The sequence below is a fragment of the Clostridium sp. MT-14 genome (genome assembly GCF_042436595.1).
In the GTDB taxonomy this organism is placed as follows: domain Bacteria; phylum Bacillota; class Clostridia; order Clostridiales; family Clostridiaceae; genus Clostridium_B; species Clostridium_B aromativorans.
Genome location: NZ_JBHMIY010000007.1, coordinates 57672 through 115342 on the forward strand (window position 1 = coordinate 57672; position 57671 = coordinate 115342).

Here is a 57671-nt window from a genome sequence, read left to right on the forward strand (position 1 = left end):
TCTTTTTCCCTTCACCTTTATAGCAGAATACATAGGTGGAAGCTGGTCTATTTGCCCCTCAAAACTCAAAATCACATTCTCTATATTCCTTTTACTTAAGTTAAAATCTAAGGTATTTATTACAGTACCCTCTCTGTCGTAAGTATCCGTTCTAATTCCAAGTTTCATCTGAGTTAAATATACTTTTTCATCTTTCATTATATAATCCACAAACTTGGTAGCCCTGCCTATACATACTGGCAATACTCCCGAAGCGATTGGATCAAGTGTACCAGCATGACCTACCTTCTTATTATGTGACAAAATCTTAATTTTCCTGACCACATCAAAGGATGTAATACCTGCAGGCTTATTTATATTCAAAACACCATCCATCATATAAACTCTTTTTCAACTTCTTCCAATATCATGTCTTCCACCTCATCCATAGACTTACCCTCAATTTTAAGGCCGCTTGCCCTTAAATGTCCTCCGCCGCCAAATACTTCTGCTATTTTCCTAACATCCACTTTTGATTTTGATCTAAGGCTTGCTTTTATCCCGTCCTCTACCTGCTTTAACAAAATTCCCACTTCTACAGTATCTATCTTCATACCTATACTTATAATATCAGAAGTATCAATTTCTGAATTCATGTCAACTTCCGAAAGCATATCCCGTGTAATTTTCATAATACAAATCCTGTCTTCTACAAGTTTCATACCTTCAATAGCTTTCCCATAGAGTTTTATTCTCTGAAACTTTTTATTTTCAAACACAATTCTGTGAATTTCACTAAAGTCTATACCCGTATTTATTAAATCTCCTGCTATGGCATGGGTTACCGACGTGGTCGAACTATATCTAAAAGAGCCACTATCTGTAATTATAGATGTATAAAGACACTGTGCTATATCCTTATCTATATCTATATCCATAAGTTTAAGCATTTGATATACTATTTCCGCCACAGCGGCAGCATTTGTATCCACATAGTTTAAATTCCCATAGAGTTCATTTGTTACATGATGATCTACATTTATTATTTTGTATGCCCTGTTTTGAAAATCCAACTCCGCATCTATTCTCTTTACATCTCCGCAATCCAGCACTATAACACATTGAACATCTGAACCCACTTTAAAATTTTTACCATCTATCTCTTCACTGCAAGGTAAGAATTTAAAATCTTCCAATATTTTCTCTCTCGAAAGAATTTTAACTTCCTTGCCCATCTTTTTTAATCCTTGAAACAATGCCAGCGAGCTTCCAAGAGCATCTCCGTCAGGAGAAGAATGAAAAGTAATTGCAATGTTGTTACAGTTCCTTATTCTATTGATTATATCATTCATTATCATGTCTTTCATTCTCCTTTATTTTATGGAGGATATCATCTATATGCATTCCATATTCTATAGTATTGTCAAGTTCTATAATTATCTCTGGCGTGTTTCTCAGTTTTATCCTATGCCCAATTTCCCTTCTTATAAATCCCTCTGAATTTTTAAGTGCTTCAAAAGTGTTTTCTTTCGATTTATTTTTCCCATATATGCTTACATAAACTTTAGCATATTTCTGATCTTTTGTAACATCGACTTTCGTAACACTCACCATAGCAGTTATCCTTGGATCTTTTATATCATTTCTGATTATATTGCTTATTTCCTTTTTCATCTCTTCATTTATTCTTCCACTTCTATAGTTAGTCACAAAATATCACCTCGCATCTATAACTGTTTTTTCTTGACTTCTTCCATAGCATAAGCTTCTACTATATCTCCTTCTTTTATGTCATTAAATTTGTCAATTGAAAGACCGCATTCATACCCTTCGGCAACTTCCTTTACATCATCCTTAAATCTCTTTAAAGAGGCAAGTTCTGATTCAAATATAACTATACCATCCCTTATTATCCTTACCTTAGAGTTTCTCACTACTTTTCCCTGAACTACATAACAGCCTGCAATAGTTCCCACATTGGATATCTTATAAGTCTGCCTAATCTCTGCCTTCCCAAGTATTACTTCTTTATAGTCAGGTTCCAGCATTCCTACCATAGCAGCTTTTATATCTTCTATGGCATCGTATATTACTCTATAAGTTTTTATATCCACGGATTCTTTTTCAGCGGCATTCTGTGCATTTATATCAGGTCTCACATTAAATCCTATTATTATGGCATTTGAAGCTGCAGCTAGGGTCACATCTGTTTCCGTTATAGCTCCAACTGCCCCATGTATTACTCTGACTTTTACCTCTTCATTGGAAAGTTTTTGGAGAGATTGTTTTAGTGCCTCTATAGAACCTTGTACATCCGCTTTTACTATTACATTAAGCTCTTTTACTTTTCCCTCTTTTATCTGGCTATATAAATTCTCCAGTGAAACCTTATGAGTGGATTGAAGATATTCTTCCCTCACCTTTTGTTTTCTCTTTCCTGCTATATCCCTCGCAGTTTTTTCATCTTTGACCTGATGAAATCTGTCTCCTGCTGCTGGTACTTCAGATAATCCAAATATCTCCACTGGAATGGAAGGTCCTGCTGATTTGATTTTCTTTCCCTTATCATCAAACATGGCCCTTATTCTCCCGTAGGTATTGCCTACTATTACAGAATCTCCTATATGAAGTGTTCCATTTTGAACTAACAAAGTGGCAACAGCTCCTCTTCCCTTATCTAACTTCGCCTCTATGACAGTTCCTTTTGCATTTCTGTGAGGATTTGCTTTTAGTTCCAGCATTTCTGCTGTTAAAAGTACCATCTCAAGTAATGTATCAATTCCCTCTTTAGTATGGGCAGATACTGGTATGCATATTGTATTTCCTCCCCAATCCTCAGGTATCAAATCATAATCTGTCAGACCTTGCTTTACTTTATCGACATTAGCTCCTGGCCTATCTATTTTATTTATAGCCACAACTATAGGTACATCTGCAGCCTTGCAATGATTTATTGCCTCTGCAGTTTGTGGCATTATTCCATCATCTGCCGCTACAACCAAAATAACTATATCTGTAATTTGAGCCCCTCTGGCTCTCATTGCAGTAAAAGCTTCGTGTCCTGGAGTATCAAGGAAAGTTATTTTTTCACCATTTATATTAACAGTATAGGCACCTATATGCTGTGTTATTCCTCCCGCTTCAGTAGCAGTTACATGTGATTTTCTTATGGCATCCAAAAGAGATGTCTTGCCGTGATCCACATGGCCCATAACAGTTATAATAGGAGGTCTTTTTTCTAGATTGGTATCCTCATCCTCTTCATCTTCCTGCTCTACTGCTTCTTTATCTATATCCTTTTCCTCTCTAAGTACAGTTATATTAAATTTTTCACCTAATTTTTTTGCTGTATTAAAATCTATTTCCTCATTTATAGCTGCCATTACCCCCATAAATATAAGCTGTTTGATGACTTCTGTAGAAGGCTTACCTATTTTTTCAGAAAACTCTTTCACAGTTATAGTATCTTCTATCTTTATACTTTCCTGTAAGTCCTCATTTTTTAAACCTTTTTCTTTTTGCCTGTCATCTTTTTTATTAACCTCTTTAGCATTTCCATTTTTATTTCCGCGTTTATGGGATTTCTTATTCGTCAAATCATTCTTTTTGTCCTTTTCTTTTTCTTCTCCTTCCTCTCCTTCCTCCTTATTTTCTTCCATAAATTCCTTAATTAAATCTGCATCTTCTTCTTCTATAGCACTCATATGGTTTTTTACTTTTACCCCAAATTCTTCTAGCAATAATTCAATTAATTTTTTACTGGATATATTTAATTCTTTAGCCAATTCATAAATTCTTATTTTTGACAAATCCTTCACCTCCGAAACTAAAGTCTCTCATTTTTCCACAAGTTTAACAAAGTTTTCTCCCCTTATTATATCTCTCTACAATCTCTCCTGCACACTTTACCCATACCCCAATCAAGAAATTTACCTGCTATTTTCTATCTGTTCCCTCAAACTATTATATAAAGTTTCATCTATCTGCACTTCAAGGTTTTTTTGAAGCCTATTGTTTTTAAAGGCTTTTTCAAGACATTGAATATCTTTACATATATAAGCTCCTCTACCATTTTTCTTTCCAGTAGGATCTACGGAAACTTCACCTTCTTTGTTCTTTACTATTCTTATCAATTCCTTTTTAGGTTTCATCTCCATACAGCCTGTGCACATTCTCTTAGGAATTTTTCTTTGTTTCATATACATATCACCTCTATTTTAAAGTTCAAACATTCAGGAATCAATTTCCCCATTCTCAGGTTCCACAGTAAACTTATCTTCTTCATCTTTCGGTTCTACCTGAGATTTACTTTTTATATCTATTTTCCATCCCGTAAGTTTCGCTGCCAGTCTTACATTTTGCCCTTCCTTACCTATGGCTAAAGACAATTGATTGTCATCTACTACAACCTGTGCAAATTTCATATCTTCATCCAAAGTCACATCCAAAACCTTAGCTGGACTAAGTGCATTGGCTATATATTCTTCTGGAAGTTTACTCCACTTTATTATATCTATCTTTTCATTCTTTAACTCATTTACTATATTCTGAACTCTTACTCCCTTGGGTCCAACACAAGCTCCCATAGGATCTACATTCTCATCACTGGAATGTACAGCAATTTTTGTTCTAGAACCTGCTTCTCTTGCAATAGACTTTATATCAACAGTCCCATCAAATATCTCAGGTACCTCAAGTTCAAACAGTCTTTTTATAAGTCCCGGATGAGTTCTTGATATCACAATCTGAGCACCTTTTGTAGTGTTTTTAACCTCTACAATATACAATTTAAGTTTATCATTAAAATTATACTTTTCACCAGGTATCTGCTCATTGGGGCCAAGAACTGCTTCTGTCTTCCCCAAATCAATAAGAACGTTGTTCTTATCTTTCCTTATAACAGTCCCCGTTATCATATCCTCTTCCTTTTCTGCAAAATCACTGTATATAATTCTTCTCTCTTCCTCTTTTATTCGCTGGATAACCACCTGTTTTGCTGCCTGTGCAGCTACCCTCCCGAATTTTCTCGGAGTAACTTCTATATTAACTGTATCACCTATATTATAGTTTGGATCCAATTGTTTTGCATCCTCTAAACTCATTTCACTAATCTCATCCTTCAATTCTTCCACTACATTTTTTTGGGAATACACATGAATTTCTCCATTTTCCCTATTCATAGTAACCTTAACATTCTGATTGTTTACTCCATGCCCCATATAATTTTTCTTATAGGCAGCAACTAATGCATCCTCTATGGTGGCAAACAATAGCTCTTCACTTATTCCCTTTTCTCTTACTATTTCTCTTAAGGCTTCTATAAACTCTTTATTCATTTTAAAATATACCTCCCCTTAAACATCACCTTTTAAATTTACAGTCGAAATTTTTTCTCTAGGAATAACTGTATTTCCATCCCCACAATCAATTTTCAATTGACTTTGATTAAATTCTAAAAGTTTTCCATCATATTTTTTCTTACCTTTTAAAAGTCCTTGTATATTCACCACCACATCATATCCAATATACCTTTTCAGATGTTCATCTGTATAAAGTATCCTTTCAATGCCTGGTGATGAAACTTCCAGATAATAAGAAACTTTTATGGGATCCTCCCTATCCAGTATATCACTAACTGTCCTACTTACATTTTCACAATCTTCCAATGATATGTTTCCCTGTTTTTTATCTATATATATTCTCAAATAATTATCTTTTCCTTCTCTTTTAAATTCCAAATGATATAGTTCATAACCTAGATCACTGACTACAGGTTTCACAAATTTCATTATTTTTTCCGCTAAGGCATTTTCTCTCACTTAAAATCCTCCTTTTAAAAAATGTTGTTTGTTACTTGTAATTTAAAAACGCAACTTTCGCTGCGTTTTTTACAAATAGAAAGAGCGGGTTCAAACCCACTCTTTTATGTCATAATAGCTTCTGTAGATTTACCATTTTTATTTTAACATACTATATTCTTTATTTCAAGAAAAATTATATATGTTTCTATTTAAATTATAGAATCTATGCAAATAGAGAGAGTTGATTGGTTTCAGGCATTCCTCTTAAAGCTCCATATCTATCCAGTGTCTCTATTACAGTTTTGGAAACCCCTGCTCTTATTCTCAAATCCTCCTTGGATATAAATTCTCCCTTTTCTCTGGCCTCCACTATGTTTTTAGCTGCACTTTCCCCAACACCGGCCAGGGCATTTATTGGAATTCTTATCCCTTCCTCCTCTATCAAAAATCTATCTGCACTGGATTTATACAAATCCACCTTCAAAAATCTTATGCCTCTCTTGTACATTTCATAGCACAATTCCAATATTGTAATGAGTCCTTTGTCTTTTTGAGTTGCATTATTTCCCATCCCATAGAGTTCATCTCTCTTTTTCTCTATGGCATCTTCCCCTTGAGCCACAATATCAGCATCAAATTCATCTGCCCTTACGGTAAAATAAGTGGCATAATACGCTTTGGGATAATACACTTTAAAATATGCTATTCTAACAGCCATCATGACATAAGCCACAGCATGACCTTTAGGAAACATGTACTTTATTTTCTTACAGGAGTCAATATACCAGTCGGGAACACCATGTTCCTTCATTTCCTTTTCATACTCCTCTTTAAGCCCTTTCCCCTTTCTTACTTTCTCCATTATGGTGAAAGCTGTCTTTGCAGGAAGATCCTTGTGAATTAGATACATCATTATATCATCCCTACAGGCTATACAGTCCCTAAGAGTTGTGTATCCTTCCTTTATATAGTACTGGGCATTATTTATCCACACATCGGTACCATGAGACAATCCAGATATCCTCACTAAATCCGAGAAGGTTTTAGGATGAGTGTCCAGCAGCATCTGCCTTACAAATTTAGTTCCAAATTCAGGCAATCCATAAGTTCCTACCGGACAGCCCAACTCCTCCTCTGTAACTCCCAGTGCTTCCGGTGATGTAAATAAGCTCATTACCTTAGGATCCCCAAGAGGTATACTCTTTGGATCAACCCCCGTTAAATCCTGAAGCATCCTAAGCACCGTAGGATCATCGTGCCCCAGTATATCCAGCTTTAAAAGTCTTCCACTTATGGAATGGTAATCAAAATGGGTTGTTATTATATCCGTGTCATTGTCATCCGCCGGATGCTGCACAGGGGTGAAATTATATATCTCATTGTCGCTTGGAACTACCATGACTCCTCCTGGATGCTGTCCTGTAGTTCTCTTTATTCCCGTGCATCCCCTGGTAAGTCTCTCTATTTCAGCCTGGGGGACAATTATATTCTTTTCTGACAAATATTTTTTTACATATCCATAGGCTGTCTTTTCAGCTATGGTACCTATAGTGCCTGCCCTAAACACGTGCCCTTCTCCAAATAACACTTCCGTATATTTATGAACTACAGGCTGATATTCTCCAGAAAAATTCAAATCTATATCCGGCTCTTTATCTCCTGAAAATCCTAAAAATGTCTCAAAAGGTATGTCATAGCCATCCTTTTTAAGTTTTTCACCGCATCTGGGACAGTTTTTGTCTGGCAGATCAACACCTGCGCCTACAGAGCCATCTGTGAAAAATTCACTATATTTACATTTTGGGCAAACATAGTGAGGCGGAAGTCCGTTTACTTCTGTAATATTCGACATAGTCGCAACAAGAGAAGAACCCACCGAACCCCTTGAACCGACTAAATAGCCGTCTTTATAGGATTTTGCCACTAACTTTTCTGCAATTAAATAGAGCACTGCATACCCGTTATTTATTATGGAACTCAATTCCTTATTCAATCTTTTCTCCACGATTTCAGGAAGCTTTTCTCCGTAAATAGAATGAACTTTTTTTAGTGTCATGTCCTTTATCTGTTCTTCCGCCCCTTCGATTTTAGGAGGAAAGGTTTCATCCGGTATAGGCTTTACTTCTCCTATCATATCCGCAATTTTATTGGTGTTTTCCACAACTACTTCCTCTGCTTTTTCCCTGCCCAGGTATTCAAATTCAGAGAGCATTTCATCCGTAGTTCTAAAATAAAGGGGAGGTTGATTGTCAGCATCAGAATAACCCTGGCCTGACATTATTATGCGCCTGAACACCTCATCTTCAGGATCCATGAAATGCACATCACAGGTAGCCACTACAGGCATATTATTTTTCTCACCTAATTCACATATTCTCTTGTTTATATTTTTTAATTCATCTTTATCCTTAACCAAACCCTCTCTTACAAGAAACATGTTATTTCCTACAGGCTGTATTTCCAGATAATCATAAAAATCCAGCACATCCTTCAATTCTTCATCACTTTTGCCACTGAGAACTTCCTTATATACCTGCCCTGCCTCACAGGCACTGCCTATTATAAGGCCCTCTCTATATTTCATTATCAGGCTTTTGGGCATTCTGGGCTTTTTGAAAAAATAACTCAAGTTGGATTCTGATACAAGTTTATATAAATTTTTAAGTCCTGTTTGATTTTTAACCAATATTATGAGATGATACATAGTTTGTTTTTTTACATCTATATTTTTTAAAAATTCCTCATTTAACCTGTCAAGACTTAAAATATTTCTTTCCCTTAAAATTTCAAAGCATTTTAAAAGTATATCGCAGGTAGCTCCAGCATCATCTACTGCCCTATGGTGGTTTTCAAGAGATATCCCCAGATGCTTTGCCACTATGTTTAACTTAAATTTTTTGAGTTCAGGAAATAAAAACTTACAAAGAGGGATAGTGTCCATAACTGGATTTTTAAATTTCAAATTCAGATCATTACAATTCTTCTTTATAAATCCTACATCAAAGCTGGCATTATGGGCAACAACTATAGAATCTCCTATGAACTCCATAAATTTAGGTAAAATTTCCTCTATATTAGGACATTTTTCCACCATTTCATCCGTAATTCCTGTAAGTTCCACAATACGGCCCGGTATAATTCTTCCTGGATTTACAAATTCACTAAATTTATCAACTACTTTTCCATCTTTCACCTTAACTGCTCCTATTTCTATTATACTGTCATTTATACTGGAAAAACCTGTTGTCTCAATATCAAAAATCACATAGGTGTCATCCAAAGTTTTACCTTCGCCATTTATAACAATAGGCACTCCGTCATCTACCAGATAGGATTCTATACCATATATCACCTTAATATTATTTTTTTTTGCAGCTTCCATAGCCTCCGGATAAGCCTGAACTACTCCATGATCAGTTATAGCAATAGCTCTATGATTCCATCTGGCCGCCCTTTCAATAAGACTTGAAGCAGAACTAACTGCATCCATTGCACTCATCTGCGTATGAAGATGAAGTTCCACCCTCTTTTTAGGAGCATTATCCTCTTTTATCTTTTTTTGAGTTTTAATTATGTCTCTGGCCATTATCACCAATTCCCTGGCATAGATATCATTTACGACCTCTCCTCTGACCATACAAAAAAGCCCCTCTTTTACCTCATCCACTATTCTATCTACATCTTTAGGTTTTGGAAAGAGCTTTACAATAATAGAGCTGGTATAATCTGTTATGTAAAAAGCAATTATCTTTCTTCCAGTCTTAGTTTCTATAATTTCTCTCTTAAATATTTCACCTTTTATAATAACTGATTTAGAAACTTCTGTTATATTTCTAATATCAGTAATATCCCCATTTATACTCTTTCCAATTATAATAATACCGCTGCTTGATACAGTATTCCCCTGTGAATTTTTTTTATATTTCAAATCCTGATTGAATTTTTGCATATTATTGTACTTTTTATTTTCCCTCTCCCGATAATTCAAGATATTCTCTATGTATTTTTTTTCTTTTTTTTCACTTTCCTCCAAATAGCTCTCTGAATTTAGCTTTTCATCATAATTTAATATTACAGAACAGCTTACACCAAATATATCTCTAATACTCCTGGTCATAAGCTTTTCTATACTCTTATTTTTCAGGAGTCCGCATATAAATTCATTTCCACTGTAAATTTTAACTGTATCTTTCTCTACTTTTCTAGAGGATTTCAATAAAAATTCCCTACACATAGGTACATAGGAACTTATAACATCCACCAGCTGAATCCAATAATTTTCACTTATTTCCTTTAAAGACACATTGGATATATCTCTATAGCATACGAGATCAATATTGAAAAAACTTCCAAGTTTCTTATTGACTATACTCTTTATTTTATTCTGTACATCTTTATTTAAATTTTCCCTGGATCTCACTACTACTTTTAATTTATTACTTTTCCTTAAATACTGTATTTTCAAAAGTTCTATATTTTGTTCCAAAGTATTGTAGTCATAATCCAAATCTTTCTGTAATATTTTCATAATATCAAGGCTCATCATTCACCCCCCCCTTATGCAATGCACAATTCACAATTCATAATACAAATATAAAGCACATAATCAGAGTTTTTCTACTTCCTCTATAAGGGCATCTACCAAATCCTTCTCTTTTACTTTTTTAACTATACTTCCCTTTTTAAATATGAGTCCCTCTCCTTTTCCGCCAGCTATGCCTATGTCTGCCTCCCTTGCTTCTCCCGGGCCATTTACCACGCATCCCATAACAGCTACTTTTATATTTTTACGCACATTTGAAAGCCTATTTTCTACTTCTTTAGCTATTTCGATTAAATTGATCTCTGTTCTACCACAGGTAGGACATGATATGAATTCAATCCCTTCTTTTAAAAGGCCGCAGGACTTTAATATTTCCTTCCCTACTCTCACTTCCTCTACCGGATCTCCAGTAAGAGACACCCTTATGGTGTCTCCTATACCCTCCATCAAAAGAGTCCCTATCCCAGCAGCTGATTTTATAGTGCCCCTCCAGACAGTGCCTGCCTCAGTTACTCCTAAATGCAGTGGATAATTTACAATTTTAGATATTTTTCTATAACTTTCCACCATTTGAGCTACATTAGAGGATTTTATGGATATGACTATATCGTAAAATCCCACGTTTTCCAGTATTCTCACATGTTCCAATGCACTCTCCACAAGGGCTTCTGCACATACCTTCCCATACTTATCCAATATGTCTTTTTTTAAGGATCCAGAGTTTACTCCTATTCTAATGGGAATTTTCATCTTTTTAGCCTCTTTGGCCACTTCTTTCACTCTATATATATCACCAATATTCCCGGGATTTATCCTAAGAGCTGAAACCCCATTTTCTATAGAATCAAGAGCCAATCTGTAATCAAAATGTATATCAGCTACAACGGGTACATCCACCATTTCCACTATCCTTTTAAGTGCGTTACTAGCTTCTTCATCAGGAACGGCACATCTTACTATGTCACATCCATTCCCCTTCAATTCACTTATCTGAGCTACGGTAGCTTCTACATCTCTCGTGTCCGTATTAGTCATTGACTGCACAGCCACAGGAAAATCATCACCTATAAATATACTTCCAACTTTTATTCTTCTAGTTTTCAGTCTTTTCATTATTTCACCCCCAGATGGCAGATCGATTTTCTAAAATTGTACAGGGTAAAGTATATCTTTTACTGTCACAAGAACCATAAGCGCCATCAGTATGGCAAATCCCACATAATTTATCATTCCAACCTTATTGTCATCTACTTTCCTTCCCGTTATTATTTCAAATAAAAACAAGAATATATATCCCCCATCCAGTGCTGGAAATGGTATTATATTAAATATAGCCAGTTGTATACTTATATAAGCTGAGAAAGCAAGCAAACTCAGTATACCAGCTTTTGCCGCTGCCCCAGATATCTTTATTATAGTTACGGGGCCGCCCACATCATTCATTGATGCCTTGCCTCTAAATAGAATCTTAAAAAAAGTAAATGTCTGCTTTATCAGTGATTTAGTTTCTATAAATCCATAGGATATGGATTGCCCAATATTAGGGCTGGTTACCAATGTTCCCTCAATCCCAATCATATACCTGTTTTCCTTTTTATCCTTGACCGGAGTTAACATAACCTGATTTGGGACTCCCTTTCTCTCATAAGTTACCTTAATGGGATTTCCACCTGCAGTATACACTTGAGTTACAAAATCTTCAAAAGTTGAAATTTTAGAATTATTTACTCTGGTTATCCTGTCACCAGCTTTAATACCCGCCATAGCTGCCGGTTCATTCGATATTGTGCTCTTTACCACCGGGGATACATATCCCCTGGCAGAAGCTATAATTGCAAACAAAACAATCCCCAGTATGAAATTCATTATGGGCCCAGCTATTACAACACTGAGTTTCCTAATGGGACTCTTATTGTTAAAAGCCTTTGGATCATCACTTTTACCTTCATCTCCAAGCATTTTTACGTAACCGCCAATAGGAAGCAGCTTTATTAAATATTCTGTTTCTCCTCCCTTTATTCCAAAAACCCTGGGACCCATACCTATGGAAAACTCTTCAACTTTTACTCCATTTAGTTTTGCCATTATAAAGTGTCCCAATTCATGAATTATAATCAATACCCCAAAGGCAATTATGGCTGCTATTATATACAAATTTATTCCTCCTAATCATATTTCTTATCTACCAAACTTAGTTTTTACATATTCTTTAACTTTTATTTCTATATGAAGTAAATCCTCCAATTGAAAATTATTTTTAGGAGGAAATTTATTCATACACATTTCCACTATGTAGCCTATATCTAAAAATTTAATTTTATTTAAAAGGAAAAGTTCTACAGCTTCTTCATTTGCACAGTTCAATATAGCTGGCATTGTTCCACCAATTTTCCCAGCTTCATAAGCCAATTTCAATGGTTTAAAAGTATCTATATCAGGTTTTTCAAAAGTCAAATTTTTTAAATTATAGAAGTTTAACCTATCCACTACAAGTTCACCTCTTTTAGGATAATATAAGGCATATTGGATAGGGAGTCTCATATCTGTACTGGCAAGCTGTGCTATAACACTTCCGTCTTTATATTCTACCATGGAATGGACAATACTTTCAGGGTGAACTACTACCTTTATTTTCTCATAAGGTAAATCAAAAAGCCAGTGTGCTTCTATGACTTCCAATCCCTTGTTCATAAGTGTGGCAGAATCTACAGTGATTTTCTTTCCCATATGCCATTTTGGATGTCTTAATGCCTGCTGAACAGTAACATTCAAAAGCTCTTTTCTGTTTTTCCCTCTAAAAGGTCCGCCAGAAGCAGTTATGAGTATTTTTTCTATATCACTGTCTTCATTTCCTTGAAGGCACTGGAAAATAGCACTGTGTTCTGAATCCACAGGAATCAGATTCACATTATTTTTCTTCACTAGCTTTTTAACCAGTTCCCCACCTACAACTAGAGTCTCTTTGTTCGCCAATGCTATATCTTTTCCCGCTTCAATGGCTCTTATAGTTGGAACCAGTCCTGACATTCCCATCACTGAAGTCACCACCATATCAATTTCCGGCAAGCTTGCTATGGTATTCAATCCTTCTGTACCAAATAATATTTCTAAATTCGCATTTTTATTCCTAAAATATTCTTTAAATTTTAAATAAGCTTCCTTTTGAGTTACCACCGCATATAATGGCTTAAACTCCTCCACTATTTTCAAAAGCTTTTCCACATTGCTATTTGCCGAGATCCCTATAAGCTTAAAATTTTCTCTATCTTTTCTCAATACATCCAGGGTTTGAGTTCCTATAGAACCCGTAGTCCCAAGTATTGAAATTTTTTTCATAAATAACAACTCCTTATCAAATCACAACCATAAGTTGAACAAGATTTTAACATGTTTAACTATACCATATTTATCTTATAAAATAAATAATAGAGAAGTACATAAAATATACTTCCCCTCTTAAATAAAAGCTATAAACATTAAATAATATAATACTATTACTCCTGAAAAAAGTATGCTATCAAATCTGTCCAAAATGCCTCCATGCCCGGGTATTAAATTGCTGTAGTCCTTCACTTTTACATATCTCTTTATCGAAGAGGCAGTTAAATCGCCAAACTGGCAAAAAAAACCGCATAAAATTCCCATTGCAACATAATTATGTAATGTCATTGGCACACCCCTTTTAAGGGCAAATAATCCAAACAGAGTGCATATAATCACACTTCCCAATATTCCTCCAATAGATCCCTCTACAGTTTTCTTGGGGCTTACCTTGGGACAAAGTTTCCTCTTGCCTAAAAATCTGCCTGTATAATAAGCAGCCGTATCACATCCCCAGGCAGATATAACGATAATCCATACAAAATATCTTCCGTAAGACATATTGTCAACCAAAACCATAGAGCTAAAAAACAACGATACATATAAAAATCCAAATACAGTACAGGCTACATCTATAAAATTATACTCCGTATCTAAAACAGGAATACACAATAACATAAACATTGAAACAATTATGGTAAAAAACACAAATTTATAGTTTGCCTCAGTACCTAAAGTAACATAATACGCTATACAGAGTAAATATCCTATTATATTTATGGCATTTATGCCTCTTCCCTTTATCACCTTGTAAAACTCATACATTCCCATAAGTGAAATGATCATAATTCCATATTTTAAATAAATTCCACCTAAAAATAAAATCAGAATAAAGGGTATGAGTGTAACTGCTCCTAAATATCTATTATTCACTTATCCACCTCCATATACAATTCACAATCAATGTTGATTTTGGGCTGTGTTAAAAATTTTCATCATCTGATGAAAATCACTTCACTCCACCAAATCTTCTGTCTCTATTTTGATAATCAAAAATAGCCTTATAAAGGTGTTCCTTCCTAAAATCCGGCCACTTTATATTGGAATACCAAAATTCCGAATAGGCACACTGCCACAGGAGGAAATTACTCAAGCGCTGTTCTCCACTGGGTCTTATTATGAGATCAGGATCAGGCATACCCTTAGTATACATATAATTTGCTATCATATTCTCATTTATGTCCTCTTCATTTATTTTTTTGGACTTTATATCTTCATAGATCAATTTAAAGGCCCTAGTTATTTCATCCCTTCCACCGTAATTCAATGCCAAGTTCAAGGTCAACCCAGTATTGTCCTCAGTATTTTTATGACATGCAACAAGTTCCTTCTGACATATATTCGGCAATCTGGATATATCTCCTATATAATTTATTATCACGTTATTATCGTCTAATTCCTTAAATTCCTTTTTTAAATACTCTGCTAGGATATTCATAAGTGCACTTACCTCATCTTTAGGTCTTTTCCAATTTTCAGTGGAAAAAGCATACAATGTAAGATATTTTACTTTTAAAATACTGCACTCCTTTACAATCTCTCTTATAGTTTCCACTCCTGCTTTATGTCCTATTACTCTCGGAAGATTTCGTTCCTTGGCCCACCTTCCGTTTCCATCCATAATGATAGCTATATGTTTTGGAATATTATTTAAATCAATAGATATATCTTCGTTTTTATATTTTTTTTCTCTACCATCATTAAAAAATCTTAACATAAGTATGTCTCCATTCATTACTATTACTAATTTTAGTTTTCATAAAAAACCTGCTATAGGCAGGTTTTTAAAAATTATTATAACGACATAACTTCTTTTTCTTTCTCTTCAACTATACCATCTATACCTTTTATAAAACTGTCAGTTTTCTTTTGGATTTCCACTTCAGCTTTTTTTATTTCATCCTCCGAAATATCATTTTCTTTTTTAAGTGCCTTCAACTTATCATTACCATCTCTTCTTATTGCTCTTATACTCACTTTAGCATTTTCCCCTAGTTTTTTTATCTTCTTAACCAGATCCTTCCTGGTTTCTTCTGTCAGCTCAGGTATTATAAGCCTTATAACTTCCCCATCATTAGATGGATTTATACCCAGGTCCGATTTTAATATTGCCTTTTCTATAGCTTTTAATGCATTTTTATCCCACGGCTGTATTACAAGCATTCTGGCCTCTGGAATAGATATGTTCCCCATTTGATTTATAGGAGTCATTGTCCCATAATATTCTGCCTCTATTCTATCCAGTATGGCAGGATTAGCTCTCCCAGCTTTCATTGAAGCTAGTTCCCTTTTTAAAGATTCTATAGTTTTCCCCATTTTCTCGTCTGCACTTTTCAAAGTATCCTTAATCATATAAAATACCTCCTCTTTTATTCTTTGCAAACAATAGTACCAATTTTTTCTCCAGCCACAATTTTTCTTATATTTTCCGGATCATCCAGGCCAAATACTAAAATAGGTATATTGTTGTCCATACAAAGGGATGTAGCTGTAGAATCCATCACCTGAAGTCCTCTCTCAAGTACTTCAATATAAGTTAATTTGTCAAATTTTTTTGCGTCACTGTATTTATGTGGATCCTTATCATATACACCGTCTACTTTTTTTGCAAGGAGTATAACATCTGCTTCTATTTCCGCTGCTCTAAGCGATGCTGTAGTATCTGTTGAAAAATAAGGATTTCCAGTACCTGCTGCAAATATAACAACCCTATTTTTTTCCAAATGTCTCATTGCCCTTCTTCTTATAAAAGGCTCAGCCACTTCTCTCATCTCTATAGCTGTCTGTACTCTCGTAGTCACTCCTAAATTTTCAAGTGAATCCTGAAGTGCCAGTGCATTTATACACGTAGCAAGCATTCCCATATAATCAGCTGTTGTCCTGTCCATCCCTATTCCGCTTCTGCCTCTCCATATATTTCCACCACCAACTACAATTCCCACTGATACCCCCATGGATATAAGCTCTCTTATCTCAATAGCTATATTTTTCGTCACACCAAAATCTATTCCATAGCCCTTTTTCCCAGCGAGAGCTTCTCCTGAAAGTTTAAGCATTATTCTCTTGTATTTAGCTAAACTCATATATATTATACCTCCAAATTATCATAAAGTGAAACTTAAAATTTACAGTTTTTTCACATCTTAAAAAAAGAGAACACCCAGTGTTCTCTTTTCAGTTACTATTTACTCTCTATCTGCTTACGAACTTCCTCGGCAAAATCTTCTTCTTTCTTCTCTATTCCTTCGCCCTTTTCAAATCTAACAAAATCAGACACTTTTATCGGTGCACCAATTTCTTTCGATTTATTCTTAATATATTTATCAATAGTAAAATCGGAATCTTTAACCCATATCTGTTCAATCAGACAGTTTTCTTTATAATATTTTTGAATTTTTCCCATAATTATTTTATCTACAATTTTTTCAGGTTTCCCCTCATTTAATGCCTGAACTCTGTATATGTCTTTTTCTTTATTTAGAGTATTGTCATCTACTGAATTTTTATCTAAAAACAATGGATTTGTAGCAGCTATCTGCATAGCCACATTCTTTGCAACTTCTTTTAAAATATGGTCTTGATTATCACACTCCAGTTTCACCAGGACTCCTATTCTGCCCCCGCCGTGAATGTAGCTTTCAATTAATCCCTTGGAAACAGAAAACTTTTTAAATCGCCTTACCGCCATATTTTCTCCTAATTTTGCAATCAGAGCTATTAATGTTTCCCCCACAGTTTTACTGTCATCTAATATATATTTTTCCTTAAGTAATTCTTCTACGGTAGAAGAATTAGAACTGATTATCTGTTTTGCTAAATTGTCCACAAAACTTACAAAATCCGAATTCACTGCTACAAAGTCGGTTTCACAATTTACCTCTACTATTGATGCCGTTTTTCCATCTTCTGAAACATAGGTTTTAACCAACCCCTCCGAAGCTATTCTACCAGATTTTTTAGCTGCAGCAGCTAACCCTTTTTCTCTCAATATTTCAATAGCCTTTTCAGTATCACCATTGGCTTCCTTCAAAGCTTTTTTGCAGTTCATCATTCCTGCTCCAGTTCTCTCTCTGAGTTCTTTTACCATTTGTGCAGTTATCATAAATATATTCCGCTATTTAAAAACATAAAATATGTGGCCGACTTACAATGTTCATTACTTGCCATATAGCGGCTTTTTTCAACTCCTCTCACATTTTTGTATTTGATCCTCTTGTATTCCATTATATAAACTATTCTTCAGCTAACTGCTCTCCCTGTCTGCCTTCCATTACAGCATCTGCTACTTTAGAAGTAATCAATTTAACAGCTCTTATAGCATCATCATTTCCTGGTATAACATAATCCACTTCATCAGGATCACAATTTGTATCAACTATAGCTACTACAGGGATTCCCAAAATTTTAGCTTCTGATATAGCATTCCTCTCTTTTCTTGGATCAACAACAAATAATGCTCCTACATTTTTGGCATCCATATTCTTAATTCCGCCCAAATTTTTCTCCAATTTCTCCTTCTTATTTTTCAATTTTATAACTTCTTTTTTAGGGAGAACCTCAAATGTACCGTCCTCCTCCATTTTTTCCAGTTCCTCTAATTTGCCTATTCTAGTTTTTATAGTGACAAAATTAGTAAGCATACCACCAAGCCACCTATTATTCACATAATACATATTGCTTCTCTTTGCTTCTTCCTGAATGGCTTCCTGAGCCTGCTTTTTCGTACCAATAAACAATATATCCTTTCCCTCTTCTGCAATTTTCTTTATGAAATCATAGGCCTCTTCAATTTTTTTCACCGTCTTCTGTAGATCTATTATATAGATCCCGTTTCTCTCTGTAAAAATATAAGGAGCCATTTTAGGGTTCCATCTTCTCGTCTGATGTCCAAAATGAACACCTGCTTCTAATAATTGTTTCATAGAAATAACTGACATTTATTTTTCCCTCCTAGGTTTTACCTCCATTATCCTCATATTCATAAATGACCAAAGGCACCTTATTATGAATTAGACAATGTGTGTATTTTACTACCTTTTGTAGTATATCATAATGACTATGTCTATTCAATAAAAAAAATTATTTTTTTAATTCATATCACTTTATTTTTTTCAATTCATCTAATAATTTTTCATTCAATATCTTGATGTGGGTTCCCTTCATACCAAGAGATCTTGATTCTATAACCCCTGCACTTTCAAATTTTCTAAGTGCATTTACAATTACAGATCTGGTTATTCCCACCTTATCTGCTATTTTTGAAGCTACCAGTAATCCCTCATTTCCATCCAATTCACTGAATATATGTTCCACTGCTTCCAATTCAGAATAAGACAGAGTTCCAATTGCCAATTGAACCACAGCTTTTTTTCTGGCTTCTTCTTCTATCTCATCATTTTTGGCCCTTAATATCTCAAGCCCTATTATAGTAGCACTGTACTCCGCCAATACGAGATCTTCATCTATAAATTTCTCCCCAAAACTTGCCAGCAGCAAAGTCCCAAGTCTTTCTCTGTTTCCAATTATAGGAACTATAGTGGTGATCTTATTGTCCAGATTACAAGGGCTTCCATCTTCAAAAACACAGATCCCATGATTGGACAAATTAGGAAGAGTTTCGCGGGCATTTAACAACTTATTGTTATAATGCTCAGGGAATCTCATTTCGCTTATTACCTTTTCCTTAACAGTATCACACTCAAAACCATCTGGGAAATTATATCCCAATATTTTTCCTTTTCTACTTATAATGTAAACATTACAGCCTAAAACTTCACTTAATAATTTACATATGTCGTCAAAAACTACTGGTTCTGTTCCTGATTTTTGTAGTATCTTATTCAATTTTCTTGTTTTGTTTAATAGTGATGTCATTTATAATCCTCCTTGTATCTACTAGTTTTATTTTATCTATATAAATACTGTAATTCCAATTTTGTCATATTTTTTATATTATCGTGAAAAAGATCTTTATCTAGAGCTTTAGACTACATAATTCTAAATGTTTTAGATTTTTTAAAATATTTAGAATTATTCTTTACACATTAATTATGATAACATAACAATTATTATAATTCAACCATATCTTCTAATATAATTAAACTATATCATATCTTAAACCACTTAACTGCTTTAAACCCTATCCACTTTTTTTATTTCTTTGCCTTCCTCTTTACCTTCCTCAACATTATATTGTCTGTATTTACATTCTGAATTAGAGCATTCCAAATAATTTCCTTTAACTTTACTGTACTTTTTTACCATATAACTTCCGCATACAGGACACTTTTCCTTTACAGGTTCAGCCCAACTTACAAAATCACACTTGGGGTAATTGCTGCATCCATAAAATTTTCTGCCCTTCCTGCTTCTTTTAACTAAAATCTTTCCTCCGCATTTAGGACACTCAACATCTAATTCCTCAACTATTGGCTTTGTATTTTTACACTCAGGATAGCCCGGACACGCTAAAAAATCTCCAAATCTTCCATGCTTTATCACCATATTTCTTCCACACTTATCGCATTTTATATCCGTTACCTTATCTTCTATTGTAATTTTAGAGACCTCTTTTTCTGCTACCTCAATAGATTTTTTCAACGGTTTATAGAACTCATCAACTACCTTTCTCCAATTATCTTTTCCCTCTTCAACAGAATCCAGCTTGGATTCCATTTCAGCAGTAAATTCCACATCCACTATTTGTTTAAAATATTCACTTAATATATTATTTACTATATTCCCTAATTCAGTAGGAATTAGTGTTTTCTTTTCCCTCTGTATATATTTTCTATCCAAAAGCGTAGACAGAATCGGTGCATAGGTACTGGGCCTTCCTATTCCGTTTTCCTCAAGCGTCTTTACAAGAGAAGCTTCTGAAAATCTAGCTGGAGGCTGTGTAAAATGCTGTTTGCCCTCTATAGATTTCTTAAAAAGCAGTTCTCCCTTTTCAAGTTTCGGCAGTGCTCTATTTGCCCTTTCATCTTCAGTTGCATATTCATAGACTTTCATAAACCCATCAAATTTAACACTGGATCCGCTTACTTTAAGTCCATATCTACTATTTACTATATTTATAGAAGTAACATCAATTTTTGAAGAAGCCATTTGACTTGCCAGAAATCTATTCCATATCAATTTATAGAGCTTATACTGTTCCGGTTTTAAATTCTCTTTAGCCCTATCAGGCTCTATTTCCATGTAGGTAGGCCTTATTGCCTCATGGGCATCTTGTATGTTTTTTTTCTTGCTTTTGAAATTTCTAGGTTTTTCCTCTATATATTCTTTCCCAAATTTATCTATCACATAATCTCTGCAAATCTCTTGAGCTTCCCTAGAAATTCTTACCGAATCTGTCCTCATATAGGTTATAAGGCCTACAGTTCCATAACCCTTTATATCCACACCCTCATATAACTGTTGGGCTACAGCCATAGTTCTCTTAGTTGAAAAGTTTAATTTCTTATAAGCATCCTGCTGTAATGTACTAGTAGTAAAAGGAGGTAAGGGCATCTTATTCTTACATGTAGTTTTTATTGAATTTACAATAAACTGTCCTTTCTCTAGATCCTTTATAATTTTATCCGTCTCCTCTTTTGTTTTAATCTCAATTTTCTTTTTATCAAAGGTAGTTAATTTCACATTAAAACACTTAACTGAGGTTTTTTTATGAAGTTCACACTCTATAGTCCAATACTCCTGAGGTTTAAAGTCTATTATGCTTTTTTCTCTCTCACATATCATTTTAAGTGCTACAGACTGGACCCTTCCTGCACTCAATCCCCATTTAATTTTTTTCCAAAGTATCGGACTTATTTTATATCCAACCAATCTATCTAACACTCTTCTGGCCTGCTGAGCATTAACTAAATTTATATTTATAGTCCTCGGAGATTTTATTGAACTTTTTATAGCATTTTTGGTGATCTCATGAAACTCTATTCTACATTTTTCACTTTCATTTAATTTAAGCACATGAGATAAATGCCAGGAGATTGCCTCTCCCTCTCTATCCGGGTCTGTCGCCAAATATATTTTTTCACTTTTTTTTGCCTCTCTTTTAAGCTTATCTAAAAGCTCCCCTTTTCCCCTTATCGTTATATACTTAGGATTGTATTCATTATCTATATCAACTCCCAATTGGCTCTTGGGAAGATCCTTAACATGACCCATAGAAGCTTTAACCACATAATTTTTTCCTAAATACTTTCCTATAGTCTTAGCCTTAGCTGGTGATTCAACTATAACCAATTTTTGTCCCATATCGCACTCTGAATATCTTAATTCAGAGTCTACACCCCCTTATTTAACCATACCTTATTTTACCCAAACGCTTGCTAATACTCCTTCTTTGTAATTATGGACATAAGCACTGCTGCGCATTTGGATAAGTTCCTGTAAAGTTCAGATAGATAAAAGTATTCCTTGTGTAAACCCCACCTGAACCTAACTATCACTTGATAATATCTTGATTGTCTTCAATTTTTGCATAATAATTTCCCTGAAGACATATTATTTCACCTTTTAATTGCAATTCAAATAATAACTCATATAATCGTTTTATGTCAATATCAGTTACCCTGCATATTTCATCTATATGTATGGGAATATGACCAATAATTTTACATATTTTTTCCTCTTCAGCATTTAACCTATGGTCTTTTACGCATTTCTCCTTCGTATACTCTACAGGCAGCATTTGAAACAAATCCTCCATACAGGTAAATACATAGGCTCCTTCTCTTATAAGATTATTTGCGCCCTTACTTTTAGGGGAAAATATAGAACCAGGTACAGCCATAACATCTTTCCCCTGTTCCAAAGCACAACCGGCAGTTATTAAGGCCCCGCTCTTATCCCCAGCTTCAATTACAATTACCACATCACTTAGACCACTTATAATTCTATTCCTCATCGGAAAATTGTAAGGATAAGGTTTTGTCTTGGGAATAAATTCAGATATCACACATCCTTTTTTTAAAATATCCTCATATAATCCCCTGTTCTCTCTAGGATATACCACATCTATTCCTGAACCAAGTACAGCACAGGTATACCCGTCATTTTCAATTGCAGCTCTATGGGCACAGCTGTCAATTCCCCTTGCCATGCCGCTTATTATATTTAAATTATTTGCAGAAATCTCTCTACCTATCAATAGAGCTGCATTTTTTCCATATAAACTACAATCTCTGGCTCCTACTATTGCTATACTCAAATTGTTTAAAATATCAATATCTCCCTTATAAAACAAAATTGCCGGAGAGTCATCATAATTTTTTAACTTATAAGGATAATTCTTTTCACAACAATTCACCGTTTCTATACCTTCTTCTAAAGAATACTCCATCAGATCTTTCAATCTGCCTTCATTCCAGGACTTCTTTAATTCATCATATATTTTACTATAACCACTATCTAAAAATATAGAATCATTATTATAAATACTATGTATGTATATATTTTTTGTACCTTTAAATTTCTTTAATATATTATTTTTTATTTTATTCGATACTTTAACAGAAGCAAACCACAGATCATATATGTTCATAAATAATTCACATCCTATAAATATAATTATGTAAAAATTATGTTCACAATCCCATTATTTTATTCAAAATTTACAGTGTTTTATCTTTAAAAGTTTAAAACAAAATATTATTGTCAAGAATTAAGCAGAGGTGATAATAATATGGCTATCAAATTAAATACATCTTCCTTTTTAGGCATAGATGGAAGTATAGTTTCAGTAGAAGTAGACATTGAAAGAGGGCTTCCCTCCTTCAACATAGTTGGCCTGGCAGACACTTCTGTAAAAGAATCTAAAGAAAGAGTAAAAGCTTCAATAATAAATTCAGGATTTGAATTTCCTATAAAAAAAATAGTAGTAAATTTAGCTCCAGCAGATATGAAAAAAGCAGGTTCTCTGTTTGATCTTCCTATAGCCGTTGGCATACTTATATGCACAGGGCAAATGAATTTTTATGATTGGGAAGATTTTTTAATACTAGGTGAATTGTCCTTATCCGGCAATTTAAATAAAGTAAGGGGTGTACTCCCAATAACATTAGAGGGTATAAAAAACAATATAAAAAATTTTATAGTTCCTATTGAAAATGCAGAGGAATGCTCTTCTATAAAAGGAGTAAATTGTTACGCATTTGAGAATTTAAAGCAAATAGTATATTTTATAAAATACAGGGATCTACTTCCTTATAAGCATAAAAGAGTGTCATCTAAAATTCCACATTCCACTCTGGACTTTTCAGATGTATTTGGGCAGGAAAGTTGCAAAAGAGCCCTGGAAGTAGCTTCTGCTGGAAATCATAATGTACTCATGGCTGGCCCGCCTGGCTCTGGTAAAACTATGATGGCCAGGAGAGTTCCAACTATACTTCCAAATTTGAATTACGAAAAATCCCTAGAAGTCACTAAAATATACAGCGTTACTGGAAATTTAAATACAAACGAAGGTCTTATAACCAAACCACCCTTTAGAAGTCCCCATCACACCATCACAGCAGCTGCTCTCATAGGAGGTGGAAATAATTTAATGCCCGGTGAGATATCTTTAGCGCACAATGGTGTACTTTTTTTGGATGAAGTACTTGAATTCAAAAAAAATGTGCTGGAAGTTTTAAGACAGCCTTTAGAAGAAAAGAGAATAACAATAAACAGATGCTCTGGCAGAGTCTCCTTCCCATGCAACTTCATGACCATAATGGCCACCAACCCATGTCCTTGTGGAAACTTTGCTTCTGGTAAACATTGTACATGTACAGATTATGAGAGAAAGAGGTATATATCAAAACTATCAAGTCCCTTTATGGATAGAATAGATCTATTTACTTTCGTAACCTCTTTAAACTTCAAAGACATCCAGAATTCCAAAAAAAGCGAATCTTCTAAATCAATAAGAAAACGAGTGGAAGACGCCAGAAAAATTCAGAAGAAAAGATTCATGAATCATGGAATACAGTATAATTCAGAAATGAACAGCACTTTAATTAAAAAATACTGTAAACTCAATAAAAAATCTATAGAAATACTTGCAAAAATTTATTCTAAATATAAATTGACAACTAGAGCTTACAGTAAAATTCTAAAAGTTTCCAGGACAATAGCAGACTTAGATCACAGTGAATGTATAAACGAATCCCACTTAACTGAAGCACTGTGCTACAGGAAGTTTACTGGTGGTGGTTACATGTAAAGTCAATTAATTATATTTACTTTAATTTCTATTTTAGTTAAAAATATCTTTATTTATATTTACAATAATTGTATAATATATATAATTTAGGATAAATTTTAAACATTGTTAGGGGGAATATTATATGTACTTTCTTTTAGTTATACTAGGTCTTATAGTGGGCATTGTATTGATTCTCACAGGAATAGGAAGGAAGAATAGTGATATGATAAGTATTGGAAGTGTACTCTCTATATTTTTTTTACTGATCTGCATAAATGTATATATGCCAAATTTTATCAGCGAATTAAAAACAATTTCAATAGATGTACACAGATAGGAAAACCTATACATAAAATTAATTTTTGAGCTTAAATACTATATACAATGCAAGTATTCGATATAAATGCTATAATAATAAAAAATTCTAAAAATAGAAGGTGGAAAATCCATGCATTCTTTCAATAAGAATATAGGTTCCCTGGGTGAGGATGTAGCTGAAAATTACCTTAGAGAAATTGGATACACAATATTGGAAAGAAATTTTCGGTGTAAAACAGGAGAAGTTGATATTATAGGAAAAGACGGAAATTATCTCTGTTTTGTAGAAGTTAAATCCCGTTATGGCAAGTTATATGGAAGCCCCTGTGAAGCCGTAAATTATTCCAAACAAGCTAAAATATATAAAACAGCCACTGTATATATAATGAAAAAAAAATTATATAAATTTAATTTTAGATTTGATGTCATAGAAATAATATTCAACACCTATAATAACATTCCATCCGTAAAGCTTATTAAAGATGCTTTTCAAATATAAGTTATATACTTTTTTTGATTCGAATTTTAATAATTCACATTATATTTTTCAAAAAACTTTTTCTGTGTATCTTGCAGATCCCATATTTTTTTATAGCTTTTATATGTTCTTCAGTCCCATAGCCTGAATTATGCTCAAATCCATACTCAGTATATATATGGGAATATTCTTTCATAAGGCTGTCCCTGTAAACCTTGGCTATAATTGAAGCCGCTGCTATACTTGCACTTTTAGCATCACCTTTTATTATAAATTCGTTGTTGTTATATAAATTTTTTATGGAATATCCATCAGACAAGACCATATTTACGGGCAATTTCAACCCTTCTACGGCTCTTTTTAATACTTCATTATTGCACCAGGAAATTCCCCTTTTATCTATTTCCACATTATTTATAACCGAAATATTATATCCTAAAGCCCTATGCCTTATTTCCTCTGAAAGTTCACTCCTCCGTCTTGGAGTAAGTTTTTTTGAATCTTTTATTCCCAGAATAAGTTCTTCATCATTTTTACAATCCAAATTCAATATAACTGCAGCAGCAGCTATAGGACCTGCCAGCGGTCCCCTTCCTACTTCATCTGCTCCTGCAGTATATATATAGCGGCCAAATTTTTTATCGAAGGAATACATCTCTTTTATTCTTTTTATTTCTCTTTTTTTATTTACAACAAAATTATAGAAACTTACAGATAGAGCATTTACATTTTTTCTGCTGTCAGATTTTAAATCCCTCAGTATTTTATCTATAATATCTTCTTTCAAATGGAAATAATTTTTCTTTACAAAATTCACTTTTCTCTTTATATCCTCAAATTTATATTCTTCTAGTTTATTCCAATTAAAATTATCCATGTTCATTTAATATACACCTTTCAGAATTTTCTAGGGTCTTTCCAGAGAGATAGGCCCCAATTTTCCTCCCCTAAATTCATCCAAAATCAAAACAGATACTCTATTGTAGTCCACTCTACCACCGGAAACTATAGCTCCTCTTTTTCTAGCTATGTTTTCAACATTCTCCAAAGGCATTTCACTTAATCTATCAAGTTTATACCTGGCTTTAAGCCTGTCTGGATAATACCTACACAAAAATTCTACAAGATTCAATGTCAGCTCTTCTATATCCATAATCTCATCTTTTATTGCCCCAGTAAATGCCAAATTAAGTCTAGTTTCTTCACTTTCAAGTTTTGGCCACAATATTCCCGGAGTATCCATAAGCTCTATCCCCAATTTAGTTTTAATCCACTGTTTACTTTTAGTAACTCCAGGTTTATCCCCAATTTTAGCTATCCTGCCTTTAGCTAATTTATTTATAAGAGAAGATTTTCCCACATTGGGTATACCTACTACCATTGCCCTGTCAATTATCTTAGAAATTCCCTTTTTCTTCATTCTACTATGCTTCTCTTTTAAAAGTTTATTTACCTCAGTTTTTATATTTTTCAAACCTCTATCTGTATTACAGTTTACCGACAATACACTTATACTGTCTTTAGAAAGATATTCCACCCACAATTTAGTTATATTTTCCTCCGCCAAGTCACTTTTATTCAACAGTATCATCCTGGGTTTAGAACCACATATATCCTCTATATCCGGGTTTTTACTGGATCTTATTATCCTGGCATCTCTCATCTCTATAACCACATCTACTAATTTTAGATTTTCCTTTATTTCTTTTCTGGTTTTGGCCATATGCCCGGGAAACCAATTTATAGTCATATAAAATTTCTTCCTTTCTAATTTTGAACTGTGCTTAACCCTCCCATTCTATTAAAAGGATATATCCTAAATGCCGCTCTTCCGACCACCATTTTATAGCTTACAAATCCCACATCAGGAAATCTGCTGTCCCTGCTGTTGTTTCTATTATCCCCCATTACAAATACTGTATTTTCAGGTACTGTAACTTCATTAAAATTTGACGTCATAGCTTCCAATATATAGGGCTCATTTTTTACAACATCGTTTACGTATAACTTTCCATTTTCAATCTTTACTCTATCCCCTCCAACGCCTACTACTCTTTTAATAAACTTTTCCTTAGGATCAGCAGGATATTTTATTACCACTATGTCACCGGGCTTAGGCGCTCTAAAGTAATAACTTACTTTCTCTACAATCAGCCTATCTCCATTGTTTAAAGTAGGATCCATAGAATGTCCATCTACACTTACAGTTTCAAATACAAAGGTTATGATTAAAAACGCTGCTACAACAGCTATCAATATGGACTTACCTATTTCTATCAATTCCTTCATTAAAAATTTACACCACCTTAATACTTAAAAAAGGGACTTTATAAAGCCCCTTTTTATCTTAATATTTCTTTTACCTTAGCTGCTTTACCTACTCTATCTCTTAAGTAGTATAATTTTGCTCTTCTCACTTTACCTCTTCTCACTACCTGTATCTTATCTATTATAGGAGAATTAACTGGAAATGTTCTTTCAACTCCTACACCATAGGCAACTCTTCTAACTGTAAAAGTTTCCCTTATTCCTCCATTTTGCCTCTTTAAAACTACACCTTCAAAAATCTGTATTCTTTCCCTGTTTCCCTCTTTAATCTTTACGTGGACTTTTACCGTATCTCCTACATTAAAATCCGGTAAATCTGTTCTAATCTGTTTACCTTCTATCTGTTTTATTATATCTAACACTGTGCATTACCTCCTAATAATTATTCAACGTTCTTATCCAGCATATTTACAGACAGCGGAACGCTCGTGCAGCACAAACAAATTTTAACACATATGCATTTCATTTTCAACTTATTTTAAAAATATATTTATTATCTATTTTCATCATAGAGTTTGATAAGCTTTTTGTCTTCTTCTGATAATGAGATTTTTTTAAATAAATCTGGTCTCTTATTTCTGGTAATTATAAGGGATTTTGCTCTCTTCCATCTTCTTATATTTTCATGGTGTCCTGATAAGAGAATTTCAGGTACATCGTTTCCTTGAAAACATTCCGGTCTGGTATATTGCGGATATTCAAGCAATCCATTGTAAAAGGATTCCTCCATATAGCTTTCCTTACTGGACAGTACATTAGGTATCATTCTGCATATGCTGTCTACAATTGGTATACATGCCATTTCACCACCAGTTACTACAAAATCACCAATAGATATTTCCATATCTATATATTTATATACTCTCTCATCTATTCCTTCATAATGCCCACACAAAAATATCAATTCACTTTCTCTTGAAAGTTCTCTTGCAATAGATTGGTTAAATGTTTTTCCCCTAGGTCCTAAATAAATAACTTTCCCACTGTTTCTAGTCTTTACTTCTTTTATACAATCAACAATAGGCTGTACAGTCATTATCATACCAGCCCCGCCGCCATATGGGTAATCATCTACTTTTCTGTGTTTATCCTTAGTAAATTCTCTTATATCAATGGTATTTATACTCAATATATTATTTCTGAGTGCTCTTCCTATTATGCTATAATTAAATACATCAAACATCTGGGGAAAAAGAGTGAGTATGTCTATCTTTACATCCATGTTTTCACCGGCTTTATAACTATCTCTTCTTTTTTCACATCTATATTCACTATTACATCCTTTATGGCGGGAATAAGCAGTTCATCTTTCCCCTTTATCCAGTATACGTCATTGCTGTGAGTATGAAGTACATCTCCAACTTTCCCATAAAATACACCTTCTTCATCTACTACAGAACAACCTATTATATCCGCAATAAAATATGTTCCTTCCTTCAGCTCAACTGCATTCTCTCTTGGAACTTCCAGGTATTTTCCCTTATAGGGAAGGGCTTCTTCTATGGAATCAATACTTTGAACTTTAAGTATAACTCTGTTGGATTGAAACTTACATTCAAGTATTTTCTTCGGTACTCCCTCTATATACACTACATCCAATTTATTGAATCTTTTAGGATCATCGGTCAGCGGATATACCTTTAACTCCCCTTTTATTCCATGTGTATTTATTATTTCCCCTATAGTTATAAATTTTTTCATAGAGTAATATTCTGCATATTAAAAATTAAATCATGCTGCAATTAAAATTTTAAGATCACATTTATAATAAGCAGATTTCATCCACCTCTTTTCCACTATAATGTAACTTAAAACATATATGGTTTCAATTGGTTTATTCAAGAATTCACATTATACTCAAATACAAATATAAGAGTTAGATAATCTAACTCTTATATTATCTCCACAACAACCCTCTTATTTTCCTTTATAGCTGCTGCTTTTACAACAGTTCTTATAGCTTTAGCTATCCTCCCCTGTTTACCTATTACCTTTCCCATATCTTCTTGTGCAACTTTTAATTCAAGAATTATAGACTGCTCACCTACAATCTCATTTACTTGAACCATATCTGGGTTATCCACTAACGATTTAGCAATTATTTCCACTAGCTCTTTCACTTAATACACCCCCAGTTAACTACTTACCAAGTTTATCCTTCAATCCAGATTTATCGAAAATCTTCTTAACTACTTCAGTTGGTTGAGCTCCATTTTTTATCCATTTTATAGCTTTTTCTTCATCAAATTTAACAGTATTAGGGTCAGTCGTAGGGTTATAATACCCTATTTCTTCTATAAATCTACCATCTCTTGGAAACCTTGAATCTGCCACAACTATTCTATAAAAGGGAGCTTTTTTTGCACCCATTCTCCTCAATCTTATCTTTACAGCCATCTATATCACCTCCTTAAAGTGGACAACAAACTATTTTACTACTATATCTAAAAAGGGAGCTTTCCAAATGGTCCCTTTTTAAAACCTTTTTTCATTCCACCAAACTGTTTCATCATCTTTTTAATTCGCGTAAACTCCCTAAGAAGCTTATTTACCATCTGTATTGTAGTGCCAGATCCCTGTGCTATTCTCTTCTTTCTAGATGAAGAAGCACTTATAATCGATGGATTTCTTCTCTCTTTTAAAGTCATGGAATTGATTATAGCCTCAATTTTTACCAGCTCTTTCTCTCCTTTTGAAAAGTCAATTCCTTGAAATTCCCTGGCATTGACTCCAGGTACCATTTCCATAAGCTTACTTAAAGGTCCCAGCTTCTTAGCCTGCTGCATCATAGACAGGAAATCCTCAAAATTAAACTCTTTGGTCAGCATCCTGCTTCCAAGCTTTTCAGCTTCTTCCTTGTCAATAGATTGCTGTGCTTTTTCTATAAGAGAAAGCACATCTCCCATGCCAAGTATTCTTGAAGCCATTCTATCCGGATAAAAGACTTCAAAATCATTCATCTTTTCCCCGACACCAATAAACTTTATTGGTTTTCCGGTCATAGACTTTATAGAAAGTGCAGCCCCTCCTCTAGTATCTCCATCCAATTTTGTAAGTATCACTCCGCTTATGTTAAGCTTCTCATTAAAGCTTGAGGCCACATTTACTGCATCCTGACCTGTCATGGCATCCACTACAAGCAGTATTTCATCGGGATTGACCTCTTCCTTAATCTGGCCCAATTCATTCATCAATTTTTCATCTATCTGAAGTCTACCCGCCGTATCCACTATGAGTACATTGAAATTATTATTTTTAGCATACTCCACAGCTCCTTTGCATATATCCACCGCTGCTGCCTTATCTCCCATGGAAAACACTGGTATGCTTATTTCTTTTCCAACTATCTGGAGCTGTTTTATTGCAGCCGGCCTGTATATATCACAAGCTGCCAAAAGCGGCTTTTTATTCTTTTTTCTCAACTGTAGAGCTAATTTGCCACACATAGTTGTTTTCCCTGCGCCCTGCAGGCCCACCAACATTATTGTAGTCAGCCCATTGGAATTATATTCAATCGAACTGTGGCTGTTTCCCATTAAAGCCGTAAGTTCCTCATTCACTATTTTTATGACCTGTTGTGCTGGAGTCAAACTCTTCAGTACTTCTTCACCCAGGCATTTTTCGCTGACACTTTTTATGAAATATTTTACCACTTTGTAATTAACATCTGCTTCCAAAAGTGCTAGCTTTACTTCTCTCATAGCATCTTTTATATCTTTTTCAGAAAGTTTACCTTTACCTCTAAGCTTTTTTAATGTCTCCTGAAGCTTAGATGCCAATCCTTCAAAAGCCATTCTAATCCTCCTAAATTAAATATTCTTTTTTACATAATCTTTTACCTTGTTTAAAACTTCCTCATTTCCACTGCAACAAAGGGAATCTATAAATTTCAAGATAGATTTTTTATTTTCTTCTAAATTTTTTCTTTTTTTCAATATATGTAATTTATCCTCATACTCTAGTAAAAGCTTATGACATCTTTTTATAATATCGTATACCGCCTGTCTGCTTGTATTGGTATGCTCTGCTATTTCCCTTAAAGACAAATCTTCATCATAATAAAGTTCCATTACATCTCTCTGTTTTTTTGTTAAAAGTTCACCATATATATCAAGCAATACGGAAAGTCGTATTCTCTCTTCCACGCTATCATCTCTTTTATTTAATAAAATAAATAACATATACCAAACCTTAACCAAATAAATAATATCAAAATTAATAAATGCTGTCAAGTATTTATACTTAACAGGATTTAAAATAATGCCTCCACAAAATCCCTACTTTTAAATTCCTGTAGATCGTCAATGCCTTCTCCAACTCCTATTAATTTTACAGGTATATTTAAACTGTGCTTTATAGATATTACGATTCCACCTTTAGCAGTGCCATCCAGTTTAGTGAGTATTATACCATCTACAGGACACACTTCGGTAAATTGTTTTGCCTGCTGGACTGCATTCTGTCCCGTAGTTGCATCCAATACGAGAAATATCTGTTTAAAAGCCTCTTTATACTCTCTTTCTATTACTCTGTTTATCTTTTCAAGTTCTTTCATCAAATTTTTTTTATTGTGAAGCCTTCCGGCCGTATCACATATCAACACATCTGCTTTTCTAGCTTTTGATGCCTGAATTGCATCAAATACAACTGCTGCTGGATCTGAACCCTCTTGATGCTTTATTATTTCGACACCAGCCCTCTCACTCCACACCTCAAGTTGATCTATGGCAGCAGCTCTAAAAGTATCCGCTGCAGCCATAATCACTTTATATCCTCTATCCTTTAGTTTATAGCATATCTTTCCTATGGAAGTAGTTTTTCCCACTCCATTTACCCCTATTACCAATATTATCTCTGGAATTTGCTTAGGTACAATACTGTTTTCCTCCTCACCCAGTATGTCTATAATTATCTTCTTTAAACAGTCATTTAATAAATTGGGATCTTTTATTTTATCTTCTTTTATTTTCTCCTTCAATCTATCTATAATATACACTGTAGTTTCTACACCTATATCCGCAGTTATAAGTATCTCTTCTAGCTCATCATACAGCTCCTCATCTATAGTTACAGCTCTGCTCAACATGTCCGTTATTCTTCCCGTCAGGTTGCTTTTAGTTTTTTCAAGACCGTTCCTCAATTTGTCAAAAAATTCTTTAAACATTTTTATTTACCTTCCCATTTTCTATATATTTTGTTGTTAAATATACCTTTTTAGTAATTCTCTTTCAAATCCACAGAAACTATTTTTGAAATACCTTTTTCCTCCATAGTAACTCCATACATCACATCACTTACTTCCATAGTTGCCTTTCTATGAGTTATGATAATAAATTGAGTATTCTCAGCAAATTTTCTAAGAAATTTTGCATATCTCATCACATTTGCATCATCTAATGCAGCTTCTATTTCATCCAGTATACAAAAAGGAGTTGGTTTAATCTTGAGTATAGCAAATAGCAGCGCTATGGCGGAAAGTCCCTTTTCACCTCCCGATAGGAGATTTATATTTTGCAGTTTTTTACCTGGAGGCTGGACTGTTATATCTATATTTGCAGTGAGCTCGTCACCATTTACAAGGATCAAATCTGCATTTCCTCCATTAAACAATTCTTTAAATATAGAATTAAAATTTTCTCTCAATTTACTAAAATTTTTTTTAAAGAGCATTCTCATTTTTTCCGTCATCATATCTATCACATTTTCCAGTTCATTCTTAGACTTTACCAGATCTTCCTTTTGTAAACTCAAAAACGTAACTTTCTCTTTCAATGAATCATATTCTTCTATAGCTCCCAGATTAACTGCCCCAAGTTTAGATATACTATTTTTCAAATTTAATATTTCTTCATTGTACTCATTTAAATTATCTATGTCATTTTTATATTTTAGAGCATTCTCATAGGTAATTTCCATATCTTCTTTCAATTTCAAATACATATTATCTTTTTCTGTTGAAAGCTTAGCAATAGATAACTGCATTTTGTGAAGTCCCTGCTCCTTTTTATTTACTACAAAGGCTAAATCTTCCAATTTTTCATTATTCATTTTTATATTGTCTTTGAGTCTTGTAATTTTTAAATTATTTTCTTCCATAATTCCCTGTAATTCTTCTATTTTCAGTTTTGCATTGTCTATATTTTTAAAATTTGTAACTTTTTTCAATTCGCAGTCATGTATATCTCTCCTGCACTTTTCAATTTCCATATTTATATTAGATTTTTTTGAGTCCAATTCCTTTATTTCCTCTTCTAATCTTTTTAGTTCCTGTGATCTATTTAAGATATTCTCATCAGTTTTCGCTATTTTTATTTTTAATTGAGTGAGACTCTCTTTTTTATTCTCAGAATCCTTTTTTTTATTTTTTAATTCTTCTTCCATCTGCAGGATATGTTTGTTATTTTGGCTTTGTTTTTCATAAAGTATTTTTAAATTTCCCTCTTCTTCTTGTAATTTAACTTCTTTATTTGCTTTATTTTTAGAAATTATCTCTATTTCTCTATTTGATATATTTATATTTTCCAGTAACTTTGAATTTTCCCCTTCTATATTATCTATCTGGCCCTTCATTTTAGTCTTTTCTATATTTTCTGCATAAATTTTATCTTTCAAAGACAAAACATCTTCATTATTTCTAGTCATGGCCTCCTTATTATCACTTATTTTCTCTTTCAAATTCTGTATTTTTACCTGTATATCTTTTATATTTGTAGATATTTCTTCTATCTCTCTCTTTCTTCCTATTATGCTGCTGTTTTTTTTCCTGATACTTCCTCCTGTAAGAGATCCTCCCGGATTTACCATATCTCCTAAAAGAGTTACTATCTTAAAACTATACCCACTTAATTTAGCTATTTTAAGGGCACTGTCCATATCACTACAAATTATTGTCCTTCCCAATATATACTCCATAATTTTCTTAAATCCACTTTTACATTCTAAAAGATCACTGGCAATACCTATATAGCCTTTTACATTTTTCAATCTGTCACTCTTTAATATTTTTTTCCCCTTAATTGTAGTAAGAGGTAAAAATGTAGCCCTCCCCATATTATTATTTTTTAAATATTTTATAAGAGTTTTAGCCATAATTTCATCTTTGGTTATTATATTTGATATAGAACTTCCAAGGGCAATCTCTATACAGGTTTCAAATTTTTTTTCAAGAGTTATAACTTCTCCTACCAAAAAGCAATCATTCTCAGTAATATGAAGCTTACCCTTTTTTATTTCCATCATAAGTACTCTTGCCGCTCTATTATATCCTTCGTAGTGTTCCTTAAGATTTACCAGCATAGTATGATTTGCCTCTAATTTATTGTAAACTGCGTTTAATTCACTTAATTTTTTTTGTCTGGACGAAAAAACTTCATTTAGTTTCAAAATTTTTTTCCTATTTTCATCAATATTAAATTGATATTCTTTAACACGACTTTCTATATCATCCATTTTTAAAAGTACCATTTTCTTAGTGTTGGAATTTATTTTAATAGAATGAATATAGCTTTCACAGGATGTCTTCATACTTTGAATTTTTTCCGTCATATCCCTTATATCTTTTTTAATTGAAATTATATCATTTTTTAAACTGGATATATTTCTTAAATGTTCTATTTCATCTTCTTTAAGATTCCTATATAGATCTTCTTTCTCCTCTATACTTTTCTCAATAATTTTCACAAAATTATTCTGTTCCTCCAGCTCATCACTTATCTCTTTTTTAGTTATCTTCAATTCAGATAGAGTATCTTCCTGTATTTTCTTCTGCTGCATATTTTGAACCCTTTTATCCTCTATCACATTCAGCTCCAGCATATCTTTTTCTATAACTTTTTTTATGCTTTCAGTCTGCTGTACTAATAGTTTTACATCGCTGCTTGCCTTTTGAACCCTCTCCCTGTTTTCATAATAATTTTTTCTACGGCTGGTATTCTCTCTGTTTAAATTTTCCATTTCTTCATTTAATTGACTTACATTTAATTTTAATTCAACAAATTCTGAATTCAATTCTTTAGTGTCCTGTTCAGCAGATTCTGAAGATTTTTTTATTTTATCTATTTTGTCCTCTAATTTTTCAATGGAATGAATCAGCATATTTATTTTCATTTCTCTCAATTTTTTAGATAACTTCAAAAATTCATTGGCTTTTTTTCTTTCAATTTCAAGAGGTTCCAATCTGCCCCTGTAACTTTCCAAGATATCTCCTATTCTCAATAAATTAATATGGGTATTCTCAAGTTTTTTTTCTGATTCTTCCTTTCTCCACCTGAATTTTACAATTCCTGCTGCCTCCTCCAAAATACCTCTTCTATCTTCTGGTTTGCCATTCAAAATAGACTCTATATTACCTTGTCCTATTATGGAATAGCCCTCTCTCCCTATACCCGTATCCATAAAAAGTTCATTTATATCTTTTAGCCTACACTGTGTATTATTTATATAGTATTCGCTTTCTCCAGATCTATAAAGTCTTCTGGAAATTGTAACATCTGAATAATCTATAGGAAGCTTCTTGTCCGTATTATCTAAGGTAAGAGAAACTTGACACAATCCTACAGGTTTTCTAAATTGAGTCCCTGCAAAAATTACATCCTCCATTTTCCCTCCCCTTAAATTCTTTATGCTCTGTTCTCCAAGTACCCACTTAACCGCATCTGAGATATTACTTTTCCCACTTCCATTTGGTCCTACAATAGAGGTAATCCCATCTGTAAATACCAATTCTGTTTTATCTGCAAAGGATTTGAACCCCCTCATACCAATAGTTTTTAAAAACATAAACTAGACACTCCTTACCTAAAAAACATTGGCAGTAATCCCATTATAAATATAAGTACTACAAAAAACACAATTGCTTTAGTCATTTTATCTCTGGCCTGTTTTCTCACAACATTCACTCTCCTCATACTATAATTTTATTTAAATATTCCTTCGTTATATAATCCTCTACTGACAGGGTCTTACTAAAATCTTTACCGTCTACAATTAGGGTTTCCCTATTAACCGCACTGCTCTGTATGACTTTTATAGAACATCTTCTCAATTTTTCTTCCAGCTTTATGAAATATTTCTTTTTATCTGCATACAATTTAGATAAGTCTCTATTATTTATTCTTACCTCCACCTCACCTTCATATGATTCAGGTATAATGTGTTCTAAAATACTATTATAAATACTTCCTTCCACCAGTTCTCTAAAGGCTGGATGAAAAGGTCCTGCCACCACATCTGCTCCAACATTTATTTCCTCTGTAGGTTGAAGTCCAATTCTAATTACATTTATTTTATTTGCCCTTAAAATACAGTACAGAGTTCTACATACATCTACTGCACCATCTAGATCATAGGGTTTATATATTCCTTTTCTATACATTATTTCCATAGGTGTTTGCTTTATTACAAGAGCAGGATACAATCTGTATATATCTGGCTTCATGGCTATGGACTCCTTTACAGTCTTTATATCTTTATCAAAGCTATCACAGGGTAATCCCAGCATCACTTGATGTCCCAATGTAAAGCCATATTCTTTTATAAGGAAAGACGCCCTTTTAACATCTTCTGGAGAATGACCCCTCCCTGATTTTACAAGAACTTCTCTATCCAGGGACTGTATACCCAGCTCTATTACCTTCACTGAATAATACTTTAAATTATCCAGTATATTCTTATTTATATAATCCGGCCTTGTAGAGAGATGTATAAAATCTATATCTCCACTATCCTTGTATTCTTTAGCTATTTTTAAAAGTTCCCTTTGTCTTTTCATTGGAATAGCCGTAAAAGTCCCTCCAAAAAATGAAATTTCCACTGTTGAATTTTCTCTTCTTATAGTTTTTAGATATTCTTCCACAGTTTTTCTGACAAAATCAGCATCAACCACTTGCCCATTTCCTGTAATGATACTTTGATTACAAAAAACACACTTATGCGGACATCCTTCATTAGGTACAAATATAGGTATTATATAATGTCTATTTTTCATCTATTTTACCTCTCTAAACTCTGCCGCTGGTCTTAAAATCCAATTTGTTCAGGGCATTGTGTGCCGCATTCTGCTCCGACTCTTTTTTACTGTAACCCATGCCTTTTCCCAACACATTTTTATCCATGCACACCTCGGTATAAAATTTTCTCCTATGAGGTGGTCCGTCATAGCTTATAAGCACATAGTCTATAGATACATCTCCATTTTTTTGAAGAATCTCCTGAAGCCTGGTTTTATAATCCAGTACTATTTTATTTTCCATGGCCTTTTGTATAATACCATTAAAATTATCAATGATAAATTTTCTGGCCCTCTCATATCCAAAATCCACATGAACTGCTGCAATAATAGCTTCCACACAATCTGCAAGTATGGATGTTCTCTCTCTTCCCCCTGTAAGTTCTTCCCCTCTGCTCATTTTTATGTATTTCCCTATATCCCATTTCCTGGCTATTTCATAGAGAGAATTTTCGCAAACTATAAGGGATCTCTTTTTAGTAAGCTCACCTTCAGGCTTATTTTTATACATTGAAAATAAATATTCTGATATACAAAGCTGCAATACAGAATCTCCCAAGAATTCCAGCCTTTCATTAAATTTTACATTTTTTCTTCCATTGGCATAGGAACTATGGGTCAATGCTATTTCAATCAATTCTTTATCTTTAAAACATATATTCAACCTTTTCTCTACATTCTCAATATAATTTGTTTTTTCATCCATTCATATTTCTCCTTTTGGAATTTATTCTTCAATTTACAGCAAATTACCCGCTGTATGCCTATAAAATCAAATTCAAGAATAAGTTCATCTTATTTATTCACTATAATACAATAATTGATTATCTACAAGAAATCAAAAACACAGCGTTCTTTTTGAAATTTAAAGCCCCGTATTCAAACGGGACTTTAAGGTATTTGATCTATTCTTCAGTATGAGCTTTTATGTACTCAACTACATCTCCCACTGTTTTTACTTTTTCAGCTTCCTCATCAGGTATTTCTAAATCAAACTCTGTTTCCAGAGCCATTATTAACTCGACTATATCAAGTGAATCTGCACCTAAATCGTCAACAAAAGATGATTCCAAATTTATTTCCTGTGAATCTATTCCAAGTTGTTCAGATATTATTTTTTGTATTTTTTCAAATATCATAATTCCACCTCCAAAAAAATTTTCTACATAAATAATATTACATAACTTATGTATCGTCAACAATAAATACCAGTGAATTTTGTTTTTAAGTATTTGAGTTTAATATATTTATATTATTGCTTTTTTATATTATCACTTTCAATTTCAGGTATCTTTTCTATTTCAGATTTTATTTTATCTATAACTTTATTGTCATAACAGTCTACAGCCCTTTTTATGGCATTTTTAAATGCTTTCCCATTTGAGCTTCCATGGGCTTTTATGCATATACCCCTAGAACCTAAGAAAGCTGTCCCTCCATATTCAGAGTAGTCCATCTTACCTTTAATTTCACTAAAAACCGGCTTCAGCATAATTCCACCAAGTTTAGTTCTAAAGGATTTCATAATTCCTGCCTTTAACATTTCAAACAAATTCAGTGCCACACCTTCATACATCTTCAAAACAGTATTTCCAATCATTCCATCACAGACTAATATATCTATATCTCCCGCTGCAATATCCCTTGGTTCCACGTTGCCAACAAAATTAAAATCCATTTTCTTTAAAATCTTATAGGCACTTTTGGTCAGCTCATTTCCCTTTTCCTCTTCCACACCTATATTTATGAGTCCTATAGATGGATTCTCCTTTTTTAAAACATTTTCCAAATATATTTTACCCATAAGAGAAAACTGCAGCAAATATTGAGGTTTACAATCCACATTGGCTCCCGCATCTATGACCATAAAATCTCCATTTTTTCCCGGCATAACAGGCGCCAGCGCCACTCTGTCAACACCTTTGATTCTACCTACAATTAAAGTAGCACCTGCCATAAAGGCTCCTGTGCTTCCTGCCGATACAACTGCATCTACCTTTTTTTCCTTTACAAGAGTCAGTGCTTTAACTAAACTTGAATTTCTCTTCTTTCTAACTGCCATAACAGGCGCTTCTTCAGTGGTTATAATTTCAGGAGTATTTAAAACACTTATTTTATCTTTAGGATAACTGTATTTGGATAACTCCTCTTCAATTTTCTTCTCTCTGCCCGTTATTATTATATCTACATCAGTTTCTTTAACAGCTCCAACTGCACCTTCAACTACAGCCGAAGGTGCAAAATCTCCCCCCATCCCATCTACAGCAATTATCATATATCCTCTCCCCTTTTACACACTAACCAATCTTATAAATACTGTCTTATCTATACAAAAAAAGAAAGCCTCAGGACTTTCTTTTATTAATTTTCAGTTGCAACAACCTCTTTGCCCTTGTAATATCCACAATTTTTACATACTCTATGAGCAAGTTTCATTTCATGACACTGAGGACACTCAACTAAATCCGGTAAGTTCAGTTTAAAAGTCTGTGCTCTTCTCGAATTTTTTTTTGCTCTTGAAGTTTTTCCGGCTGGATTTCCCAAAGTAAACACCTCCTTAATCAGTAAAAAGCATATCTTTTAATTTTGCCAATCTTGGATCAATATCATCATCTCTGCACTGACACTGAGAATAATTTAAATTAGTGCCGCACTTTTGACATAAACCCTTACAATCTTCTTTGCAGAGCCTTTTAATTGGCAAGCTCAATATAATATTATTCTCTAATATTTCTGTAATATCTATTATATCACCATTTATGAAGATGATTTCGTCATCTCCAACTGCGTTATTTGTGAACTTTTCAGCAATAGATATGTCTACAGCATATGGAAATTTTTCAAAACATCTTGAACAAGTGAGCTGTAACAAACAATGTAATTTCCCAGCTAATATAAAAACATCCTCTGCCCTAGTTAAAGTTCCACTAAAATTCATGGGCTGCAGAAATTTCATGTACTCCCCGCCATAGTAGAACCCCTCATCTTCTATTGTAAGTTCAAGTTCTCTTGATAATACATCCTTATCAAATAATTCCGATATATTCAATTCCATAATACTCACCTCTATACATTAGCCACAATTTATTATATAGAGATGAGCATTAAAAGTCAAGTTTTATATCCTATTTAAGATTTTTCACTATGTCCTTGGTATCCCTGGCTATCATGAGTTCCTCATTTGTAGGAATTACAAATACTTTTACCTTTGAATCAGAAGTACTTATCTCCAATGCTTCTCCCCTTATGTTATTTTTTTCAGGGTCTATTTTAATTCCAAGATAACCAAGTCCACCGCATACAGCAGCCCTGCTGGTAGCTGAATTTTCCCCAAGCCCTGCTGTAAATACTATGGCATCTACACCGTTCAAAACCGCAGCGTAAGCCCCTATAAAGGATTTAACCCTATGATAGTATAGATCCAATGCCAGTTTTGCCCTCTTATTCCCGGAATTAGCTGCACTTTCTACATCTCTAAAATCACTGCTAACTCCTGAAACTCCAAGCACTCCTGATTTTTTGTTCATCATTACATCAATATCATTTATAGACAGACCTGTTGCATTCATCAAAAATGGTATTACAGCTGGATCTATATCTCCACACCTAGTTCCCATGGCAAGCCCCGCAAGGGGTGTGAATCCCATACTAGTATCCGCCGATTTTCCCTTATCCACTGCACATATGCTAGCTCCATTTCCCAAATGACACGTTATAATCTTAAGTTCTTTTATATCTTTTCCCATCAATTTAGCTGCTTCTATAGATACAAATCTATGAGAAGTACCATGAAATCCATATTTTCTGATTTTATATTTTTCATACAATTCATAAGGAAGAGGATACATATAAGCATAATCTGGCATCGTCTGATGAAAAGCCGTATCAAATACTCCAACCATCGGTGTATCTGGCATTAATTGCCTACACGCATTTATACCTATTATATTAGGTGGATTATGTAATGGCGCCAGTGGTATGCAGTCTTTAAGAGCTTTCATAACCTTTTCGTCTATAAGTACAGATTTTGCATATCTTTCACCGCCATGAACAACCCTATGGCCTACTGCAGATATTTCCGACATATCATCTATTACACCGTATTCTTTATCCACAAGAGCATCAAGAACTAATTTTACTGCAACTTTATGATCTTCCATAGGCTGCTCTACAATATGTTTTTGACCATTGACCCTATGAGTTAAAATAGATCCCTTTATTCCAATTCTCTCTACAAGTCCCTTTGCCAGAACATTTTCGTCCTTCATGTCTATAAGTTGATATTTTAATGATGAACTTCCACAGTTCATTACTAATATCTTCATTCCAAACTTCCTCCCACTTTATAATTAAGTTTTCGCTTCATATTAAATATGATTATTTGTAAATAGATCCAATCTACTTTAACCTTGTGCTTGAACGGCCGTCACTGCTACTACATTTACTATATCTTCAAAGCTGCATCCCCTAGACAAGTCGTTTATCGGCTTTGCAAATCCCTGTGATATAGGTCCTATAGCCTCAGCTTTAGCAAATCTTTGCACAAGTTTATATCCTATATTCCCTGCCTGTATATCCGGGAATATTAGTACGTTAGCTTTTCCTGCTACATCGCTGCCTGGAGCCTTTAAATTTGCAACAGTTCCCACTATGGCTGCATCCAGTTGGAGCTCTCCATCTATTTTTAAATCAGGTCTGGCCTTTTGAGCTATCTTAGTTGCATTAACCACTTTGTCGACCAAATCATGTTTTGCACTTCCCTTAGTTGAAAATGACAGCATCGCAACTTTTGGATCCATCCCGCATAATTTCTTTGCAGTTTCTGCCGTAGTTATTGCAATAGAAGCCAGCTCATTTTCATCTGGACATGGATTTACTGCACAATCTGCAAATAGCAGCAGACCTTTATCACCATATTCACAATCTGGAACTCCCATTATAAATGTACTTGAAACTACTGATACTCCTGGAGCTGTTTTTACTATCTGAAGGCCGGGTCTTAAAAGATCCCCTGTAGTATGTACAGCTCCCGAAACAAGTCCATCTACATCTCCAAGTTTAACCATCATCGTAGCAAAATATATAGGATCCCTGACTATTTTATCAGCTTTTTCTAAGGTTATTCCTTTCTTTTTTCTCAATTCATAAAATTCATTGACATAAGTTTGGAGTTTGCTTGAATTCTCTGGATTCTCTATTTCAGCTCCATCTAAATTCACTCCTAATTTTGATGCTTTTTCCCTTATAGTACTTTCATTTCCTATTAAAATTATATCAGCAATACCATTGCTAATTATTTTTTCGCAAGCCTTAAGAGTTCTTTCCTCCTCACCTTCAGCGAGCACAATTTTTTTTCTGTCAGCTCTTGCCATATTCCATATTTGTTCCATTAATTTCATATTCGTTTCTCCTTTCAAAATTAATATAAGATTAAATACAATTATACTATAATCCTTTTTAACTATATTTTTCAATGAGAAATTATCAGATTTAAAGTTTTTAACAAGATTTTTTAATAAATCTGTATGTAAAATACGATTTATGGATTATAATATACTGGTATAATAATCTTTATGTTTTTATAAATAGACTATACTATAATAGAAAGGAAACTTCAATGAATATTACAGGAATAATAGCAGAATATAATCCATTTCACAATGGACATAGATATCATATTGAAAAGACAAGATCTGCAACTAAATGCGATGGAATAATAGCAGTACTGAGCGGAAATTTTGTCCAAAGAGGTACTCCATCCATTATAGACAAATGGACTAAAACCAATCTGGCACTTTTAAACGGTGTGGACTTAGTCATAGAACTTCCTGTACTTTACAGTTTATCTTCTGCAGAATTTTTTGCATTTGGTGCTGTAAGTCTTCTTGAAAATCTTGGTGTAGTAAAAAAACTGTGCTTTGGAAGTGAATGTGACAATATTCAGCTTTTAAAATCAATAGGTAAGATATTGTGTCAGGAACCTGATGAATTCAAGCATGCTCTAAAAAAGAATTTATTCTCAGGAATATCCTATCCTCAGGCTAGAAGCAGGGCATTAATCGAATTTTTACACAACAGAAACGATCCCGACTTCAAAGATTATGATCTGAAAAAAATACTGTCTTCTCCCAACAACATTCTTGCAGTAGAATACTGCAAAAGCTTATCAAAAATGGGAAGCAGCATTGTTCCTCTATGTATAAAAAGAGTTGGCAGTTCCTATGATAATTTAAAGATACAGAACAATTTTTCCAGTGCATCTTCTATAAGAAATTTTATAAAAAAGAAGGGTAATTTCGATGATTTAAAAAATAATTTACCTTCCAGTACATTCTCTATTTTAAAAAAGCTGCAGAATTCAGGATATAATTTCACTTTTGAGGATTCTCTAGTGCCCTATTTAAAATACAAGAACTTTTTCTATAATAAAAAGTTAAAAGAGCTTCCCGATGTATCTGAAGGTATTGAAAATAGAATATTCAATGCCATAAAAAATAATTTCTCCTACCAGAGCATTATAGAGGCATCCAAAACCAAAAGATACACTTACAGCAGAATAAGCAGAATATTGTGTCAATTCTTTTTGGGATTTGAAAATTTGGATACAGGAATCTTGAGAAAAAATACTTGCCCCTATGCAAGAATACTTGGTTTTAATGATACAGGCAAAAAAATTCTCAGAGAAGTCAAAAAAAAATCTCACCTTCCCATCTATATAAAAATTCCTCAAAAAACAAGTAAAATTCTAAGACTGGATATATTAGCTACTAATGCCTACAGTCTTTTAAACAAAAACGCACCTTTTAATAGCGATTATATTAAAAGTCCCATTATATATAATAGATAAAACTTAGAATAAGCATCCTACTTTATAAATATAATTTACTAAGGCACAGATCTTAGGTAAAAGTTTTTAGAAAGTAGGTAACTGCTGTTGATTGTTTTATTTTATCTTTTAATATTTACAATACTGTTTATTTTATGTGTTTCCATAAAAAATACAAATATTTTAATTACTATAGTGTGCACTATTTTAATAGGACAGATTATATTAGCCCCTAAAATATGTATAGACGGAGTGATATCTGGTGCTTTATTATTTTTTTATAAAGTATTTCCATCTCTATTTTCCTTTTTGGTTGTATCAAATATAATTTTGTCCTATGATGGGGTATACATATACTCTAGAGTAATAGGTAAACTTCTCTGCAGACCCCTTAAGCTTCCTGTTAATTGCAGTTTTGTATTGATAATAAGCATGCTCTGCGGATATCCTCTAGGTGCAAAATATGCCTGCGAATTATACGAAAAAAATTTAATAGATCTTTCCACCTGTGAAAGGCTTTTAAATATAGCTTCCAATGCCAGTCCTCTATTTGTACTGGGTTCCGTTGGCATATCAATGTTTAATAACTCCACTATTGGATACACACTATTATTATCTAATTTATTGTCATGTATATTCATGGGATTTTTAATGCCCTCTAAAAAAACATATAGAGCTCCCCTTCAGGAAAAAAGGCATATATATGTTCACGAAAATATTGGAAAATCACTTAAAAATAGTATTGAAAATGCTATAAAAAACTGTATGTCTATAGGAGGATTTGTTATCATATTCTCCGTAGTAAATAATATTTTAAAAAGTAATTTTTTATTTAATTCATTAATACATTGGGTTTCAAAATTCACAGGAATTTCTTATGACATAATAGAAGGAACTTTTCTCGGAACAATAGAGATGACCAATGGATGCAATTTGATATCCTCTTCTACTGCTTCACTCACTTTAAAAATCATTATTGTAAGCTTTTTATTTACTTTTAGCGGTGCCTCAATTATATCACAGGTTTATTCTTTTACTTATAAATTCAAAATATCCATGAAAAAATATGTCATCGGCAAAATATTTCAGGGAATTATATGTTCTGTACTGAGTTTTTCAATTTACACTTTATTTTTCAATAGATTATCAGAGGAAACATTTTTACCTTATTACAAAATCACGGGAGATTTAAGCGGTATACTTATATTCACTCTAACTCTACTTATACTTCCCTGGCTGCTGTTTAAAATGGTGAAACTATTTCATATCCCTTAATTCCTTTATATTTGCTCTTATGGAACTGGTTTTCAAATCTATATTGCCCTCTACATCATTTAAAAGTTTTTGAAATTCCAATTTTAAATTTGTAAGCAGTTCATTACTTTTATCTGTTATCTCATTGTCTAACTGGCTCAACATTTCATCTGCATAATCTCTGGCTCCCAACCTTATAGCTTTGGCATTTTTCTGTGCAGATGAAATTATCTCCTGTGCTCTGATATTCGCTTCTTTGGTGATGTCATGATTCTCTATCTGTCTTCTCAGTAAATTTAAATTTTCTTTCTTTATATTATCTGCTTCCTGCACAGCCTCAGTTAAAATTCTATCCTTTTCTTCAACTATCCACTGTGCTTTTTTTAATTCACCAGGAAGGCAATTGACTATCTTGTCCAATATTTCTTGAATCTCTTTCTTATTTACCATAACCTTTCCCGTCATAGGAACTTTAGCGGAAGTATCCATAATTTCTTGAAGATATTCCAACAGCTTAATAGTATCCATAACTTTCTCCTCCCAAAGCTAATTAATAATTTTTATACATTCCATTAATTTTTTCTATAATATCAGGTATTATTTCTTCGGGAACCAGACCTTTAATGCATCCACCAAACATAGCAACCTGTTTTACCGATGAGGAGCTTAAAAACGAATTCATGGCACTGGACATCATAAATACAGTTTCTATATCTGGATCAAGTTTTTTATTCATCACTGACATTTGAAATTCATACTCAAAATCCGATACTGCTCTAAGCCCCTTCACTATAACTTTAATATGCTTTTTTTTCATAAAATCTATCAATAACCCACTAAAGCTTTCAACTCTTACATTAGGTATGTTTTTCACTACCTTTTTAATCAATTCAACTCTCTCATCTACATTAAAAAGTCCCTTTTTTTCAGGATTAATAAGTACTCCAACTACTACCTCATCAAATACCTTAGCTGATCTATTTATTATATCTAAATGTCCATTCGTTATAGGATCAAAACTTCCTGGGCATATTGCTGTGTTCATTTTAATTAATCCTCCTTGTATTTATAAAAACATAGAGTTGTGTTGCCATATTTTCTGTGATCTGTCAAAATTATATTGCTGGTTCCAATATATATTTTCTCACTGGTATCAATTTTGGTAACTATAATTCCATCTGGAATCAATAGATTTTCCCTTTCAATTATCTTCACTGACGGTGGAATCATATTCTTTTTATAGGGAGGATCAATAAATATTATATCAAATGCCTCTCTTTTTATACCCAATTCCTCAAGAGCCTTATAAGAATCCATATTCATAGCACTACACCTGGATAAAAACTTTAAATTTTCTATATTTTTTTCGAGACTAGAAAATGTATCACTGTCCCTGTCAACTAAAAAACACTTACTAGCTCCTCTGCTTACAGCTTCAAGTCCAAGGCTTCCTGTTCCTGCAAACAGATCCAACACAGTAGAACCATAAATTCTACTTTGAATTATGTTAAACATGGATTCCTTAACTCTATCCAAAGTAGGTCTTGTAGTATCATATCCATTTGGGGACAATATTTTTCTTCCTCTAGCAAGGCCTGAAATTATCCTCATAGACTTTCCTCCTATTTTAACTTTTTCATATACGTTATTTATTCTCTAATATTTTAACATATATATTTGCATTATTCAAAATCCACTTATATATTTGCCACGAGTTAATTAAAACTTATAAATTTTGATGTTCTCTTTAATTTTTTTTGTATTTCTTCTTTAATTCTTACATCCTCTGGATCTGTGCTTTTCAAGAGCCTTTTAGCCTCTAAATTGGCCTTTTTAAATATTTCTAAGTCTTCCACTAAATTTGACAAAATCAGCTCATCTTCTCCATGCTGCCTAAATCCGAAGATTTCACCTGCTCCTCTCAGTTTCAGATCCTGTTCTGAAATGTAGAATCCATCATTGCTGCACTTCATTATCTCCATTCTCTTCCTTATTATATCATTTTTAATATCTGCAATTAAAATACAATAGGCTTTATCCTCACCTCGTCCAACCCTTCCTCTAAGTTGATGAAGCTGTGCAAGCCCAAATCTTTCTGCATTTTCAACTATCATCACTGTGGCATTTGGTACATTTATCCCCACTTCTATAACAGTAGTGGATACCATTACTTTAATTTCACCTCTTTTAAACCTATCCATTATATCTTCTTTATCTTTAGAAGACATTTTTCCATGGAGCATCTCAATTTGGACATTCTTAAAATATTTTTCTTTAAGTTCCCTGTAGACATCCTCTACCGAGCTCAAATTTAACTGTTCATTTTCCTCCACCAGCGGACATACCACATACACTTGTTTACCTTTTTTTATTTCATCAAGGGCAAATCTATATACATTATCTCTGGAGTTTTTATCTCTATAATAGGTAGCTATTTTTTTTCTTCCCGGTGGGAGTTCATCTATGGTAGATACATCTAAATCCCCATATAAATACAAGCTCAGAGTTCTTGGAATAGGTGTAGCTGTCATAATGAGTACATCAACATTTTCCCCTTTGTTGGTAAGCTTGCTCCTCTGCATAACTCCAAACCTATGCTGTTCATCCGTAACTACCATCCCTAAGTTTTTAAATTGTACATCTTCCTGAATCAAAGCATGAGTACCTATCAATATATCTATTTTTCCCAGCTTCAGCTCCTGCTTTATCCCTTCCTTGTTTTTAGCAGTAGTACTCCCACAAAGTAATTTCACATTCACGCTGAATTTTTCTAAAAGTTTTTTAGCTTCTATATAGTGCTGAGTAGCCAGTATCTCGGTTGGAGCCATCAAAACCGCCTGGTACCCATTTTTTACCACATTAAAAATGGCTATGAGACCCACTATAGTCTTTCCACTTCCCACATCTCCCTGCAGTAATCTGTTCATTGGAACCTGTCTTTTTTCATCTATCAATATCTCTCTCATGACCTTTTTTTGAGCTCCAGTAAGTTCGTAGGGAATCATCTTTTTTAGCTTTATCAATTCCGGAGAAATTTTAAAGGCTATGCCTCTTTCATTGATAAAGCTATATTTGAGCATTAATATCTTCAAGGAATATATAAAAAGTTCTTGAAATTTAAGTCTTCTTTTGCTCTGGTTTAACTCCTTCAAATTAGCAGGATTATGTATTATTCGTATCGCCCTGTCTAGACTGTAAAATTTATATTTGTCAATTATCCATCCAGGGAGATTTTCCTCTATTTTTACTCCACGAAGTACCTCGGATATAAGCTTCATAAATGTATTATTTGTTATTCCTGATTTCAAAGGATATATTGGTATTATTTTTTCTTCTGTTTTATCCAATTTATGATCATTTACCATAACAGGATTTGTCATGTAACTTTGTCCTTTAAATTTCTGAACTTTTCCCATTATCCTATACTCATTATTCACTCTAAATTTATTTTTTATATAAGGCTGATTAAACCATCTCCCTTTAAAAACTGTGTTTTTGTTTTGAAATACTATAGTGGAAATAATCTTTCCGCTTTTAGTTCTGATATCCCTGCATATGTTTTTAACCCTACAGTCTATTATAACCTTTCCAACATTTTCATCCTTTAAATCTGAACAGCTAGAAATCACCTCATAATCTCTCGGAAAATACAAAAGTAAATCCAGTATATTGAATATAAAACATTTATTTAGAACTCCAGCCGTTACATCTCCAACTCCCTTTATACACTTTACATCATCATATGCATTCATAAATTTTCACCTACTTTTTCACTTAAAATATTATACTATATCTGAGCGAATTAAAAGTAACTAATAAAAGCCTATTCAAATAAAAAAAGCCCAAAGGCTTTTTTTACTCAACAGACACTATGAAATAATAAAGAGGCTGTTTCCCATTGTAGCACTGTATATCCATATCTTCATATTTTTTTTCAAGTTTCTTTATAAAGTCATTTACTTCCTCCTCATTACATCCATCGCCATAATATATGCTTATGAGTTCGCTATTTCCCCCTGTCATCTCATCTATTATGTCACCACATACCTGGAATTTATCCTTTCCAACCTGTTTTATACTGCCTTCGATAAGTCCCAATATATCTCCCTGTCTTATATCTTTTCCATCCACTTCCGTATCTCTAACTGCATAAGTCACTTGCCCCGTAGCCACTGTAGTTATAGCTTTCTCCATGGCACTTATATTTTCATCTAAATCCATATCTGAATTAAATGCTGTTATTGCAGTAATTCCTTGAGGTATAGTTTTAGTTGATATTACTTTTACTAATTTATCTGACAGCTCCGCAGCTTGATTAGCTGCCATAATTACATTTTTATTGTTGGGCAATACAAATATATTTTCTGCATTTATTTTTTCTATACAATTTAATATATCTTCAGTACTCGGGTTCATAGTCTGACCACCTTCTATCACGTAGTCTACTCCCAGATCCTTAAATATACCATTGATACCTTCTCCTATGGATACTGAAATAAAGGCGTATTTTTTTCGTTCAGTTTGATTTTCTCCACTCTCATGAGCTTTTTCTTCAGAAGAATCTTCTTTAAAATCATCTATATTTAAAATATGTCTATGCTGTTCTCTCATATTATCTATTTTTATTTTGGACAATTCCCCCAATTTAACCGCCTTCGATAGAACCCATCCCGGATCATTGGTGTGTATGTGAACTTTTATTATATCCTCGTCTTTCACTACCACCATGGAATCTCCTATTTTCTTCAATTCTTTTCTAAAATTCTCTATATCCGGCACCTGAGAATGAATCAGAAATTCTGTACAATATCCATATTTTATATTCTGTTCCCCTAAATTCTTAGCTGCAGGTTGAATTTTTGCGTTGTCGGCTTCTTTTAAATGCAGTTTTTCCATATGATCTTTTAAAGCCTCATACATTCCCTGAAGTATAATCAAAAGTCCCATGCCGCCGGCATCTACTACTTTTGCTTTTTTTAACACAGGAAGCATATCAGGAGTTTTGTCAAGCACAGTTTTACTGTAATCACACACTTCTTCCAAAAGCTCAGTTATATCTTTTTTATCAGACTTTACGGCACTTTCACCTGCAGCTTTTATAATAGTCAATATAGTACCTTCCGTAGGACGCATAACTGCTTTATAGGCAAATCTTGCTCCTTCTTCCAGTGCACTTCCAAGTTCCGATGAATCCACCTGTTTTTTGCCTTCAATTCCATTAGCTATACCTCTGAATATCTGTGAAAGTATAACTCCGGAATTTCCCCTGGCTCCCATAAGTGCACCCTTGGCCAGCTGTTTTCCTATTGCATCTATGGATTTCTCACCTGCATCGGCTATCTCCAACACTGCATTTCTAAGTGTCATAGACATATTTGTACCCGTGTCTCCATCAGGTACTGGAAATACATTTAGTGAATTTACAAAATTCTTCTGTTCCTCTAGTTTATTACTGGCATTTACAACCATATTGTAAAAAATCTGCCCGTCTATATTTAAGTATCCCATTTTTACAAATTACCTCCCTAGACCCTAACACCTTGAACGTTTACCGTAATAGTTGAGACCTTAAGTCCTGTGTAGTTCTCTATATTGTATTTTATCTTCTGTATTATATTATTTGCAATTACAGATATCTTTGTTCCATATTCCACAATTATGTGTAATTCTATAATCAATTCATTATTTTTAGAACGAACCTTTACTCCCTTACTTAAATTTTCACTTTTTATTAATTTCCAAAAACCATCTTTGGCGCTTTTAGAAGCCATTCCCACTACGCCATAGCATTCCATAGTAGATAATCCAGCTATATTGGCAACCACTTCTTCCGAATAATCTATATACCCGTTTTCCTCAACAATACTGCCTATCATACAAAAACCTCCTCATTCAATATCATATTCTATAATACCATAAAGACATTTTATTATTCAAGTTACATCAAAATTTTTCCAAGTCAATCTCTAATTTAAATATAGGGGTTCAGATTTGATATTTATGCTTTGAACTTTAACTTAGCCTTGCATATACCACACCTTCTGTGGTAAAATAATTTATGTTTGAGTTGTATAAAACTCTTAAGGGAGGTGTTTTACAGTGTCAAAAAAATGTGAAATATGTGGTAAATCCGTTGTATTTGGTGTACAGTACAGTCATTCACATCGCCAATCTAAAAGAACCTGGTCTCCAAATATAAGAAAAATTAAAGCCATAGTCAATGGCACACCAAAAACTATACATGTTTGTTCGAGATGTCTTCGTTCCGGAAAGGTTCAACGTGCCATATAAAAATAAAAATGCAGTTGTTTAGTTACAATTGCATTTTTGTGTTTATATGATTATTTTTTCTTGGTAAAAAACTTTATAATTGCAGACAGGACACCTGGAAGCTTAAATGCAATAATTTTCATTAAATTACCTCCTTATTTATGACGTTCTATTAGATACCATCCACAATAAATCAATCCTGCACCTGCAGCTATTATCCATCCCCATATAGGGATAATAACTGTCAGTAGAAATCCTACACCTATAGATAAAGCCACTAATCCAATTTTTCTTTTTGTTCTTCTTCTGAATCCTCTTTTTTTCACGTTATTATCCCTTAAAAATTGCTCTACACTATTATATGCATAAAGATGTAATATTGTTACCACTTTTTTTAATATCATCATCAATTGTGCATTGGATAATCAATCTCTACTCTTCATTAAAAGTAATTTACCGCTGTCAAATATTATACTCACACTTCTATTTAAAAATTCATTCGATATCGTTCTTCCATCCCCCAACTTCAGATCGTAATTGTCAAGCTTATACCTCGCACCTATTATACTCAAATTTCTAACTATATCACAGTAGGCATGAAGGGAAAATGTTTCTCCCTCTCTGCCTTTTATTGTAACGGGTTTACTTATTAGTTCAATAGTATTGTGCTCATCTTTTATAAAAGCTCTAATTCCCTTTGAATTACACTTTAAAAGCATTCCCAGATTACCCAAAAGATGATCTACCCTGCTTCCCGTAACTCCAAGCAGCACTATTTCATCTGCTCTCAGACTCAGAGCCTTATCAATTACAATTTCAGTATCTGTACAGTTTTTAGCCTTAGGATATTTTTCTATAATACAGTTCTTTTCCCTGAAAAATTTTAGAGGCTCTTCATCTATAGAATCGAAATCTCCCATAAGATACATGGGTACAATATTATATCTGTAAAGACAATTTGCGCCACTGTCGGCACATATTAAAATTGAATCTCCATAAAGTTCCTCTTTAATTAATTTTTCGGAAGGAGCATTTCCCCCTGACACTATAACTACCCTCATACTAAATTCCCTCTCTCAGCATCTTTATATTGTCCTCTATCTTTCCATCTTTAAATACAGCAGAACCAGCCACTATTACATTTGCTCCATTTTTCACTGCACTACCTATATTATGCTTTGAAATACCTCCATCCACCTCTATCATCAGATTCTCATTGTATTTATAACTTAAATTTTTAACTTCCTCTATTTTTCTTGAACAGTAATCTATGTATTTTTGCCCTCCAAATCCAGGGTTTACAGACATTATAAGAACCATATCTAAATCAGGTATCAGATATTTTATGTTATCTACCAATGTAGCGGGATTTAATGCCACTGCAGCTTTTACGCCTAGACTTCTTATATAATTTAAAGTTCTATCCAGATGGTTGTCAGCTTCAAAATGAACCGTTATGATATCTGCCCCAGCTTTTACAAAACTCTCTATGTACCTTGCAGGCTCCTTTATCATCAAATGTACATCAAAAGGCAATTTAGTGTATTTCCGTACACTTTGTATAACAGGTACTCCAAAACTTATATTTGGTACAAAACTTCCATCCATAACATCTATATGGATTAAATCTGCTCCATATTTATCCAGAGATTTTATCTCTTCCCCCAATTTTGAAAAATCTGCCGATAATATGGAAGGTGCTATTTTTATCATTGTGTATTATCTCCTTTTCAATAATTAAGCGTAATTAGCCATCAATATCTCTCCCGGGAAGAAACTTCCTTTAAAACCTTAATATAAAAATCATATCTTTCTCTACTTATGGTCCCTTTTTCCACAGCAGCTTTAATAGCACATTTAGGTTCTCTATAGTGAATACATCCCGTAAATTTACACTCTCCTATAAAACCCATAAATTCAGGGAAACAATATTGAAGTTTTTCTATAGGTATATCACTTGTATCCAGTGAAGAAAACCCTGGAGTATCTACCACAAAACCTCCCTCAAGTTCTATCAATTGACTGTACCTTGTAGTATGTTTCCCTTTATTTAATTTTTTACTTATTTTACCCGTTTCCATGAGTTTTTCCCCACAGAGAGAATTTAAAATAGTAGATTTTCCTACGCCTGAGGGTCCGCATAAAACCGTAACATTTCCCCGGAGTTTTTCTCTTATGGTATCAATGCCATATCCTTCTTTTGCTTTTAACTGCAGTACTTCATAACCTATACTGCTTATTCTATCTATAATCTCTATTTCTCCACTTTCCTTAGGCAAATCCATTTTATTAAAGCATACAATTACTTCTAAATTACTGTACTCACAGCTTATGAGGATTCTGTTTAATAGATCTTCATTTATTTTAGGATGATTGAACGCAAAAATCACTAATACTTGAGTTATATTCGCTACTGTAGGACGTTTTAGCTGACTTATTCTAGGGTAAATTTTATCAATAACCCCCTGGTTCTTTTCAACATTTATATTAACATTATCTCCGACCATAGGGGAAAGTCCATCATACCTGAACTTTCCCCTAGCCCTGCATTCAATTACCCCATATTCAGTTTTTATATAATAGAATCCTCCTATACCCTTTACTATAATTCCCCTCATAATTCCTCCTAATTCACATTTAACGCTGTTTCATCCTGTGTTTTATTTTCCCGAATTATTGGAATTTGAGTTGTTGCCCTCTCCTGAATTACCGCCTCCAGTATTGCCATTTTGTTGTCCGCCACCATTTTGCTGTCCATCGCCATTTTGCTGTCCACTGGTATTTTGTCCGCTGCTGTTTTCATTACCATTATTTCCTCCATTATTTCCATCTTGAGGTATCTGATTACTACCCTGTTCTCCTTCAGGCTGCTTATATACATAATAAGTTAAAGTTACAGTAGTGCCTTCTTTAACCTGACGTGAAGCTCCTATGCTCTGATTTGTAATACCCAGGTTTTCTTGAGTCCTATCAGATGTTTCCACCGGGTTCTCAGCAACCCTTAATCCTGCATTCTGCATTATGGCTCTTGCCTCACTTATGCTTTTTCCTGAAACATCCGGAACCGTTACATATTTTGCTTCTGGTCCCTTGCTGACCACAAGATTTACTTTTGACCCATCTTTTACTTTAGAGTCTGCCTCCGGATCCTGACTTATAACCTGACCCTGGGATACGGTATCACTGTATTTGTAAGATATATCCCCAACATCTAATCCACTGCTGGTAATAATACTTTTGGCAGTACTTAAATCAATGCCAACTACATTTGGAACCCCCATAGTATCAGTACCTCCACTTATGATTACCCTTACATCTGAATTTGCTTTTACTTTTGTACCAACTTTAGGAAAACATTCAAGTACTGTGCCTTCAGGTTTATCACTTTTTTCCTTAGCTCCAACTACAAAATTGAGTTTTTTACTTTCCACTAATTTTTTGGCTTCAGCCTGTTTCATTCCAATTATATTGGGGACTGCAACCTCCGCAGAAGTCCTGTTGAAAGCAAAGTATCCTGAAACTGCACCTATTACTGTCACCAACACAAATAATGCTATTATAAGTATAGTCTTCTTTTTCTTTGGATCCAGGGTGGGTTTATTTTTTTTATCCTCAGGTTCACCTTCATAATCATTATCACTATAACCTTCTTCATCCTTATAATTGTCATTTACATCTACAGGATCCATTATCCGCGTCATATCATCATTTAGATCATCTTCTATTAAATTTAATTTCTGGTTATTTTCTATCTTTTTTAAATCCACAAGCATATCTTCCATAGTCTGATATCTTTTTATAGGCTCTTTTTCTACAGCCTTCAAAATCAATTTATTTAAACTTTCCGGTACATTTTCATTTAGTTTAATTGGAGGAACCACAGGTTCCTGTATATGCTTCAGTGCTATGGATACGGGGCTCTCCGCATCATAGGGCACCCGTCCTGTAACCATTTCATACATAACTATTCCCATAGAATAGATATCCGTCCTAAAATCTACAAAACTTCCCCTTGCCTGCTCAGGAGAAAAATAATGTGCGGATCCCATTATCTTATTTGAATTGGTTATAGTAACTGAATTAGAAGCTTTCGCAATTCCGAAATCCGTTACCTTTACTATCCCATCCTCTGTTACAAGAATATTATGAGGCTTTATATCTCTATGTATAATATTATTCTTATGTGCACATTTGAGGGCTTTGGCTATCTGAATAGCTATTTCTACCGATCTTTCCGGTGGTATCCTGACCTCTTCCTTTATTATCTGTTTCAGTGTCTTTCCTGAAACATATTCCATGACTATATAATTTATGTCATCCTGGGTACCTACATCATATATATTAACTATATTATTATCCGACAGACTTGCTGCTGCCGTAGCTTCTCTCTTAAATTTTTCGACAAACTCCTTATCACTGGAAAATTGTTCTTTAAGAACTTTCACAGCCACATTTCTATTTAATAGGTGATCTTTAGCCTTATAAACGACTGCCATTCCACCTTCTCCTATTTTTTCTAACGGCTCATACCTATTTCCTAGCATGGTCCCTATCATCTTTACCCTCTCCTTCAAATACAATAACTGATATATTATCTTTTCCACCTCTAAGATTGCTGAGTTCTATCAATTGTCTACAGGCATCTTCATTGTTATTGCTCATTATAATATCATACATCTCATCAGTGCTCACCCCATTAGATAAACCATCGGTACAAAGCATTACCCTATTAACGTCTTTTAAATTCACTTCAAAGGTGTCTATTTTTACGGATAAATTAGTTCCAAGTGCCCTGGTTATTATATTTTTATTGGGATGAATTGCAGCTTCCTCTTCAGTTATGCTGCCTTCGTCAACTAATTGCTGTACAAGGGAATGATCTTTAGTGATTTTAACTACACCGTCGTATCTTATAGTATAACATCCACTATCACCTACATTAGCTACTACCATATTCATATCTTTAACTAAACAAGCTGTTATAGTTGTCCCCATTCCACCAAATTCATCATTACTTGTTGATAATTTATAGATCTTTTCATTTGCTAAATTTATGGCTTCTAACAGGTCCTTTTTCATATCTACTGTGTTCTTAGCTTTTATACTAGAAATGGTCGTTTCCACTGCAATTCTACTTGCAACCTCTCCTGCATTATGACCGCCCATTCCATCTGCTATTACATATAGATCTAAATCTTTTCCATTATAGAAATCTGCAAAATCTTCATTTAGTTTTCTTACTCTGCCCACATCTGACAAGATCCCCACCATTTTCTACACCCTTTCTATACCT

At 33.6% G+C, this 57671-nt stretch carries 60 protein-coding genes (2 of these 60 cut by a window edge); 6 read left to right on the top strand and 54 right to left on the bottom strand.

The window, feature by feature from the left end; all coding sequences use genetic code 11:
• The 20 genes from truB to dprA all read right to left on the bottom strand — a co-directional run.
• Nucleotides 1–375, bottom strand: partial view of a tRNA pseudouridine(55) synthase TruB gene (gene truB, locus ACFHWD_RS07280; protein ID WP_150356438.1) — the 5' end (the start) only. Its footprint begins 504 nt before the window's first position; the window shows 375 of its 879 coding nt (coding positions 1–375); its start codon is at nt 373–375; its stop codon lies beyond the left edge, outside the window.
• On the bottom strand, nt 375–1337 hold the full coding sequence (locus ACFHWD_RS07285; RefSeq protein WP_150356439.1) for a bifunctional oligoribonuclease/PAP phosphatase NrnA: 963 nt from the start codon (nt 1335–1337) through the stop codon (nt 375–377). The genes truB and ACFHWD_RS07285 overlap by 1 nt, the downstream gene beginning before the upstream one ends.
• Entirely contained in the window at nt 1324–1689 is a 366-nt protein-coding gene (rbfA, locus tag ACFHWD_RS07290; protein ID WP_378061217.1) for a 30S ribosome-binding factor RbfA, read from the bottom strand. Before rbfA ends, ACFHWD_RS07285 begins: the two co-directional genes overlap by 14 nt.
• 17 nt (nt 1690–1706) lie before the next feature.
• On the bottom strand, nt 1707–3788 hold the full coding sequence (gene infB, locus ACFHWD_RS07295) for a translation initiation factor IF-2 (RefSeq protein ID WP_378061219.1): 2082 nt from the start codon (nt 3786–3788) through the stop codon (nt 1707–1709).
• Nucleotides 3789–3908: 120 nt separating this feature from the next.
• Nucleotides 3909–4178 carry an RNase P modulator RnpM gene (gene rnpM / locus ACFHWD_RS07300; protein ID WP_150356442.1) on the bottom strand — a complete coding sequence of 90 codons (270 nt, stop codon included), beginning with the start codon at nt 4176–4178 and terminating at the stop codon, nt 3909–3911.
• Nucleotides 4179–4211: 33 nt separating this feature from the next.
• Nucleotides 4212–5315, bottom strand: a complete 1104-nt coding sequence (gene nusA / locus ACFHWD_RS07305; protein ID WP_150356443.1) for a transcription termination factor NusA — start codon at nt 5313–5315, stop codon at nt 4212–4214.
• 18 nt (nt 5316–5333) lie between these two features.
• The gene (gene rimP / locus ACFHWD_RS07310; RefSeq protein WP_150356444.1) at nt 5334–5798 is read right to left on the bottom strand and encodes a ribosome maturation factor RimP; all 465 of its coding nucleotides are present in this window, start codon (nt 5796–5798) and stop codon (nt 5334–5336) included.
• 205 nt (nt 5799–6003) lie between these two features.
• Nucleotides 6004–10323 carry a PolC-type DNA polymerase III gene (locus ACFHWD_RS07315; protein ID WP_378061270.1) on the bottom strand — a complete coding sequence of 1440 codons (4320 nt, stop codon included), beginning with the start codon at nt 10321–10323 and terminating at the stop codon, nt 6004–6006.
• Between the two features lie 63 nt (nt 10324–10386).
• A complete protein-coding gene (gene ispG / locus ACFHWD_RS07320) occupies nt 10387–11436 on the bottom strand; it encodes a flavodoxin-dependent (E)-4-hydroxy-3-methylbut-2-enyl-diphosphate synthase (RefSeq protein ID WP_150356446.1) in 1050 nt (349 codons plus the stop codon).
• Nucleotides 11437–11466: 30 nt separating this feature from the next.
• A complete protein-coding gene (gene rseP / locus ACFHWD_RS07325; protein WP_150356447.1) occupies nt 11467–12477 on the bottom strand; it encodes an RIP metalloprotease RseP in 1011 nt (336 codons plus the stop codon).
• 24 nt (nt 12478–12501) lie between these two features.
• Entirely contained in the window at nt 12502–13659 is a 1158-nt protein-coding gene (locus ACFHWD_RS07330; RefSeq protein WP_150356448.1) for a 1-deoxy-D-xylulose-5-phosphate reductoisomerase, read from the bottom strand.
• A gap of 120 nt (nt 13660–13779) precedes the next feature.
• Nucleotides 13780–14577, bottom strand: coding sequence for a phosphatidate cytidylyltransferase (locus ACFHWD_RS07335; protein ID WP_150356449.1), 798 nt, complete (start codon nt 14575–14577; stop codon nt 13780–13782).
• 76 nt (nt 14578–14653) lie between these two features.
• A complete protein-coding gene (locus ACFHWD_RS07340; protein ID WP_150356450.1) occupies nt 14654–15421 on the bottom strand; it encodes an isoprenyl transferase in 768 nt (255 codons plus the stop codon).
• A 77-nt stretch (nt 15422–15498) separates the two neighbouring features.
• Entirely contained in the window at nt 15499–16056 is a 558-nt protein-coding gene (frr, locus tag ACFHWD_RS07345) for a ribosome recycling factor (RefSeq protein WP_150356451.1), read from the bottom strand.
• A gap of 17 nt (nt 16057–16073) precedes the next feature.
• Entirely contained in the window at nt 16074–16787 is a 714-nt protein-coding gene (gene pyrH, locus ACFHWD_RS07350) for a UMP kinase (RefSeq protein ID WP_150356452.1), read from the bottom strand.
• Between the two features lie 98 nt (nt 16788–16885).
• The gene (gene tsf / locus ACFHWD_RS07355; RefSeq protein WP_150356453.1) at nt 16886–17806 is read right to left on the bottom strand and encodes a translation elongation factor Ts; all 921 of its coding nucleotides are present in this window, start codon (nt 17804–17806) and stop codon (nt 16886–16888) included.
• A 130-nt stretch (nt 17807–17936) separates the two neighbouring features.
• Nucleotides 17937–18641, bottom strand: a complete 705-nt coding sequence (rpsB, locus tag ACFHWD_RS07360) for a 30S ribosomal protein S2 (protein WP_150356454.1) — start codon at nt 18639–18641, stop codon at nt 17937–17939.
• A gap of 160 nt (nt 18642–18801) precedes the next feature.
• Nucleotides 18802–19578 carry a GTP-sensing pleiotropic transcriptional regulator CodY gene (gene codY / locus ACFHWD_RS07365; RefSeq protein ID WP_150356455.1) on the bottom strand — a complete coding sequence of 259 codons (777 nt, stop codon included), beginning with the start codon at nt 19576–19578 and terminating at the stop codon, nt 18802–18804.
• 258 nt (nt 19579–19836) lie between these two features.
• Entirely contained in the window at nt 19837–21966 is a 2130-nt protein-coding gene (gene topA, locus ACFHWD_RS07370; RefSeq protein WP_150356456.1) for a type I DNA topoisomerase, read from the bottom strand.
• Nucleotides 21967–22156: 190 nt separating this feature from the next.
• Nucleotides 22157–23254: a DNA-processing protein DprA gene (gene dprA, locus ACFHWD_RS07375; RefSeq protein WP_179977236.1), complete on the bottom strand. Its 1098-nt coding sequence runs from the start codon at nt 23252–23254 to the stop codon at nt 22157–22159.
• 141 nt (nt 23255–23395) lie between these two features.
• Between dprA and ACFHWD_RS07380 the strand changes: the two genes are divergently transcribed.
• The 3 genes from ACFHWD_RS07380 (at nt 23396) to ACFHWD_RS07390 (ending at nt 25715) form a co-directional block, all read left to right on the top strand.
• On the top strand, nt 23396–24916 hold the full coding sequence (locus tag ACFHWD_RS07380) for a YifB family Mg chelatase-like AAA ATPase (RefSeq protein ID WP_150355903.1): 1521 nt from the start codon (nt 23396–23398) through the stop codon (nt 24914–24916).
• 124 nt (nt 24917–25040) lie between these two features.
• Entirely contained in the window at nt 25041–25235 is a 195-nt protein-coding gene (locus ACFHWD_RS07385; protein ID WP_150355902.1) for a hypothetical protein, read from the top strand.
• Nucleotides 25236–25346: 111 nt separating this feature from the next.
• Nucleotides 25347–25715, top strand: coding sequence for a YraN family protein (locus tag ACFHWD_RS07390; protein ID WP_150355901.1), 369 nt, complete (start codon nt 25347–25349; stop codon nt 25713–25715).
• 34 nt (nt 25716–25749) lie between these two features.
• Here ACFHWD_RS07390 and ACFHWD_RS07395 read toward each other — a convergent pair whose 3' ends face one another.
• The 21 genes from ACFHWD_RS07395 to pta form a co-directional block, all read right to left on the bottom strand.
• Complete coding sequence (locus ACFHWD_RS07395) at nt 25750–26577, bottom strand: ribonuclease HII (protein WP_378061227.1); 828 nt, start codon at nt 26575–26577, stop codon at nt 25750–25752.
• 24 nt (nt 26578–26601) lie between these two features.
• The gene (ylqF, locus tag ACFHWD_RS07400; protein WP_150355899.1) at nt 26602–27444 is read right to left on the bottom strand and encodes a ribosome biogenesis GTPase YlqF; all 843 of its coding nucleotides are present in this window, start codon (nt 27442–27444) and stop codon (nt 26602–26604) included.
• A gap of 17 nt (nt 27445–27461) precedes the next feature.
• Entirely contained in the window at nt 27462–27983 is a 522-nt protein-coding gene (gene lepB, locus ACFHWD_RS07405; RefSeq protein WP_150355898.1) for a signal peptidase I, read from the bottom strand.
• 53 nt (nt 27984–28036) lie between these two features.
• Nucleotides 28037–28384 (bottom strand): 50S ribosomal protein L19, encoded by a 348-nt coding sequence (rplS, locus tag ACFHWD_RS07410; protein ID WP_150355897.1) that lies wholly within the window; start codon nt 28382–28384, stop codon nt 28037–28039.
• Between the two features lie 131 nt (nt 28385–28515).
• Nucleotides 28516–29244, bottom strand: a complete 729-nt coding sequence (gene trmD, locus ACFHWD_RS07415; protein ID WP_150355896.1) for a tRNA (guanosine(37)-N1)-methyltransferase TrmD — start codon at nt 29242–29244, stop codon at nt 28516–28518.
• Entirely contained in the window at nt 29235–29723 is a 489-nt protein-coding gene (rimM, locus tag ACFHWD_RS07420; protein WP_150355895.1) for a ribosome maturation factor RimM, read from the bottom strand. Before rimM ends, trmD begins: the two co-directional genes overlap by 10 nt.
• A 191-nt stretch (nt 29724–29914) precedes the next feature.
• A complete protein-coding gene (locus tag ACFHWD_RS07425; protein WP_106008009.1) occupies nt 29915–30142 on the bottom strand; it encodes a KH domain-containing protein in 228 nt (75 codons plus the stop codon).
• A 19-nt stretch (nt 30143–30161) separates the two neighbouring features.
• Nucleotides 30162–30419: a 30S ribosomal protein S16 gene (rpsP, locus tag ACFHWD_RS07430; RefSeq protein ID WP_150355894.1), complete on the bottom strand. Its 258-nt coding sequence runs from the start codon at nt 30417–30419 to the stop codon at nt 30162–30164.
• Between the two features lie 47 nt (nt 30420–30466).
• A complete protein-coding gene (ffh, locus tag ACFHWD_RS07435) occupies nt 30467–31816 on the bottom strand; it encodes a signal recognition particle protein (protein ID WP_150355893.1) in 1350 nt (449 codons plus the stop codon).
• Between the two features lie 15 nt (nt 31817–31831).
• The gene (locus ACFHWD_RS07440; RefSeq protein ID WP_150355892.1) at nt 31832–32167 is read right to left on the bottom strand and encodes a putative DNA-binding protein; all 336 of its coding nucleotides are present in this window, start codon (nt 32165–32167) and stop codon (nt 31832–31834) included.
• 107 nt (nt 32168–32274) lie between these two features.
• Nucleotides 32275–33186 carry a signal recognition particle-docking protein FtsY gene (ftsY, locus tag ACFHWD_RS07445; protein ID WP_150355891.1) on the bottom strand — a complete coding sequence of 304 codons (912 nt, stop codon included), beginning with the start codon at nt 33184–33186 and terminating at the stop codon, nt 32275–32277.
• A gap of 50 nt (nt 33187–33236) precedes the next feature.
• Complete coding sequence (gene smc, locus ACFHWD_RS07450; protein ID WP_378061233.1) at nt 33237–36800, bottom strand: chromosome segregation protein SMC; 3564 nt, start codon at nt 36798–36800, stop codon at nt 33237–33239.
• 14 nt (nt 36801–36814) lie between these two features.
• Entirely contained in the window at nt 36815–36910 is a 96-nt protein-coding gene (locus ACFHWD_RS07455) for a DUF4044 domain-containing protein (protein WP_150355889.1), read from the bottom strand.
• Nucleotides 36911–36924: 14 nt separating this feature from the next.
• On the bottom strand, nt 36925–38007 hold the full coding sequence (locus ACFHWD_RS07460; protein ID WP_150355888.1) for an elongator complex protein 3: 1083 nt from the start codon (nt 38005–38007) through the stop codon (nt 36925–36927).
• A 13-nt stretch (nt 38008–38020) separates the two neighbouring features.
• Nucleotides 38021–38734, bottom strand: a complete 714-nt coding sequence (rnc, locus tag ACFHWD_RS07465) for a ribonuclease III (protein ID WP_150355887.1) — start codon at nt 38732–38734, stop codon at nt 38021–38023.
• A 199-nt stretch (nt 38735–38933) separates the two neighbouring features.
• Nucleotides 38934–39167 (bottom strand): acyl carrier protein, encoded by a 234-nt coding sequence (acpP, locus tag ACFHWD_RS07470; RefSeq protein ID WP_150355886.1) that lies wholly within the window; start codon nt 39165–39167, stop codon nt 38934–38936.
• Nucleotides 39168–39280: 113 nt separating this feature from the next.
• Entirely contained in the window at nt 39281–40303 is a 1023-nt protein-coding gene (gene plsX, locus ACFHWD_RS07475; protein WP_150355885.1) for a phosphate acyltransferase PlsX, read from the bottom strand.
• An 86-nt stretch (nt 40304–40389) separates the two neighbouring features.
• Nucleotides 40390–40572 (bottom strand): 50S ribosomal protein L32, encoded by a 183-nt coding sequence (rpmF, locus tag ACFHWD_RS07480; protein ID WP_150355884.1) that lies wholly within the window; start codon nt 40570–40572, stop codon nt 40390–40392.
• 13 nt (nt 40573–40585) lie between these two features.
• Nucleotides 40586–41083 (bottom strand): DUF177 domain-containing protein, encoded by a 498-nt coding sequence (locus ACFHWD_RS07485; protein ID WP_150355883.1) that lies wholly within the window; start codon nt 41081–41083, stop codon nt 40586–40588.
• Between the two features lie 70 nt (nt 41084–41153).
• Nucleotides 41154–42353, bottom strand: coding sequence for an acetate kinase (locus ACFHWD_RS07490; RefSeq protein ID WP_150355882.1), 1200 nt, complete (start codon nt 42351–42353; stop codon nt 41154–41156).
• 78 nt (nt 42354–42431) lie between these two features.
• The gene (pta, locus tag ACFHWD_RS07495) at nt 42432–43427 is read right to left on the bottom strand and encodes a phosphate acetyltransferase (protein WP_150355881.1); all 996 of its coding nucleotides are present in this window, start codon (nt 43425–43427) and stop codon (nt 42432–42434) included.
• A gap of 218 nt (nt 43428–43645) precedes the next feature.
• Between pta and ACFHWD_RS07500 the strand changes: the two genes are divergently transcribed.
• Both ACFHWD_RS07500 and ylbJ read left to right on the top strand, forming a co-directional pair.
• The gene (locus ACFHWD_RS07500; RefSeq protein ID WP_179977232.1) at nt 43646–44875 is read left to right on the top strand and encodes a nucleotidyltransferase; all 1230 of its coding nucleotides are present in this window, start codon (nt 43646–43648) and stop codon (nt 44873–44875) included.
• An 87-nt stretch (nt 44876–44962) separates the two neighbouring features.
• Complete coding sequence (gene ylbJ, locus ACFHWD_RS07505; RefSeq protein ID WP_150355879.1) at nt 44963–46129, top strand: sporulation integral membrane protein YlbJ; 1167 nt, start codon at nt 44963–44965, stop codon at nt 46127–46129.
• Here the strand turns inward: ylbJ and ACFHWD_RS07510 are convergent.
• The 6 genes from ACFHWD_RS07510 to ACFHWD_RS07535 form a co-directional block, all read right to left on the bottom strand.
• Entirely contained in the window at nt 46112–46636 is a 525-nt protein-coding gene (locus ACFHWD_RS07510) for an ATPase (RefSeq protein ID WP_150355878.1), read from the bottom strand. The two genes, ylbJ and ACFHWD_RS07510, sit on opposite strands and share 18 nt — an antisense overlap.
• A 22-nt stretch (nt 46637–46658) precedes the next feature.
• On the bottom strand, nt 46659–47153 hold the full coding sequence (coaD, locus tag ACFHWD_RS07515) for a pantetheine-phosphate adenylyltransferase (protein ID WP_150355877.1): 495 nt from the start codon (nt 47151–47153) through the stop codon (nt 46659–46661).
• Nucleotides 47154–47158: 5 nt separating this feature from the next.
• The gene (rsmD, locus tag ACFHWD_RS07520; RefSeq protein WP_150355876.1) at nt 47159–47719 is read right to left on the bottom strand and encodes a 16S rRNA (guanine(966)-N(2))-methyltransferase RsmD; all 561 of its coding nucleotides are present in this window, start codon (nt 47717–47719) and stop codon (nt 47159–47161) included.
• A gap of 104 nt (nt 47720–47823) precedes the next feature.
• Entirely contained in the window at nt 47824–49860 is a 2037-nt protein-coding gene (gene recG / locus ACFHWD_RS07525; protein WP_150355875.1) for an ATP-dependent DNA helicase RecG, read from the bottom strand.
• A gap of 103 nt (nt 49861–49963) precedes the next feature.
• Complete coding sequence (locus tag ACFHWD_RS07530) at nt 49964–51616, bottom strand: DAK2 domain-containing protein (RefSeq protein WP_150355874.1); 1653 nt, start codon at nt 51614–51616, stop codon at nt 49964–49966.
• Nucleotides 51617–51633: 17 nt separating this feature from the next.
• Nucleotides 51634–51984, bottom strand: a complete 351-nt coding sequence (locus ACFHWD_RS07535; protein ID WP_150355873.1) for an Asp23/Gls24 family envelope stress response protein — start codon at nt 51982–51984, stop codon at nt 51634–51636.
• Between the two features lie 223 nt (nt 51985–52207).
• On the opposite strand from ACFHWD_RS07535, the gene rpmB reads away from it, so the two are divergent.
• Nucleotides 52208–52399, top strand: coding sequence for a 50S ribosomal protein L28 (rpmB, locus tag ACFHWD_RS07540; RefSeq protein WP_150355872.1), 192 nt, complete (start codon nt 52208–52210; stop codon nt 52397–52399).
• 134 nt (nt 52400–52533) lie between these two features.
• Here rpmB and ACFHWD_RS07545 read toward each other — a convergent pair whose 3' ends face one another.
• The 7 genes from ACFHWD_RS07545 to rlmN form a co-directional block, all read right to left on the bottom strand.
• On the bottom strand, nt 52534–52704 hold the full coding sequence (locus ACFHWD_RS07545) for a hypothetical protein (protein ID WP_179977231.1): 171 nt from the start codon (nt 52702–52704) through the stop codon (nt 52534–52536).
• A gap of 99 nt (nt 52705–52803) precedes the next feature.
• The gene (locus tag ACFHWD_RS07550; protein ID WP_150355871.1) at nt 52804–53439 is read right to left on the bottom strand and encodes a thiamine diphosphokinase; all 636 of its coding nucleotides are present in this window, start codon (nt 53437–53439) and stop codon (nt 52804–52806) included.
• Nucleotide 53440: 1 nt separating this feature from the next.
• Nucleotides 53441–54091: a ribulose-phosphate 3-epimerase gene (rpe, locus tag ACFHWD_RS07555; protein WP_150355870.1), complete on the bottom strand. Its 651-nt coding sequence runs from the start codon at nt 54089–54091 to the stop codon at nt 53441–53443.
• Nucleotides 54092–54132: 41 nt separating this feature from the next.
• Nucleotides 54133–54996 carry a ribosome small subunit-dependent GTPase A gene (gene rsgA, locus ACFHWD_RS07560; RefSeq protein WP_150355869.1) on the bottom strand — a complete coding sequence of 288 codons (864 nt, stop codon included), beginning with the start codon at nt 54994–54996 and terminating at the stop codon, nt 54133–54135.
• Nucleotides 54997–55038: 42 nt separating this feature from the next.
• Nucleotides 55039–56934: a Stk1 family PASTA domain-containing Ser/Thr kinase gene (gene pknB / locus ACFHWD_RS07565; protein ID WP_378061242.1), complete on the bottom strand. Its 1896-nt coding sequence runs from the start codon at nt 56932–56934 to the stop codon at nt 55039–55041.
• Nucleotides 56909–57649, bottom strand: coding sequence for a Stp1/IreP family PP2C-type Ser/Thr phosphatase (locus ACFHWD_RS07570; RefSeq protein ID WP_150355867.1), 741 nt, complete (start codon nt 57647–57649; stop codon nt 56909–56911). The genes pknB and ACFHWD_RS07570 overlap by 26 nt, the downstream gene beginning before the upstream one ends.
• Nucleotides 57603–57671: the end of a 23S rRNA (adenine(2503)-C(2))-methyltransferase RlmN gene (gene rlmN, locus ACFHWD_RS07575; RefSeq protein WP_150355866.1), read on the bottom strand. 1029 nt of this gene lie beyond the right edge of the window; the window shows 69 of its 1098 coding nt (coding positions 1030–1098); its start codon lies off the right edge, out of view; its stop codon occupies nt 57603–57605. Before rlmN ends, ACFHWD_RS07570 begins: the two co-directional genes overlap by 47 nt.

Bases quoted from the DNA above. Each gene is read 5' to 3' on its own strand.
- plsX (WP_150355885.1), bottom strand. From the start codon at position 40,303: ATGATAATTGCTGTAGATGGGATGGGGGGAGATTTTGCACCTTCGGCT.
- rsgA (WP_150355869.1), bottom strand. From the start codon at position 54,996: ATGAGGGGAATTATAGTAAAGGGTATAGGAGGATTCTATTATATAAAA.
- rsmD (WP_150355876.1), bottom strand. From the start codon at position 47,719: ATGAGGATAATTTCAGGCCTTGCTAGAGGAAGAAAAATATTGTCCCCA.
- nusA (WP_150356443.1), bottom strand. From the start codon at position 5,315: ATGAATAAAGAGTTTATAGAAGCCTTAAGAGAAATAGTAAGAGAAAAG.
- rnpM (WP_150356442.1), bottom strand. From the start codon at position 4,178: ATGAAACAAAGAAAAATTCCTAAGAGAATGTGCACAGGCTGTATGGAG.
- ACFHWD_RS07285 (WP_150356439.1), bottom strand. From the start codon at position 1,337: ATGATAATGAATGATATAATCAATAGAATAAGGAACTGTAACAACATT.
- ACFHWD_RS07390 (WP_150355901.1), top strand. From the start codon at position 25,347: ATGCATTCTTTCAATAAGAATATAGGTTCCCTGGGTGAGGATGTAGCT.
- ffh (WP_150355893.1), bottom strand. From the start codon at position 31,816: ATGGCTTTTGAAGGATTGGCATCTAAGCTTCAGGAGACATTAAAAAAG.
- ACFHWD_RS07340 (WP_150356450.1), bottom strand. From the start codon at position 15,421: ATGTTAAGATTTTTTAATGATGGTAGAGAAAAAAAATATAAAAACGAA.
- ACFHWD_RS07380 (WP_150355903.1), top strand. From the start codon at position 23,396: ATGGCTATCAAATTAAATACATCTTCCTTTTTAGGCATAGATGGAAGT.
- rimM (WP_150355895.1), bottom strand. From the start codon at position 29,723: ATGAAAAAATTTATAACTATAGGGGAAATAATAAATACACATGGAATA.
- coaD (WP_150355877.1), bottom strand. From the start codon at position 47,153: ATGAACACAGCAATATGCCCAGGAAGTTTTGATCCTATAACGAATGGA.
- ACFHWD_RS07385 (WP_150355902.1), top strand. From the start codon at position 25,041: ATGTACTTTCTTTTAGTTATACTAGGTCTTATAGTGGGCATTGTATTG.
- ACFHWD_RS07490 (WP_150355882.1), bottom strand. From the start codon at position 42,353: ATGAAGATATTAGTAATGAACTGTGGAAGTTCATCATTAAAATATCAA.
- ACFHWD_RS07570 (WP_150355867.1), bottom strand. From the start codon at position 57,649: ATGGTGGGGATCTTGTCAGATGTGGGCAGAGTAAGAAAACTAAATGAA.
- ACFHWD_RS07330 (WP_150356448.1), bottom strand. From the start codon at position 13,659: ATGAAAAAAATTTCAATACTTGGGACTACGGGTTCTATAGGAACTCAA.
- pyrH (WP_150356452.1), bottom strand. From the start codon at position 16,787: ATGAGTTTAGCTAAATACAAGAGAATAATGCTTAAACTTTCAGGAGAA.
- lepB (WP_150355898.1), bottom strand. From the start codon at position 27,983: ATGAAGGAATTGATAGAAATAGGTAAGTCCATATTGATAGCTGTTGTA.
- acpP (WP_150355886.1), bottom strand. From the start codon at position 39,167: ATGATATTTGAAAAAATACAAAAAATAATATCTGAACAACTTGGAATA.
- ACFHWD_RS07395 (WP_378061227.1), bottom strand. From the start codon at position 26,577: ATGAACATGGATAATTTTAATTGGAATAAACTAGAAGAATATAAATTT.
- ACFHWD_RS07550 (WP_150355871.1), bottom strand. From the start codon at position 53,439: ATGAGGGTAGTTATAGTGTCAGGGGGAAATGCTCCTTCCGAAAAATTA.
- ACFHWD_RS07315 (WP_378061270.1), bottom strand. From the start codon at position 10,323: ATGAGCCTTGATATTATGAAAATATTACAGAAAGATTTGGATTATGAC.
- topA (WP_150356456.1), bottom strand. From the start codon at position 21,966: ATGGGACAAAAATTGGTTATAGTTGAATCACCAGCTAAGGCTAAGACT.
- ylqF (WP_150355899.1), bottom strand. From the start codon at position 27,444: ATGACTATAAATTGGTTTCCCGGGCATATGGCCAAAACCAGAAAAGAA.
- recG (WP_150355875.1), bottom strand. From the start codon at position 49,860: ATGAATGCATATGATGATGTAAAGTGTATAAAGGGAGTTGGAGATGTA.
- pknB (WP_378061242.1), bottom strand. From the start codon at position 56,934: ATGATAGGGACCATGCTAGGAAATAGGTATGAGCCGTTAGAAAAAATA.
- ACFHWD_RS07535 (WP_150355873.1), bottom strand. From the start codon at position 51,984: ATGATAGGCAGTATTGTTGAGGAAAACGGGTATATAGATTATTCGGAA.
- smc (WP_378061233.1), bottom strand. From the start codon at position 36,800: ATGTTTTTAAAAACTATTGGTATGAGGGGGTTCAAATCCTTTGCAGAT.
- rpsP (WP_150355894.1), bottom strand. From the start codon at position 30,419: ATGGCTGTAAAGATAAGATTGAGGAGAATGGGTGCAAAAAAAGCTCCC.
- codY (WP_150356455.1), bottom strand. From the start codon at position 19,578: ATGACATCACTATTAAACAAAACAAGAAAATTGAATAAGATACTACAA.
- rpsB (WP_150356454.1), bottom strand. From the start codon at position 18,641: ATGTCAGTTATTTCTATGAAACAATTATTAGAAGCAGGTGTTCATTTT.
- ACFHWD_RS07485 (WP_150355883.1), bottom strand. From the start codon at position 41,083: ATGGAATTGAATATATCGGAATTATTTGATAAGGATGTATTATCAAGA.
- rpe (WP_150355870.1), bottom strand. From the start codon at position 54,091: ATGATAAAAATAGCACCTTCCATATTATCGGCAGATTTTTCAAAATTG.
- ACFHWD_RS07460 (WP_150355888.1), bottom strand. From the start codon at position 38,007: ATGAAAAATAGACATTATATAATACCTATATTTGTACCTAATGAAGGA.
- pta (WP_150355881.1), bottom strand. From the start codon at position 43,427: ATGAAATTAATGGAACAAATATGGAATATGGCAAGAGCTGACAGAAAA.
- ACFHWD_RS07510 (WP_150355878.1), bottom strand. From the start codon at position 46,636: ATGGATACTATTAAGCTGTTGGAATATCTTCAAGAAATTATGGATACT.
- tsf (WP_150356453.1), bottom strand. From the start codon at position 17,806: ATGATAACTGCACAAATGGTAAAAGAACTCAGAGAGAGAACTGGAGCA.
- ispG (WP_150356446.1), bottom strand. From the start codon at position 11,436: ATGAAAAGACTGAAAACTAGAAGAATAAAAGTTGGAAGTATATTTATA.
- frr (WP_150356451.1), bottom strand. From the start codon at position 16,056: ATGATTAAGGATACTTTGAAAAGTGCAGACGAGAAAATGGGGAAAACT.
- trmD (WP_150355896.1), bottom strand. From the start codon at position 29,244: ATGGATGTAAAGATAGACATACTCACTCTTTTTCCCCAGATGTTTGAT.
- ACFHWD_RS07500 (WP_179977232.1), top strand. From the start codon at position 43,646: ATGAATATTACAGGAATAATAGCAGAATATAATCCATTTCACAATGGA.
- dprA (WP_179977236.1), bottom strand. From the start codon at position 23,254: ATGAACATATATGATCTGTGGTTTGCTTCTGTTAAAGTATCGAATAAA.
- ACFHWD_RS07530 (WP_150355874.1), bottom strand. From the start codon at position 51,616: ATGGGATACTTAAATATAGACGGGCAGATTTTTTACAATATGGTTGTA.
- rnc (WP_150355887.1), bottom strand. From the start codon at position 38,734: ATGGATGAAAAAACAAATTATATTGAGAATGTAGAGAAAAGGTTGAAT.
- ftsY (WP_150355891.1), bottom strand. From the start codon at position 33,186: ATGTTTAAAGAATTTTTTGACAAATTGAGGAACGGTCTTGAAAAAACT.